Here is a 56877-nt window from a genome sequence, read left to right as displayed (position 1 = left end):
CTGGACCGGCTCTGGAAGACGGTGCTGCTGCATCAGTTCCACGACATCCTGCCGGGTTCGTCGATCGCCTGGGTGCACCGGGAAGCCGAGCAGACCTACGCGAGGGTGGCCGAGGAATTGGGAGCGCTCATCGAGCAGGCTCAATGGATCCTCGGCGGTGAACGCGTGGGCCCCAATGTCTTCAACCCGACCCCGCACACCTGGCGAGGTGTCCGGGCCGGTGCGGCCGCGCCGGTCGACCCGGTGCACCGGTGCTCGGTGGCCGAGCGCCCGGCAGGCGGCTTCATCCTCGACAACGGCCTGCTCCGGGTCGAAATCGACGCGCGCGGCCTGCTGGTCTCGGTCTTCGACCACGAGCACCGGCGCGAAACCCTCCCCCCGGACTCCCCCGCCAATCTGCTTCAGCTGCACCAGGACCTGCCCAACTCCTGGGACGCCTGGGATGTGGACCTCTTCTACCGGAACCGCGTCACCGATCTCACCGACGCGGACTTCGTTGCCGCCGACACGGATTCACCGGATGCCGCGATCGTGCGCACAGGCCGCTCGTTCGGCTCCTCGAAGGTCGAGCAGACCATCGTGCTGCGCACCGGCGCCCGCGGCATCGAGATCGACACCAGCATCGACTGGTACGAAACCGAGAAATTCCTCAAACTGGCCTTCCCCCTGGACATTCACGCCGACCGCTACGCCTCCGAAACCCAGTTCGGCCACCTCTACCGGCCCACCCACATCAATACCAGCTGGGAATACGCCAAATTCGAAGCCTGCAACCATCGCTTCGTCCATGTGGCCGAGCCGGGCTGGGGCGTGGCCATCGCCAATGACTCCACCTACGGCCACGATGTCACCCGCACCGTTCGCCCCGACGGGGGCACCACGACCACGCTGCGCGCCTCCCTGTTGCGCGCCCCGCGCTTCCCCGATCCCGAAACCGACCATGGCTCACACTATTTCCGCCATTCACTGACCCCGGGCGCCTCGATCGGCGACGCCGTCCGCGAGGGCTACCGCATCAACCTCATCCCTTCCGCACCCGGCGTGGCCGAGTCCGTCGATCCCCTGTTCACCATCGACAACGACGCGGTGGTGACCAGTGCCGTCAAGCTGGCGGACGATGGCAGCGGGGATGTCGTGCTCCGCGTCTACGAAGCCCACGGTGGTCGGGCGACCGCACTGGTGAGTCCCGGCTTCGACGCCACCGGATTCACCGTCTGCGACCTCCTGGAACGCCCCCTGCCGCCCGGTGATTCCGCCCTCCAGGAACCAGCGGGAGTCCGACTACGGCTGCGCCCGTTCCAGCTCATGACCCTGCGCTTCACCCGGTCCCCCGAGACCAGCTGATCAGTACTCCAGTAGGGCATGCCGCGGTACCACGGGCCGATGTGCTTGCGGGCCTTGGGTTTCTAGCGTCGGGCCATGCGTAAACGGGCCCTAGTTCTGCTGACCTGCATTGCCGCGGTGTTCCTCGCCGCCTGCACGACCGGCTCATCGACGTCGGTCTCCGTACCGCCGGACCTGGTCGCTCGCGGAAATGCGGTGCGCGGTGATCTCGACGCGCTGATCCGCGCGGGCGCTGTCGGAGCCCTCGCCACGCTCACCGACCAGGACGCCACCACCGTGGTGACCTCCGGCCTCGCCGATATCGCCTCCGGGACACCGATTCCCACCGATCCGCCCCAGTACGTCCGGGCCGGGAGCATCACCAAGACCTTCACCGCCGCGATCGTGCTGCAACTGGCGGCCGAAAACCGGATCGACCTCGACCGATCGATCGACACCTACTTGCCGGGGCTGCTCATCGGCGACGGCGTGGACGGGCACGCCATCACCGTCCGCCAGATCCTCGGGCATCGCAGCGGATTGCCCGCGCCCGCCAAGTCTCCGGAGACCGACGAGTTCGAGGCGGCGAAGGACGGCCGCACCTTTACACCCGCGCAGGAGATCGCCCTCGCCCTGCGGTATCCCGCGCAGTTCGCCCCCGGCGCCCGGTTCAAGTACACCAACACCAACTACATCGTCGCCGGGATGCTGATCGAAGCCGTCACCGGGCGCGCCTACCCCGAGGAGCTGCGCGACCGCATCCTGCACCCGCTGGGCTTGTCGGACACCTATCTGCCGGCGACCGGCGAAACCGGTCTGCGCGACCCGCATCCGAACGGGTACACCACCGTCGACGGCACCGCCACCGACGGGACCCGCATCGAACCGTCCCTGTCGTGGACCTCGGGCGCACTGGTCAGCACCGGCGCCGATCTCAATCGTTTCTACACAGCGCTACTGGCCGGACAGGTGGTGCCGCAGCGCCTCCTGCCTCAAATGCTGGACGGCGTCGACATGGGCCGCGGCGACGGCATGTCCTACGGGCTCGGCGCCGGATACACCCAACTACCGTGCGGCGCACAGTATGTCGGCCACGTCGGAAACATCCACGGCTTCACCACCATCTCCGGCGCCACCGCCACCGGCCGAGCGGTCACCGTCACCTACTCCGGATCCCCCACCGCCAGGGATATCGGCGCCCTGCTCACCCACGCACTGTGTGACCGAACATCCGCAGTAGGGTGATCATCGCCGAGCCTCACACCATTTCCGGGTAGATGTCGCCGAAGCGGGCGCCGCACGAGGTGCAGGCCCACTTCGGGGAGCCGGGGCCGATGCAGCATCCGCCCAGCACGATCTCGCCGCGGTCGGCGCGGGCGGCGGCGATCCGGGCGGGGAGGCCGTAGACAATGGGCTTCGGGGTTCTTCCGCAGGTGGGGCACGATGGGGTATCGGATCTATCAGTAGCCATACCGGAACCTCGTCACCGGCGACAATGATCGTTACGGCGAAGTTTGCGTGTGAAGTGGCGTACCGGTGAGTTGCGGAGGCGATCCGATGATGCGGCGGGAGCGACTGGGGGCGGGGACGTTTCGGCGGATCTACGATCCGAGCGAGACCGACGGGGAGCCCTGGTACATCAATGATCACACCGTGGTGCGGGATGCGAGCGGGCGCTGGCATCTTTTCGGCATCACGCATGCGGAGCCGGCGGATCCCTTCGACGAGACGGAATTCGCGCACGCCAGCGCGGAGCACCTGCACGGGCCGTGGACCAAACACGCGACCGCGCTCACGGTGGATCCCGACTACGGCGAAACACATTTGTGGGCGCCGTTCGTGGTGCGCGACGGCGAGCGGTATTTCATGTTCTACGACGGCGGCGGAATCGACCGCACCGCGACGGGAATGAACCTCGCGACATCCACGGACCTGTTCCGGTGGACCCGGTGGCCGGAAGGCCCGCTGTTCCGGGACGGCTACGACGCGCGCGACCCCATGGTGACGCGCATCGGCGGCGAATGGGTCATGTACTACTGCGCGACCAGCACCCCCGAGGGCGGCAATCACGTCGTCGCCTATCGCACGAGCCGGGATCTCGTGCACTGGAGCGAGCGCGGCATCGCTTATACCGATCCGTCGCGCGGCACCGAGGCGGGCAATACCGAGTCACCGTTCGTGCTGCGCCACGACGACCACTGGTATTTGTTCATCGGCCCGCGGCCGGATTACGTCGGTACCGAGATCTTCCGCAGTACAGACCCTTTTCACTTTCGCCCGGCCGATCTCGCGGGTCATGTTCCCGCGCATGCCGCCGAGATCATCAGCGACGGCGACCGGCGGTGGGTCACCTCGGCGGGCTGGGCGCAGGGCGGAGTCGGCCTGGCCCCGTTGATCTTCCCGCACTGATCGATTCTTCCGGATTCGACCGTGGCGCGCGCACGGGACTGGGATTCTGAAAGGGAGTCGAGAATCCACCCATTGCGGGGAGGAAAGCCATGGCACGTATCGGCGTGATCAGCATTTCCGACGGCCGCGACTATGTGCACGGGGGAATCGTCGGATTCATTCGGACCGTGGAGGATCGGCTGGTCGCCGAGTTGACCGCGGCGGGCCACACCGTGGTGCGCGGGGAGGAGCCGGTGGGCAGCAATGAACAGGCGGTCGCCGTGGCGCGGCAGGTGCAGGCGGCGGGGGTGGACCTGACCGTGCTGCACTACGCGGTGTGGGCGTTCCCGCACTTCACCATGCTGGCCGCGGGAGCCTTGCGCGGCCCGCTGCTCCTGCTGTCGAATATCGATCCGGTGCAGCCGGGCATGGTGGGGATGCTGGCGGCGGGCGGGGCGCTGGATCAGATCGGGCGGGCGCACGCACGGCTGTGGGGCGATCCCTCGGACCCGGAGCTGATCGCGGCCATCGGCGTCCGGGCGCGGGCCGCGGCGGCGGTGGAAAGCCTGCGCGGCAGCACTTTCGGGCGGATCGGCGGCCGGCCGATGGGGATGAACACCGCGGTGGCCAATACCGATCAATGGCAGCGATCGTTCGGGATCGATGTGGAGGAGATCGATCAGTGGGAGATCGTGCGCCGCGCCGAGCTCGCCGACGGCGGGGAGGCCAAGGGCGCGCGGGAGTGGCTGGAGCGGTATGCGGGCGGGGTGCACTACGACGGGCGCAAGCTCACACCGGAACTGCTGGAACGCCAGATTCGGTCATATCTGGCCATGCGTGACCTGATCGCGGAATGGCATCTGGACTTCTCCGGCATCAAGGGCCAGCCGGAGCTGACCCAGTACTTCGCGACCATGGATATCGCCGAGGCGTTCCTCAATGATCCCTACGACTGGAACGGGCCCAAACACCCGCACGTGTGCGCCACCGAGGCAGATATGGACGGCGCGCTCACCATGCAGCTGCTCAAGCAGATCGCCGGGACGCCGGTGCTTTTCGCGGATGTGCGGCACTATCACGCCGATCGCGATATCTGGGATCTGTGCAATTCCGGGCAGCACGCCACCTGGTACGCGGCGCGCAGCGACGATCCCGCCGACAATCTCGCGCGCGTGCACCTGTATCCGGAGGTGTTCTTCTTCCCGGCCGGCGGCGCGTCCGTGCATCATCTCGCCGCGCCCGGGCAGATGACCCTCGCCAGACTCACCCGCAAGGACGGCGCCTACCGGATGCAGGTGATGCTCGGCGATTTCGAGACCTACGACGAGGCGACCAATGAGGCGCTCATGAAGCAGTCCACCCGGGAGTGGCCGCACGCCTTCGCCAGACTGGACGCCGAGGCCGGGGACTTCCTGTCGCGGTTCGGCGCCAACCACATTCACGCCGTCCCGGGTGATCACCGCGCCACCGTGCGCACCGCGTGCGAACTGCTGGGCGTCACCCTCGACGAGTTCAGCAGGGCGAGCTGACATGCTGCTCGGCATCGATATCGGCACCTCCGGATCCAAGGGGGTCCTGGTCGGCCGCGACGGCATGGTCGAGCTGAGAGCCGAACGGCCGCACCGCGTCTCGACGCCGCGGCCCGGATGGGTGGAACACGATGCGGAGTCGGTGTGGTGGGCGGATTTCGCGGCCATCGCCCGGGAGCTCGTGGCGGCGGTCGACGACGAACCCATCGAGGCGCTGGCGGTCAGCGGTATCGGTCCGTGCCTGCTGCCCGCCGATGCCGAGGGGCGGCCGCTGCGGCCCGCCATCCTCTACGGGGTCGACACCCGCGCCGGGCTCGAAATCTCCGAGCTGGAAGCGGAATTGGGCGCGGCGACGGTGCTGGAGCGCGCGGGATCGCCGCTCACCAGCCAGGCGGTCGGGCCGAAGCTGCGCTGGCTGGTCCGCAACGAGCCGGAGGTGTGGAAAGAGACCCGCATGCTGCTGATGGCCAGTTCGTTTCTGGTGCACCGGCTCACGGGGCGCTACGTGCTCGACCATCAATCCGCGAGTCAGTGCGTGCCCATGTACGACCTCATGGCCCGCGACTGGGCGGCGGATTGGGCCGCGTCCGTCGCCCCCGGCCTGGAACTGCCCGAATTGGCCTGGCCCACCGAGATTGTGGGCCGGGTGACGCCGTTCGCGGCCGCCGCCACCGGCCTGCCGGCGGGCCTGCCGGTGACCACCGGGACCATCGACGCCTGGGCCGAGGCCGCGGGCGTCGGCGTCCGCGCGCCCGGTGACACCATGATCATGTACGGCACCACCCTGTTCCTCACCCAGGTGCTCTCCGCGCCCCGCCCGCATCCGGGACTGTGGACGACCTGCGGAACCTGGTCCGGCACTTATACTTCCGCCGCCGGGATGGCCACCTCCGGCGCGGTCACCGACTGGCTGCGGGGCCTGACCGGCAGCGATTTCACCGACCTGGTGGACGAGGCCGCGCGGGTTCCGGCCGGTAGCCGCGGCCTGCTGGTCCTCCCCTACTTCGCGGGGGAACGCACGCCGCTGTTCGATCCGGACGCGCGGGGCGTGATCGCCGGACTGACCCTCTCCCACCGGCGCGCCGACATCTACCGGGCCGTACTGGAAGGCATCGGTTTCGGCGTCCGCCACAATCTCGAGGCCATGTCCGCCGCCGGCGGTTCGGCGCGCCGCCTGGTGGCCGTCGGCGGCGGCACCCGGGGCGGTCTGTGGACGCGCATCGTCTCCGATATCACCGGACTGCCGCAGCAGCTGCCCGCCGACACCATCGGCGCGGCCCTCGGTGATGCGCTGCTGGCCGCCGAGGCCCTCGGGATCGACACCGGTTCCTGGAATCCGATCGTCGACACCGTCGAACCGGATCCGGCGGGCACCGCCCACTACGACACGTACTACCGCCACTACCGCGACCTTTACGAGTCCACTCGCGCCACAGCGCACTTCCTCGCCGCCGAACAGCATCGCGCCGCCCGCGGCTGACGCCTCTCTCTCGCACGACGGGTGTGGCCGAGCCCACCCTCCCGATCATGTGGAATGTTTGCTCTAATTCAATTAGAAGGAATATTTCAGATGAAGGGTGTTGCGATATGGCTGTCCTCAACATTCACACCCGCACGCTGCCCGTCTCCGAGGCGGAGGCCGGTGCGCTGCTCGATGCGCTGGCGAGCCCCGCGGACCGGATCTGGCCCGTCGGCCTGTGGCCGCCCATGCGGTTCGACCGCCCGCTCGGCGTCGGCGCGACCGGTGGCCACGGGCCGATCCACTACACGGTCGTCGGCTACCAGCCCGGGCGGTGGGTGCGCTTCCGTTTCGACGCCCCGGGCGGCTGGAACGGATTCCACGAATTCACCATCGAACCCGCCGACGAGGGCGTCGAGCTGCGCCATCTGCTGACCATCGACCCTTCGGTCGGCGGCCGGTTGCAATGGGCGCTGGCGTACCGCTGGATGCACGACGCCTGCCTCGAGGACGCCTTCGACCGCGCCGAACGCGAACTCACCGGCTCCGTTCGCGAACCCGCGCACTGGAGCCCCTACGTCCGCTTCCTCCGCACCCTCGTCCGCTGAACCCGGCTCCGAAAGGTCCTGTGCCATGGCCATTCTCAATATCCACTCCCGCATCCTCCCGGCCGCCGCCGACAAGGTCGCCGATATCGTCGAAACCTTCGGCAGCGGCGAGCACGACCGCATCTGGCCCGGCGCGCCCTGGCCGGTCCTGGCCCTGGACGGCCCGATCGCCATCGGAACCCACGGCTCACACGGCGGCGGGCACTACACCGTGGTCGGCCACCAGCCCGGCCGCTGGGTCCGCTTCCGATTCGAGCCGGGCGTCGGCGAGGGCTTCCACGAATTCACCATCGAACCCCTGGGCGACGAAACCACCAAACTCAGCCACATCACCGTCATGCGTTTGGGCGGCCCGGCGAAACTCATGTGGCCCTTGATGATCCGCTCGCTCCACAATGACTGCCTGGAGTCTCTCCTGGACCGCGTCGAACGCGAACTCACCGGGACGGTCCGCACTCCCCACCGCCCCGATCCTTACGCCCGCTTCCTGCTCCGCATGGGCGTCATGCGATAACAGCGCTGACGCCGTCACGCGCGGTCGAGGGCCTCGGTGATCTTGTTGACCATGGCCGTGAGCACGGGGCCGGGGTGCCGGCGGTGGGGCTGGGTGGCGGATTCGAGGGCGACCAGAACGGTGGTGCGGAAGTTGTCCGCTTCGGCGGGGGAATGGGCGGCGAGGATGGTCATGGCGGCGGTGAGGGCGGGGAGGACGTGGTCGGCGAGGTCGGCCACGGTTCTGCCGGGGAGATGAATGTCCTTGGATTTGGCGGAGAGGACGTGGCCCACCAGGCCGGTGGACGAGGTCAGGGCGATGGAGGCGCGGGAGATGCCTTTATGGGGAGCGCCGGCGGCGGCCAGCAGCGAGACCGCGCCGTAGGCGGCGGTGCGGATGGTGCTCTTGTCCTGGTCGGTCAGGGTGATCGTTGTCATGGACACACTGTCGCGGGCCCGGCTGACACCGGGCTGACAGCGAACTGACATCGACGGAGCGGAAGAAGTAGGACAGGAACTGTCCTATACGTCGGCGACCATTGTCGTATGACGACCTTGTCGCTGCGCACGCTGAACCGGACCCTTCTCCTTCGCCAGATGCTGACCGAGCGGGTCGATATGCCCGCGGCCGATCTGGTCCGCCATCTCGTCGCGGTGCAGGGGCAAGAGCCCAATTGGCCCTATGTCGGTCTGTGGACCCGGCTCGCCGGGTTCCGCCACGATGACCTGGGGGCGCTATTGCGGGATCGAACCGTGGTGCGGTCCACCATGATTCGGCGCACCGTCCATCTGGCGGCCGCCGAGGACTTCCGGTGGCTGCACCCGACCGTCGCGCCGTTCGTGGCGTCGAACCTGAAGGCCGCCTACTTCCAGGAGGCGCTCGGCGGGATCGACCTCGGCGAATTGGCCACCGCCGGAACCGAACTCCTCACCGGACGCACGCTGCTGCGCCGCGACCTGGGGCGGATGCTGGGCGAGCGCTTCCCGGATTCCCCGCATCCGGGTCGTCTCGCGCAGGCGCTCACCGCAATGATTCCCCTGGTCAACGATGCCGAGGCCGGTGCCTGGGGCGGCTGGCGGAATCGCTATGTCGGGGTCGCCCTCGCGCACGAGTGGATCGGGGCTCCGGTCCATACCGGCGCCGATCCGGACACGCTGGTGCTGCGCTACCTGACCGCCTTCGGCCCGGCGACCGTCGCCGATATCCAGGCCTGGTCGGGCGTCACCCGCCTGGCCGAGGTGGTGCGCCGGCTGCGCCCGCAACTGCGCGTCTTCCACAATGACGAGGGCGCGGAACTCTTCGATGTCCTCGATGCTCCGATTGCCGAGGGTGATCTCCCCGTGCCGGTGCGCTTCCTGCCCGCATTCGACAATGTCACCCTCGGGCACCGCGATCGCCGCCGCATCATCAGCGACGCCGACCGCGCCCGCATCACCAAGATCGCGTCCGCGGGCGTGCCCACCTATCTGGTGGACGGATTCACGCACGGCCGTTGGGATCTCGACGGCTCGACCATCCGGATCACGCCGTGGCATCCGCTGTCCGCCGCCGACGAAGCGGCCGTGCGCGCCGAGGCCGAGCAACTGCTCCCGGTGATCGTCCCGGACGAGGACGGCAAGATCCTCATCGATCGGCGCTGACCGCGGTCACCCCGCCAGGTGGCGCTCCACCGATTCGAGCTTGGACGTCAGCATGGCGTCGTGGCCGGGACGGACATCGGCCTTGATCGAGATGCTGCACCGGCCGGCCTCGGCCATCACCGCGTCGGTGGCCTTCTTGATGACGGCGAAGACCTCGTCCCATTCGCCCTCGATCTCGGTGAAGCTGGCCGAGGTGCGATTGGGCAGGCCGCTCTCGCGAATCACGCGCACGGCGACGGCCACCTGCTCGCCGACATCCTCGCCGACGCCGATGGGGGTGATCGAGAATGCTGCGAGCATCGGAATCCTCCTGTGGCCGGGCCGCGGAATCGGGTGGTCGACTCGAGCTTATCCGGACGCGTCAGCGCTCCCGGAGTTCCCATATGTCGAATTCGTCGCCGTAGGCGCGCACCCGATGCGCCGCCTGCCGCAGATCACGGCCGGCGGTGAGCTCGTAGAACAGCTGGAGCACGGCGAAGAACGCGCTGTGCCCGTCCGGCGGCTCGGCGGGAGCGAAGTAGGCGGAGGCTCCCGCGTCCAGGAAGGCTTGCGCGAGTGCGGGTTTCCCGGTCCCGCAACCGGTGGAGATCACCGCGCTGCCCGGCAGGCGCAGATGCTTGCGCACCCGCTTGGGCCCCATGCTGCCGTTGAACGGCTGCTCGGCGGCGATCTCCCCGCCGAGTTCCGGCAGCAGGATCCGGCCGTCCTCGCCGTGGCAGCACAGGAGCACGTAGGGCGCGACCGGGCGAGCGCCGCCCAGCACGGCGGTCATATGCCGGGGCTGGCCGATGGGGTGGTAGTTGACCCGAATCCCGAATTCCTCCAGCGCATCCCGGATGGGCCGCGCGGAGGTGTCATCGATATCGAGCAGATCCACTTCGGTCCACGCGAGCTTGCCGCCGACTATCTCCTCGATATGTGACATCACCATCGCGCCAACGCTACTGGAGCGGCGGCGCACTACCCGCTCACGGCTCGATCAACGCCCGGCGGAGCCGGTCGAGTTCGGTCCCGGAAAGACCGTTGGCGAGCAGCCATTCGGCGGCGCCGCCGTGTTCGGCGTGCAGGTTGTCCAGGAAGCCGCGCATGACGTCCGGGGTGACCGCCAGGATGCCGGTATCGGCGGGCGGCAGACCCTGGTAGGAGGCGAGGCCATTGAGGCGTTCCCGGACGCGGTGCATACGCTCATTGGTCTGGGCATAGTCGTGGGCGATCGCCTCCGGGTGCACGCCGACCGCGTCCAGCAGCACCGCGGCGAGCACTCCGGTGCGGTCTTTGCCTGCGGCGCAGTGGAACAGCACCGAGTGCCTCGCCGGGTCGATGATGAGGCGCACGGATTCGACGATGTGCGCACCACTGCCCGCCAGCAGCCGGCCGTAGAGCTCGGTCAGGTTCACGCGGGTCTTGTCGGGGACGAGATCCCGTGCGGCGAGCGAGGACTGCGGCGATTTGCGGATCGGCAGATTCGCGATGCGCACGTCCGCACCCGCGATCAGGCCGTAGCCTTCCCGTTCCACCTCGTCGGGCAGCCGCAGGTCGATCACGGTGCGCAACCCGAGCGACCCGGTCAGGCGGCTCAGATCTGCTTCAGTGGCCTGCTGCAAGGTGCTGGAGCGGAACACCACACCGAAACGCGTTGTGCCGCCGCCGCGTACGGGGAGCCCGCCCAGATCGCGCACATTGTCGATCTGGGCGAACTCGACCCAGCGGCGCCCCGGTTCGGAGGAGGCTTGCAGGGAGCCCCGGGGCATGGCGTCGGAGACCATCGGATCAGTGGGCACGGCCGGCCGCCGCCTCGTCGGCGCGGGTGCGGCCGCACAGGCCGATCAGGTCTTCGTGCAGTTCGAACCACACGGTGTGGTAGCTGTCCATAATGGGTCGCGCCACGTAGGTGTGGTCTCCCTCGGCAATGCGCTCGACCGCGCGATCCAGGCGATCGAGATAGCGGACCAGGCGGGGGGCGATCTCACCCAGGCGCGCGACCAGGGGGCGCAGGCGCTGATGGGTCTCGGTGAGGCGGGCCAGGACCGCGGCGTCGTAGTCGGCGTCGGCGTGATCGTTGACGGTGGCCGGGTCCTTCATCTGCCAGTCGGTGATGATCACCTTGAGATCGGCGTTGAAGACGCAGAACTCGTCGTAGGCGGCGGCGATGGCGGCCGCGTCGACGGCGGCGCGCTCCGCGGTGAGCAGCTGCTCGAGGCGAGGGCGGCCCTCCGGGGTGAGACGGAAGCCCGCGGGAGTGCTCGCGCACAATCCGGACGTCACCAGATCCGTGCAGCGAGAGGCGATCTCGCCCGCCTCGGCGGACAGGCTGGCGGCCAGATTGTCGGCGTTCACCCGGCCCTTGATACCGACCAGGCGCAGGATATCCAGCTCGGTCACCGGCAGAGCCACGGAAACCTCTTCCTGCTCGGAGCTTTCCGGTGCGCTCGCACGCTCCTCCAGCCAGGCGGCCAGCGCCGCATCCTCCACACCGGCCCACGCGGCCAGCTGCCGCACATCGTCGAGCACGACCTGCTCGACCGGTTTGGCGGTGACCTCACCGGCGAGCACCAGTCCGGCGCCGCCGTCGACGGTGACGGTCCTGCCGGCCAGCGCGGCGACCACGCCCGGCCCGCAGCCGACCACGCAGGGCCGGCCGAGCTCACGGCTGACCAGCGCGGCATGCGATGTGGTGCCGCCCAATTCGGTGACGATGGCGCGCGCGGCGATCATGCCGTGCAGATCGTCCGGGCTGGTCGTGGGCCGCACCAGCACCACATCCTCCCCGGCCTCGGCCCGCGCCTCCGCCTCATCGGGATCGATGACGACAATGCCGGAAGCCAGTCCGGGACAAGCGGATTCACCACGCGCCAACGGTTCTTGACCATCGGTGTCCCCGGAGGCGGGACGCAAAACCTCTCGCACCCGGTCGGCGGTCACCCGTCCCAGCGCCTCCTCGGGACCGATCAGCCCCTCCGCCACCATGGCCACCGCCGCGCGCACCGCGGCCCGCGCGGACCGCTTGGCCGGGCGCGATTGCAGCATCCACAGCGTCCCGGATTCCACGGTGAACTCGATGTCCTGCAGATCGCGCCCATCGCGTTCCAGCAACCGGGTGGCGGCGATCAACCGCTCGTGCACCTCGGGCTGGGTGGCGGCCAGCTCGTCCAGCGGCCGCGGGGTCAACCGGCCGGAGACCACGTCCTCGCCCTGCCCGCCGACCAGCCATTCGCCGTAGACCGGACCGTCGCCGGTATTCGGATTCCGGCTGAAAAGCACGCCGGTGCCGGACAATTCATCGAGATTGCCGAAAACCATGGCCTGCACCGTCGCCGCGGTGCCGAGCGTGTCCGGCACCCCGCGATTGCGTCGATACGTCTTGGCGCGCGCCGAATCCCACGACCGGAACACCGCCTCGATCGCGCCGCGCAGCTGCTCCCACGGATCCGCGGGCACCGCGCCGTTCGCGTCCCCCAGCACCGTCTCCCGGTACTGATGCACGAATCGCTGCCGAGTGTCGTTGGCGTAGACCGTATTCCCGGTCTCGTCCGCGAGGGCCCGCTGCACGGCATCGGTCATGCCGAGATTGAGGACGGTATCCATCATGCCGGGCATGCTGATCGCCGATCCGGACCGCACCGAGATCAGCAGCGGCCGCCGCGCCGATCCGAACCGCCGCCCGGTCCCCCGCTCGATCGCGGCGATGCCCGCGCGCACCTGCGCCCAGATCTCCTCCGCGATGGCTCCGCGCCGCGTGTAATCGGCCCAGGCCGCGGTGGTGATCACGAAGGCCGGCGGCACCGGCAGCCCGAGTGCCCGCATGTGATCGATGCTCCACGCCTTGCCGCCGATCTGCTCCCGCGACAGCTCGCACCGGCCGTCGAGTTCGGCGACGTGCACCGCTGCCCCGGAATCCGCGCTCCCCGTCACAGTGCCGGGTCGCTGCGCCAGCTCGGCTCCCGCGGTCATGTCACTCCTTCGATGTCGTGGATACATCAACACTGATTCGAGCGTGCCGCGTGACCACCCCGGCCCCCAACCCGCATCCCGATCAGCGGAATCCCGCGTCCACCACTCCCGCAACCCCGCGGCGGCGCGCCGGAATGCGAAAACAAAACACGGCACGCCCGGTCAGCGGGATGGCACGGGGAAAGTGGTCATAGCGGATGGTGGGGTGGGGCAGGATGGGCGCATGGATCGGCGGTACGCGGCGTCCATCGGCGGCCCTTCCACCCCGGCCCCGGTCTCGACCATTCCGGCCCTGGTGGGCGAGCGCGCGCGGCGCTATCCGGGTGCGATGGCGATCGCGGGTCCGGCGGGGCGGCTGACCTACGCCGAACTGGCCGAGCAGACCGGGGAGGTGGCGCGGGCCGCGATCGCGTCCGGTATCGAGCCTGGCGACCGCGTGGGCATCTGGGCGCCCAACAGCATTCGGTGGATCCTCACCGCGCTCGGGATGCTCGCCGCGGGAGCCACGCTGGTACCGATCAGCACCCGACTACGCGGGCCCGAAACCGCCGACATTCTGGCCCGCAGCCGCGCCAAGGCGGTGTGCACCGTGCAGGAGTTCCTCGGCGCCGACTATCCGGGCATGCTCGCCGAATCCGGTGCCGGGGTGCCGGATCTGGAACACCTCATCCTGCTCGACGATGCCCTGGGCGCCAGCTCGGCCCACTGGGATACCAGTTCGTGGGCGGGATTCCTGGCCCCCGGCACGGTGGTTCCGCCCGAGGCCGCCCAGGAGCGCGCCGCCGCAGTCGATCCCGATTCGGTGTCCGACATCCTGTTCACCTCCGGCACCACCGGCGCGCCCAAGGGGGTGCTGGCCACCCATCGCCAGACGCTGGAGGTCTTCGCGCGCTGGTCGGATGCCGTCACGCTGCGGCCGCGGGACCGCTACCTGCTGGTGCCTCCGTTCTCCCACACCTTCGGCTACAAGGCCGGCATCATCGCCTCCCTGCTGCGCGCCGCCACCATGGTGCCCGTGGAACGCTTCGACCCCGTCGGCGCCCTGCAACTCATCGAGAGCGAACGCATCACCGTCCTGGCCGGTCCCCCAACACTTTTCAATGATCTCCTGCACGCCCCGTTCCAGGACTACCTGCTCGGATCGCTGCGGCTGGCCGGCACCGGCGGCGCCACGATTCCCACCGAACTGGTCGAACGCGTCCGCGAGGAGCTGGGCGTCCCCTACGTCTTCACCGCCTACGGCCTGACCGAATCCGTCGGCGTGGTCACCGTCTGCCCACCGGACGCCCCCGCCGACCTGGTGGCGGGCACCGTGGGAAAAGCCCTGCCGGACACCGAACTCCGGATCGTGGACAGCGCCGGCGCCGACCTGCCGCCCGGGGAACCCGGCGAAATCATCGTCCGCGGACCGAATGTCATGCTCGGCTACCTCGACGACCCGAACGCCACGCAGGAAACCATCGACGCCGACGGCTTCCTGCACACCGGCGATATCGGCCGCCTCGACGAGGACGGGTATCTCCGCATCACCGACCGCCTCAAGGACATGTTCATCGTCGGCGGCTTCAACGCCTACCCGGCCGAGATCGAACGAATCCTGTTGCAGCATCCGGAGATCCGCGACGTAGCGGTCATCGGCGTCCCGGACGACCGCCTCGGCGAGGTCGGCCGCGCCATCGTGGTCCCGGAGCGCCCGGGCACCCTGGACGCCGCCGACATCATCGAGTGGTCGCGCACCCGCCTGGCCGGATACAAGGTCCCCCGCGAGGTCATCTTCACCGACGTCCTCCCCCGCAATGCCGGCGGCAAGGTCGTCAAAGGCGAACTCCGCGATCTGAAATAGCGCCGACCGGGGCTCAGATCTCCTTGCGCATCTGCGCGGTCAGCGGCTTCATGTAGCCGGAGCCGAGCAGGCGCTGCATCCAGTTCATGGCCTGGGCGTCCTGGCCGATGAGGATGAGCGGCTTGTTCTTGCGGATGCCGTTGAGGATGGTCTGCGCGCACTTCTCCGGGCTGGTCTTGGCGAGCCGGTCGAAATTGCTGGCCAGGGCGTCGCGGTCGCGGTTGGCCGATGCCCTTGCCTTCCAGGCGATCTCCGTCTTGATCATGCCGGGATGGACGCTGGAGACACCCACATGGTGGCCCGCGATGATCATCTCCTGGCGCAGCGCGTCGGTGAAGGCGCGCATGGCGAACTTCGATGAGCTGTAACCACTCTGGCTCGGGCAGGCCACCAGACCGAACATGGACGAGACATTGGCGATATGCCCGTCACCGGAGGCGATGACATGCGGCAGGAACGCCTTGGTGCCGTGCGCGGTGCCCCAGAAGTTGATATCGAAGATCCACTCGAAGTCTTCCCAGCTGACATCCTCGATATTGGCGGTCAGCGAGACACCGGCATTGTTGATGACGATATTGACCTTGCCGAAGTCGGAAACCACCTCGGCGGCATGGGCGTACACCGCCGCGCGATCGGTGACGTCGAGCCGGTAGGCCCGCGCCTTCGCGCCCTCCTTCTCACACAGCGCGGCCGTCTCGGCGACGCTGTCGAGATTGCGGCCCGACAGCGCCAGCTGCGCGCCATTGCGGGCGAGTTCGATGGCCAGTGCACGTCCGATGCCCGCACCCGCACCGGTGATCACGGCGACCTTGCCGTTGAAGTCCTTCATTGCCGATTTCCTTGTCTCGCAGCTGATTACTGGGTCGTGAAGCCGCCGTCGGCAATGAATTCCGAACCGGTGCTGTAGGAGGATTCGTCGGAGATGAGGAACAGCACCAGATTGGCGAGTTCCTCGGGCGTGCCCGGGCGGGCAATCGGCTGGTGTGCGGCGATATTCGCGGAACGCTCGGAGGCGGCGACCATCTCGGTGGCGACAATGCCCGGGTGCACCGAGTTGACCCGGATATTGTCCGGAGCGAACTCCTGCGCCGCCGTCTTCGACATGCCGCGCACCGCCCACTTGGACGCCACATACCCGAGGATGTTGGAGTAGCCGATCAGGCCGCCGGTCGAGGAGATGTTCACGATCGAGCCGACGCCCGCGCGGCGCATGGAGCCGACCACGGCCTTCATGCCCAGGAACACACCGATCTGATTGACGTCGATGACCTTGCGGTAGTCCGCCTCCGAGAGCTTCTCGATCGGGTCCACGTGCACGATGCCCGCATTGTTGACCAGGCCCGAGACCGGCCCGAACGCCGCTTCCGCCCGCGCGACCACCTCGTTCCAGGCCGTTTCGTCGGTCACGTCCAAGGGCAGGAACAGGGCGTGCTCGCCCAGCTCCGCGGCCAGCGCGGCGCCTACCTCGGTGAGCACATCGGTGATGACCACCGTGGCCCCTTCGGCCGCCAGCTTGCGGGCGAAGGCCGCGCCCATCCCCCGCGCACCGCCGGTGACAATGACGTTCTTACCGCTAACCCGACCCATGTCACTCTCTCCTGTTGTCGCACGCGAAAGTACTTCTCGTCATTCCGGCGCGTTTTTGGCCGGAATCCACCGACCGGGTGTGGATCCCGGCCAAAAGCATGCCGGGATGACGAGGGACTTCTCTGGCCATCACGCTCGGTTACCTGACTCGTCGTCCGCCAGATGATTCGCGGCGATATAGCCGAAGACCATGGCGGGGCCGATGGTCGCGCCCGCGCCGGCGTAGTCGTTGCCCATGACGGCGGCCGAATTATTGCCCGCCGCATAGAGACCCGCGATGGGATTGCCCTGCTCGTCGAGCACCCGGGAGTGCTCGTCGGTCACCAGCCCGCCCTTGGTCCCGAGGTCACCGGGGACCATCTCGACCGCGTAGAACGGGCCGCGCTCGAGCGGCGCGAGGGTCGGATTGGGCTTGACCGTCGGATCGCCGTAGTACCGGTCGTAGGCGGAGTCGCCGCGCTGGAAGTCCTCGTCGCGACCGGCCCTGGCGAACACATTGAAGCGCTCGACCGTCGCGGTGAGCTTGTCGGCCGGAATACCCAGCTCGGCAGCCAGTTCGGCCAGTGTGTCCGCCTGCTTGACGATGCCCTTGTCGTAGTACGCCTGCGGCAGTGGGCGTTTGGGGAAGTTGCCGAGAAACAGGTAGCGGTCGCGGAAGTTCTGATCGAAGATGAAATGCGCGGGAATGCAGCCGACCCCGGCCGCCTGCTGCTCGTACATCCGGTGCACCACATTCACATACGGCGCGGATTCGTTGACGAAGCGCTCGCCGAGGTCGTTGACCAGAATGGCGCCGGGCTGCGAACGCTCGGCCAGGCAGAAGAACGGCGGCCGGTTCTCGGGGCTGCGCACCGACGGACCCCACCAGGCGTCGTCCATGAGATCGACTGCGCCACCGGCCTTCTGGCCCGCGACAATGCCCTCGCCGACATTCTCCGCCGCACCGACTGTCCACTCGGTGGACTGCGGGCCGGGAATGTATTGCTTGCGCATCTCCAGGTTGTGCTCGAAGCCGCCGGCCGCGAGCACCACGCCGCGGCGCGCCTTGATGGCGACCGGGCGGCCCTCGTGCTCGGCGCGAATGCCGACGACCGCGCCGCCCTCGGTAATCAGTTCTGTGAGAGGCGTATTCAGCCACACCGGCACGCCCGCGTCCCGCAGTGACAGCCACAGCCGAGCGGCCAGGGCCTTGCCCAGGCTCAGTGGCAGCGCGCCTCTGGCGAGGGCCAGCGCGGTGCGCGCGCCGACCTTCATGGCGGTCTTCTTACCGGCCCAGGTGCGCGCGATCATGTTCAGGTCGTGGAAGTCGCTGACCGTAATGGCGATGCCCTTGGGCGCGGACATGGTCGGCTGATTGATCTTGTGCAGATCACCGCCCAGCAGCCGCCCGTCGATCACCTTGGGCTCGATACTGCGCCCCTGCGCCAGACCCCCCGGGAATTCCGGGTGGTAGTCGGAATAGCCGCGGTCGTAGTCGAACTCCCAGTACCTCGAGCGAGCCCCGAGGTAGTCGAACATCGCCGGGCCGTTGTCCAGGAACGCCCGCTGCTTGGCCTCCGGAACCCGGTCGCCGACAACGGCTTTCAGGTAGGTGCGCGCCATGGTCGGACTGTCCGGCACACCCGCGTCCCGCAGCACCGGGTTATTGGGCACCCAGATGCCGCCGCCGGAGCGCGCGGTGGATCCGCCGAACAGGCGGCTCTTCTCGATCAGGGTCACCGACAGCCCGCGGTAGGCGGCGGTCAGCGCGGCGGTCATGCCCGCGGCGCCGGAACCCACGACCACGACGTCGAATTCGAATTCCATGACAGTCCTCTAGTAGCCGCAACTGGTGAGCATGCCGCCGTCGACGACGAATTCGCCGCCGGTGCAGTAGCTCGAGGCATCCGACGCCAGGAACAGCGCCACCTCGGAGACCTCGACCGGCCGGCCCCAGCGCGGGATGGGCAGTTCGGAGAAGAAGCTGTCGCCGTCCACCCCGGACGCGCCCGCCACGGACGCGGTCATGGGTGTGGCGATGCCGCCCGGGTGAATGGAATTCACCCGGATGCCCGAGTGCCCCAGCTCCCGGGCGGCGGACTTGGTGAGCCCGCGCAGCGCGAATTTGCTCGCGCTGTAAGCGGACAGTCCGGCGGCGCCGACGAAACCCTCCACCGAGGACACGTTGACGATGGAACCCCCGCCGGCGGCGATCAGGGCGGGCGCGGCGGTCTTGATGCCGAGGAACGAGCCCGTCACATTGATGCCCTGCATGGTGTTCCACTCGTCCAGGCTCATCTCGAGGATGCGCTTGAAACGCAGAATGCCCGCATTGTTGACCAGGATGTCGAGCCGGCCGAAGCGGGTGGTGGTCTCGGAAACCGCTGCTGCCCAGTCATTCTCGCTGGTCACATCGTGGTGCACATAGTGAACGGACGCACCCAGCTCGGCCGCGAGGGCCTTGCCCTCCTCGTCGAGCACATCGCCGAACACCACCCGCGCGCCCTCGGCCAGGAAACGCCGCACATGCTCGGCTCCCATACCTCGCGCACCGCCGGTGATCAGCGCGACTTTCCCGTCCAGCTGTCCCACAGGTTCCCGTCCTTTCTCAGCGTTCGAACCGACGCTAAGTCCGGCCGGTCGATGCCGGGCAGGTGTGGTCCCGGCCACTGAGACATCCGAATGACCTGAGGCTATGAGTCCTGAACTATTCCGGTTAGGCATAGCGAGGAGTCCCGGATGAAGTTCTCGATGATCTTCGAAGCGCAGCTGGCCGATCCGACCGCCGAACACGAGGCCGAGGTGCTGCGCGACTGCGTGGAACAGGCGATACTGGCCGATGAGGTCGGCTTCGACACGGTGTGGGCGGTCGAGCACCACGGGCTCAAGTACTACGCCCATATGAGCGCCCCCGAAATCTTCTTGACCTGGGTGGCCGCCAAGACCGAGCGGATCCGCATCGGGCACGGCGTGGTCTGCATGCCGTTCAATTTCAATCACCCGGTGCGCACCGCCGAACGCGCGGCCATGCTCGACGTGCTCTCCGGCGGCAGACTGAATCTGGGAGCCGGGCGCGGCGCGACGACCGTCGAAACCTCCATGTGCGGAGTCGATCCCGACCGCACCTATCAGGAGGTCGAGGAATCACTGCGCATGATCGCCACCGCCTGGCAGGACCCGGAAGCCGAATTCGAGTACCACGGTGAGCTTTTGGACATCGATCCGCATCACCTGCTGCCCCGGCCGATCCAGCGCCCGCATCCGCCGCTGTTCATGGCGTGCACCAAGAAGGACACGCTGAAATTGGCCGCCGATTACGGAATCGGCGCGCTGGTCCTGGGTTTCGCGGGCATCGAGGAGATCGCGGAACTGCGCGGCCGCTACGACGCGGCCATTGCGGCCCGCACGGGCGAGCGGTTCGTCTCCACCGTCGTCAACGATCATTTCGCGGCCTTGTGCCCGACCATCGTGCTCGACGACCGCGAGCGCGCCCAGCAGATCGGCGCGCGCGGCCAGCGGTTCTTCGCCCAGTCCATTAAGCACTACTACGGCGCGGGTCCCCTCCCGGATGAGGCGGTCGACCCCGCCGTGGACGAGGTCGCCGAGATCAAGCGGGCCGCCGAGGAACACGTGGCCTACCTGCACGAGGCCAAGATCCCGGTGCAGTCCGGATCCACCGCCATCTTCAATACCGAGCACGCCTACGGCAATGCCGATGACGCCATCGACTATGTCGAGCGCCTCCGCGACGCCGGGGCCGACGAGATCCTGTGCCTCATCCAAATGGGCACGGTGCCGCAGGACGCGTGCCTGGAAACCATCCGTCAGTGGGGCGAGAAGGTCATCCCCCACCTCCGTAACAAGTAGAAGGAATCGAAATGGCTGATCTGACCGGCAAAGTCGCCCTGATCACCGGTGCCGCCCGCGGCCAAGGGGCTGCGGAAGCACGCCTGTTCGTCGACCGCGGCGCCAAGGTGATCATCACCGACGTGCTGGAGCCCGAAGGCAAGGAACTCGCCGAATCCCTCGGCGACGCAGCCCGTTTCGTCCGCCACGATGTCACCGACACCGAGAGCTGGGCCGCCGCCGTCGATACCGCCGTCTCGACCTACGGCAAGCTCGACGTGCTGGTCAACAATGCCGCCATCTACACCATGAAATCGCTCATGGACACCGATTCCGAAGAGCTGGAACGCATTCTGAAGGTGAACCTGGTCGGCGCCTTCAACGGCATCAAGGCGGCGGTCCCGGCCATGATCGCGGCGGGCGGCGGCGCCATCGTCAATATCTCCTCGCAGTCCGGCCTCGAGGGCCTGATGAACCACTCCGCCTACGGCTCCTCCAAATGGGGCCTGCGCGGCCTGAGCAAGGTCGCCGCCCTGGAACTGGGCCTGTCCCGGATCCGCGTCAACTCCGTGTATCCCGGCCCTATCGCCACCCCGATGGTGCCCTACCTGACCACCGGCCCGGGCAGCTTCCCCACCCTGCCGCTGGAGCGCACCGGCCTCCCGGAGGAGGTCGCCGAACTGGTCGCCTTCCTGGCCTCCGACGCGGCGGCCTACATCACCGGCGCGGAGGTCGCCGTCGACGGCGGGCTCGCGGCGGGCAAGTTCATTCCGCGCGGCATGTGACCGGCGCGGCGGGCAACCGATAACGAACGGCCAGTGAGGATCTCGACATGTCCCTGTCTCCCGAATGGCGGGCCTTCGCCGACGCCGCCACGGCTGCCTTTCCGGCGCTCGGCACCGAGGTGCTCGACGCCGCCGAGGCCCGGGCCTTCCTGGCCGCGCGTCGCGCACCCGCCGTCGAGCCCATTCCCGTTGCGGGCGTGGAGGAATGGCTGGTGCCCGGCCCCGTCGGCGCGCCCGAGGTGCCGGTGCGGCTCTACCGGCCCCTCGCGGCCGAGCCCAATCCGCCGATCGTCGTCTTCTATCACGGCGGCGGATTCGTGTTGTGCGGCTTGGACAGTCACGACCGTTTCTGCCGCACCATGGCCAATGAGGCGGGCGTCATCGTGGTCTCGGCGGACTATCGCCTCGCCCCGGACGCCCGCTTCCCAGCTGCCGCGCAAGACGCCTACGCCGCCCTGAGCTGGGTGGCCGACCATGCCGAATCCCTGGGCGGCGACCCGGCCCGCCTCGCCGTCGCCGGCGACAGCGCGGGCGGCAATCTCGCCACCGTCGCCGCCCTGCAGGCCCGGGACAACGGCGGTCCGGATATCGCCTTCCAGCTGCTGCTGTATCCCATGCTGGACCCGGCCTGCGACTCCGGCTCCTACACCGAGAATGCCGAGGGCTACTTCACCACGGCCGCGCACCTGCGCTGGTACTGGCGGCAGTACCTGAATTCGGACACCGACCGGGCCGACCCCAGAGCCAATCCCATGATCGCCGATCTCACCGGGCTCCCGCCCGCCTATATCGCCACCGCCGAATTCGATCCGCTGCGCGACGAGGGCGAGGCGTACGGGCGACGGCTGCGCGACGCCGGCGTGAACACCGAGGTCCACCGCTGGAACGGGGCCATCCACGGCTTCATGTCCATGGCGTTCCACCTGCGGGAAACCCAGCGCGCCAACACTTCCGCCTTCACCGCGCTGCGCAAGGCGCTGTAGCATCGCTACCGTTCATCCGCTTTGAAACACCGGGGATTCTCTTGTCGGTAGCACGCATCACCACCATCACCGCCGCCCTGACCGCCGCGGGCGCCCTGGCCACCGCCGGACTCGCCCAGGCCGCCCCGCGGTACTACGGCACCATTGCGCTCTCGCAGCTCAAGGGCTCCGCCGTCGTCACCACCGATGATTCGAAGGTCGGCGCCGACGCCGCCGCCATCCGGGACTGCGCCAGCTACGACTGCGATATCGTGCTGCACTTCAGCGACGGCTGCGGCGCCATCGCCCGCGGCGCCGACGGCAAGTGGGGCTGGGCCGACGCCGGATCACGCGAGGAGGCCGAGCAGATCGCGGTCGCCGGCCTGGGCCAGAGCGCGCCCGCCTTCCCGGATCTGGGCAGCGCCAGCCCGCGCGCCGCCACGGTCATCGCCTCGGCCTGCACCACGAACGCCGAATAGATCAGCGCTGGTAGCGCGCCTCGTACGCGGCGCGCTCCGCCGCCCGCCGGGTGGCGCGGGCCGGATTCTCCAGATCGGCGGGCAGGCCGTGCTTGGCGAGCCGGTGCGCGCGGTTCATCGGCATGTAGGCGACGATGTAGAACAGCGCGAGCAGCACGGCCAGCAGGATCATGGCGCCGCGCAGCCACAGCTCCCCCGGGAACAGCAGGAACGCCGCGAAGATCGGCGTCAGCGGCACCAGGCCGCGCACCAGATGCCGCGGGAAGGCGAACCTTCCGGTCAGGTCATTGCGCACCCACTCCTGCAGGGAGTCCGGCAGCCGCATGCCGCACGAATAGCCGATCCACTGAATCGGATTGGGGCGCTTCATTTCCGGCTTCCCTTCCCGGTTTCCGGCACCGATCGCCGGGCCGCGTCGTTGACGCGGGTGAGCACGTCGCGCAACTCCTCCAGATCCGCCAGGCTCACCCCGAGCCGCTCCACCACCGCGGGCGGAATCCGCTCCGCCTCGATGCGCAGCGCCCGCCCCGCATCGGTCAGATCGATCACCAGATTCCGCTCGTCGTGACTGTCCCGCCGCCGCGTGATGAGCCCGGCCGCTTCGAGGCGCTTCAGCAGCGGCGACAGCGTCGGCGAATCCAGCTGGATTGCCTCCCCGATGTCCTTCACCGACATCGGCGCCTCACCCCACAGCGCCAGCATCACCAGATATTGCGGATGGGTCAGCCCCATCGGTTCCAGCAGCGGCCGGTAGACCGCCAGCACCGCTCGATTGGCCACCGCCAGCGCGAAGCACACCTGCCGGTCCAGCCGCAGCGGGTCGTCGATGTCCAACTTCACCGGGTTCTCCTCTCACCGTTAGCGCCATAATAGTTAATGCACTAACGATTGGCACGTGAACCGGCAGCCGATCGCGTCACAGACCGCAAAGTACGAGAGCCGATCGCTGAAAAATTGCGAAGGACCGGGCAAGATCAGCGAATCGCCGCGTAGTTACGCGATCTCCACATGTTTCGGTCGCTCGAATGCTTTGATGCACGCAGTGTGCTGACAGATTGCGGCAATCGCCCATCTCAGCCCCGCGCTCGTTCCGATCGATCCGCCGCATTGCGACGACAGGAGATCAGATTCGATGAAGCGTGCGATCCTCGCCGCCGCCCTCACCGCCGGTCTGTTACCGGCCGCCTGCGGCCAGGACCCGTCATCCGGCCCGCAACCCCAGCAGCCGCCACCGCAGACCGTGACCGTGGGCATCAAATTCGACCAACCCGGCCTGTCCATGCGCGGCGCCGACGGCAAACCCGCGGGCTTCGACGTCGACACCGCCGTCTACATCGCCGGCAAGCTGGGCGTACAGCCCGAGCACATCATCTGGCGGGAGGCGCGCTCCGAACTGCGTGAGGACCTGTTGAACTCCGGCGCAGTCGATTTCGTCGTGGCCTCCTATTCCATCACCGCCGCCCGCCAGCAACTGGTCTCCTTCGCCGGCCCCTACCTCATCGCGGGCCAGGACCTGCTGGTGCGCCAGAGCGAACGCGCCATCGACCGCCCCGAAGACCTCAACGGCCGCGTCGTCTGCACCGCCGAGGGCTCCACCTCCGCCGACAAGATCCGCCGCAGCTTCGCCCGCGGCGTCAAACTCGCCATGCGCGACACCTACGCCCAATGCGTCGCCGACCTCATCGAGGGCACCGTCGACGCCGTCACCACCGACGACGTCATCCTGGCCGGCTACGCCCAGGAACATCCGGGCGTGCTGCGCGTGGTCGGGCACCCCTTCACCCGCGAGCGCTACGGCGTCGGCGTCCGCAAGGGCGATATCGACCTGCAGGGCCGCATCACCGCCGCCATCCGGATGATGATCGACGACGGCTCCTGGCGCCGCGCCATGGCCACCCACCTCACCGCCGCCGGCTTCGAACCCTTCCAGCCGCCGATCGTCTTCAACGCGCCCGACAAGGCCGTCAACCCCGGCGACCCCACCACCCTCGACCCGGATCTGGTGCACGCCACCCGCGCCGTGGCCGCCACCTCCAACGCCCGCGACTGGGAAGGCTTCCGCTCCCTCGTCTGCCCCGAGAACGCCGACGCCATAGACGAAATCGTGCTCCGCCACACCCCCCACTACGACAAGCACCTCGGCCCCGAGGTCAAATCCGCGGGCTTCACCAACACCATCACCGGCGTCACCCAAACCGACCCGGACTCCGCGACCTTCGTCTTCCACGAAGCCTTCAGCAACGTCCCCGAGAAATACCGCCACTACTTCAAGGACATCGACTACACCGGCACCATGGTCCGCCGCGACGGCGCCTGGAAACTCTGCTCCCTCGCCGCCGACTTCGTCGAACCCTGAGTCCGGCGGCCCGATAATCGGGTGCACGCCGACGGGACGTGCACCTACGGTGGGTGGCAGTTGAACGAAAGGACGATCCGATGTTTCCCGTCGAGCTGCGCGGTACGCGCGCGCAGACGCTCATGTGGGCCCACGAGCACGAAGTCGAGGCGGCCGCGCTGCAACAGCTGCGGAATATCGCGAATCTCGAGTGGGTCCACGGCGTACGGGTGATGCCCGATGTGCACCTCGGCAAGGGGGCCACCGTCGGATCCGTGATCGCCATGCCGAATGCGGTGTCGCCCGCGGCCGTCGGTGTGGACATCGGGTGCGGTATGGAGGCGGTGCGGACCTCGCTGACGGCGAGTGATCTGCCGGATGATCTGCATTCGCTGCGGTCGCGCATCGAGGCTCTGGTTCCGGTCGGCTTTGCGGCGCACGACGATCCGGTGAATGTGAACCGGTTGAACGCGGAGGTCCATGGGCAGCGAGCTGCCGGGACCACGCTGCGCGCGGGGTGGGATCGATTCTGGAAGGGCTTCGATGCGCTGGACCCGGCCGTCCACGCGCGCGAATCCAAGGCCCACAAGCAGATGGGAACCCTGGGCGGGGGCAATCATTTCTGCGAGGTTTGTCTGGATTCTGAGCAGCGGGTGTGGATCCTGCTGCACTCCGGGAGCCGGAATATCGGCAAGGAACTCGCCGAGCGGCACATGGCCGTGGCGCGAGCCCTGCCGCACAACCAGGATCTGCCGGATCGTGATCTGGCGGTATTCCTTTCCGGGACACCGGAAATGGATGCCTATCGGCGCGATCTGACCTGGGCGCAGGAGTACGCGGCGCGGAATCGGGCCGTCATGCTGGCTCTGGTCTGCAAGGCCGTGCGTGACGAATTCGCCGGTGTAGCCGTGAATTTCGACGATACGATCTCTTGCCACCACAACTATGTGGCGGAGGAGATCATCGACGGCATCCCGATGCTGGTGACCCGCAAGGGCGCGGTCCGGGCGGGCAAGGGCGATCTGGCCCTTATCCCTGGCTCCATGGGCACGCGGTCGTATGTGGTGCGCGGCAAGGGGAATCCCGACTCGTTCCAGTCCGCGTCGCACGGTGCGGGGCGGCGGATGAGCCGGAATGCGGCCAAGCGGCAGTTCACCGTCGCGGATCTCATCGCGCAGACCGAGGGCGTGGAGTCGCGCAAGGACGCCGGGGTCGTGGACGAGATTCCGGCGGCGTACAAGGACATCGATCAGGTCATCGCGGCGCAGGCGGATCTGGTGGATGTGGTGGCGACGCTGCGGCAGGTGCTCTGCGTGAAGGGGTGACGCCCCAGGGGTGTGGGGACTTGGTCCCCACACCCTTCCGCCACGTTCAGCGACGGCGGAACGTGGCCGCCACGCCCGCGCCGATCAGGAGGAACCCGACAATCAGCGCGAATCCTGTTTGCAGCCACTGATACAGCGCCACATGTAGCTCGTCGGATAGCCCGGGTAGGTCGTTGATCAGCCCGAAGGTGTCGTTGGGGAAGATCAGATGAATCAGGCCCGGCAGCACGCCCCACACGAGCCCCGCGGTGACCGTGGCGGCCGGGGAGTAGGCGGCCAGCGCGGCGACCAGCAGGAACAGCGCGGCGCCGAACAACAGCTGGAAGGTCGAGCCCGCGCGATCGGCGAACTCGCCCAGAATGACCCACTGCCGCATCTCGGCCGCGCCCTGTGCGGCGAGCGCGATGCCGAAGGGCGTGACGATCAAGGCCGCGACGGTGCCGCTCACGGTCCGGGAAACCGTTCCCTTGCTGGTGAACTGCGTGCCCGGCGGCGTCCACCCCGCAGGTGACGGGAACTTCTCGGGCATCGTGGCCTCCTGCACCCCCTTGGGACACCCATTGGTCCCCGGACCTCTATTGTCCGTCCGGGCAGGCGATTCCGCGCGATCTTGACGGCACCGCAACCAATGCGCATCCGGTGGGATACGCAGCGGTCTACAGCGTGAGCGGCTGCCCGGTCGGGAGAATGTGCACGGCGGTGTCCGGGACGCGATCGGCCGCGGCGTCGCGGAACAGGTCCGCGCCCCGGCGATCGCCCTTGGTGATGATCCGGTCGCCGAGGGGTCCGCTGGAGAAGGCGTAGTGGATGGGCACGGCGATCCGGGGATGCAGGACGCGGGTGAGGTCGGCGGCCTCCTCGGCGTCCATGACCACCTTGTGGTTGAAGGCGGGGCGGATGCGCAGGCCGTTGACGGGCAGCAGGGCGAGGTCCAAATCCGGGAAACGACCGGCGATTTCGTCGAGTTCGTCGATGCGGAGGGTGTCCGCGCCGAAGTAGGCGGTGTGGCCGTCGGCGCGGAGCACGAAGGTCACCTCCGGGACTCCGTGGCTGGCGGGGGCGGCGATCACCTCGACCGGGCCGAGGCGGGTCGACTGCCAGGGGGCGAGTTCGACGACATTGGTGAAGCCGGCGGCGCGGACCTTCTTGGCCAGGCCGGGGACGACCGCGAAAGGCACGGCCTTGTCCGGGTATTCGACCAGGTTGTCGAGATCGCAGTGGTCGTAGTGGCCGTGGCTGATGACGATGCCCGCGAGCTCCGGCAAATCGGCAGCATTGGCGATGGCGCGGGGTTCGCCGTGGCGGTAGAAGCGGGTTTCGGAGAACCAGGGGTCGGTGAGGATGCGGGCTCCGCCGAAGTCGAGCAGGACGCTGGCGTGGACAACGCGGGTCACGGTGAGCATAAAGGGATTTCCTAACAAGACAGCCGTCTGCTTACAGCTGTCAGTAGACGCTCGTCTTGTTAGGCTGTCAAGGTGCCGAAGGAATCACCTGCCGCCCGTAGCCGTAACCGTCGCGGTGAAGGAGGGCTGCTGCGAAACGAACTTGTCGAGGCGGCCGGCCGGCTGCTCGAGGAGTTGGCGGGGGTGGAGGCGCTGTCGTTGCGCGCGGTCGCGCGGGAGGCGGGGATCGCGCCGCAGAGTCTGTACCTGCATTTCGCGGATCGCCGCGAGCTGCTCACCGCGGTGTACGCGGTGCGGTTCGCGGAATTGCACGAGGTGCTCACGGCCGCGGTCGAGGCCGAAGACGGTGCGGCCGAACGGCTCTCGGCGTTGTGCCGGGCCTATGTCGATTACGGGCTGGGACATCCCGGGCATTACCGGGTGCTGTTCGGGACGGCGGGGATGCCGGGGTGGGAACCCAGTGTCGAGCGGATGCCCGGGTTGACGACGTTCCAGCTGCTCGCCGATTCGGTGGCCGCATGCGGGAGCAAGGACCCCGGAGCCACGGCGGCCTGCGTGTGGGCGGCCATGCACGGGCTGATCATGTTGCGCCAGGATCGGCCCAGCTTTCCCTGGCCGCCGCTGGAAACATTGGTGCGGACCATGGTCGACGCCCACCTCGCCGCAGCGCGATGACCTCACCCGGAGTGCAATGACCTCACCCGGAGTGCGATGACCTCACCCGGAGCGCGAAGACGTGTGCCGGAATGCGAGTCACTTGTCGGTGTGAGTCGTGCCGGGGTGCGAAGTCGCGAGTTGGGGTGCGAGGTTGCGGGCAGGGTTCTGGCTGTCGGTGCGGTGAGGCACGATGGAGCGCGTGACCTCGATCGGAGCGACCTCGACCACGACCACCGGTGATCTGCGGGAAGATGCCGAACGGCTGCTCCGCGAGCTCGCCGGACCGCGGGCGCGGCTGCGGGAGGATCAGTGGACGGCCATCGAGGCGTTGGTGGTGCAGCGGCGGCGGGCCCTGGTGGTGCAGCGCACCGGGTGGGGCAAGTCGGCGGTGTACTTCATTTCGGCGAAGTTGCTGCGAGCGGCGGGGCGCGGGCCGACGGTCATCGTGTCGCCATTGCTGGCGCTCATGCGCAACCAGGTGGCGGCGGCCGAGCGGGCCGGTGTGGTCGCGGCGACCATCAACTCCGGGAATGTCACCGAGTGGGATGAGATCCATGCGCGGGTGGCGGCCGGGGAGGTGGATGTGCTGCTCGTCAGTCCGGAGCGGTTGAACAATCCGGACTTCCGGGATTCGGTCTTGCCGAAGCTGGCCGCGGACGCGGGTCTGGTGGTGATCGACGAGGCGCACTGCGTCTCCGATTGGGGGCACGACTTCCGACCCGACTATCGGCGGATTCGCACCCTCATCGCCGATCTCGGGTCGGATGTGCCGGTGCTCGCAACCACTGCCACGGCCAATGACCGGGTGGTGACCGATGTGGCGACGCAGATCGGCACGGACACGCTGGTGCTGCGCGGGACGCTCGATCGGGAGTCGCTGCATTTGTCGGTGGTGAAGATTCCCGATGCGGTGGAGCGGACGGCGTGGTTGAGCAAGCGGCTGCACGAATTGCCGGGCTCGGGCATCGTGTACGCGCTGACCGTGGCGGCAGCGCACGATCTCGCGGATGTGCTGAATTCCCACGGGCATCACGTCGCCGCGTACACGGGGCAGACCGAGCCCACCGAGCGGGAAGCGCTGGAAGCGGCGCTGTTGCACAACGAGGTCAAGGCGCTCATCGCCACCTCCGCGCTCGGAATGGGATTCGACAAGCCCGATCTCGGGTTCGTCGTGCACGTCGGCGCGCCGTCCTCGCCGATCTCCTACTACCAGCAGGTCGGTCGTGCCGGGCGCGGCACCGAACGCGCCGAGGTGATCCTGCTGCCTGGACCGGAAGACCGCCGTATCTGGAGTTACTTCGCGTCCGTGGCGTTTCCGCGCGAGCACGTGGTGCGGTCGGTGCTCGACGCCCTCGATGCGGATCGGGCCATGTCCACCGCCGCCCTGGAACCGCTGGTGGAGCTGAACCGCTCCCGGCTGGAGATGGTGCTCAAGGTCCTCGATGTGGACGGTGCGGTGCGGCGGGTGCGCGGCGGCTGGGTCGGGACCGGCGAACCGTGGCGGTACGACACCGAACGCTATGAGCGCCTGAGCATTGCGCGCGAGTCCGAGCAGCAGGCCATGATCGACTACCAGTCCACCGGCGAATGCCGGATGAACTTCCTGCGCCGCCAGCTCGACGATCCGGGCCTGAGCGCGGATGCCCCCGGCTGCGGCCGCTGCGACAACTGCACCGGCGCCCGGCAGGACGTGTCGGTCGATACCGCCGACCTCGCGGCCATCCGCGCCCGCCTGGATCGGCCGGGCATCGACCTCGCACCGCGCAAGCAATGGCCCACGGGCATGGCGAAACTCGGAATCTCGTTGTCCGGCAAGATATCCGAGGGTGCGGAAACCGGTCGCGTACTCGGCCGCCTGAGCGACCTCGGCTGGGGTCAGCGGCTGCGCGCGCTCCTCGACGGCCCGGACGGGCCCGTCCCGGACGAGGTCTTCCAGGCCTGCACAATCGTTCTCCGCGAATGGGATTGGGCGCAGCGGCCGACCGCGGTCATCGCGCTGGACAACGCCCGCCACCGCGAACTCACCACGTCCCTGGCGGCCCGCCTGGCGCAGATCGGCCGGCTGCGCGATCTGGGTGTGCTGCAGCTGCGCCCCGATATCCCCCCGATCTCGGCCGCCAACTCCGCCCACCGCGTCGCGGCGCTCCACAATGCCTGGGAGGTCCCCGATCTCACCGCGGTGGACGGTCCCATCCTGCTGGTCGACGCCCTCACCGACACCGGCTGGACGCTGACCATGGCGGCTCGCACCCTCCGGGCCGCGGGCGCGGACGCGGTCCTGCCCTTCGCCTTGGCGACACCGTCCTGAGCGGAGATAGACTCGACAGGGCAGAAGGAGGCGATCATGCCGGAGACCGAACTTCCCGACGCCGAACCCGATCCCCGCGCGCGGTGGCGGCGACTACCGGCCGAACCGGCCGTGTGGATCGAGGAGAAGGCCGTTGAGCCCGGCGCTTTCGCGCACGGCGTGCCCCATGTCGACGAGACCGAGGACTTCGTCCGGAAGTACGGGCTGGGGTTCTAGGCGTCCTTCGCCAGGCCCCGTTCCTTCAGTCCCGCAAGGGAATCCACGTAGCGCAGCAGCAGGCGGGCCAGCTCCAGCCGGTCGTGTTCGGACCAGTCGGCAGTGATGTAGTCGTAGGCGTCGCGCTGATGCTTGCGGAAGCGGGTCATGAGTTCGTGGCCGGCGTCGCTGAGTTCGAGGACCGTGCGGCGGCCGTCCTGTTGCGAGGCGGCGCGTACCAGGTAGCCGGCCTTGATGTTGTCGCTGACCATGCGGCTGGCCACCGAGGGGTCGACGCCGAGCAGCTCGGCGACCATGCCGACGGTGACTTCGTTGTCCTGGCTGTGTTCCAGGACCAGGTTGAGCACCAGGGTGCGGCTCAGGTCCTTGGCCGAGATGGGGTTCTCGACTTCCAGGAGTGAGGTGCGTCGCAGCTTGCCGAACGCCGGGCCCACCGCATTGAGCAGGTCGTCGGCGGTTCGCGGGTCGTTCGGAGTCATGTGCACATGGTAACTGCATGTGAGTTCGAAGATATGTGTTGACACTCAATTGTGTGCATGACAGCATGCATATGTTGATAAGCACAGATTCTATCTCTCGAACGGAGAACTCATGACCACCCTCGTCACCGGCGCCCGCGGCAAGATCGGCCAGGCCGTCATCGCCGATCTGCATGCCGCGGGGCTGCCTGTTCGCGCCGCCAGCGCGGATCCGGCCGCGCTGACCGTGCCGGCCGGCGTTGATATCGCCGAACTGCGGCTCGACGCTGCCGAGACTTTCGGGGACGCTTTGCAGGGCGTCACTCAGGTGTTCCTTTACCCTGAGCCTGCGGGTATCGAGGCGTTCATCACGGCCGCACAGCAGGCGGGCGTCGAACACGTCGCGCTGCTGTCTTCCTCGTCGGTGCTCGGGCCGGACGCCGAGAGCGACCCGCTCGCCATGCACAATCTGGCGGTCGAAAAGGCTTTGGCTGCTTCGGATCTCACGGTTACTGTACTGCGGCCGGACAGCTTTGCCACCAATACCTTTGGCTGGGCTTACTTCATCGGGAATGACATGGCTATCCAGCATGCTTACCCGGATGCCGCCATGGCCGTCATCCACCCCAGCGATATCGCCGATGTCGCGGTCGCTGCGCTTACCGCCGGAGAACTGCGCGGCCGCACCGTGACGCTTACCGGGCCGCAGCTGCTCACCTTCCGTGAACAGCTCGCCATCGTGTCTGACAGTCTTGGGCGCGATATTCCGATGCACGAGATCACCCGCGCCGAAGCCGAAGAGCAGATGGCGCAGCACATGCCGCCTACCTTCGTCGGCTCGCTGCTCGATTACTGGGCCGCCGCCACCATTCGGCCCATGCCTGTTGCAGATACCACCGAAACACTGCTCGGCAACCCGGCCCGCAGCTTCACTCAGTGGGTCCGTGAGAACGCAGATGCCTTCTCCCGCAACTAATTCAGGCCCTTGCTCACCACATCGCCGTGAGTCGACAGCGTTGAGGGCAATCCACCCAGAAACGCTCGTGGCTGTGTTTAATTTGCCTCCGCTTCGCTCCGGCGGGGTTCGGGGCCTGACGGTCTCGATTTTTCCCTCCCTCCGCGCACGCCGGAGCTCCTCCGCTTCGCTCCCCCGCTCCGACGCACGCTCCACTCAGTCCAAAATCGAGACGGCCCCGAACCCACACAGCGAGTCCACCAACTGTCTTCCCTGCCGTTTACTGACAGTTCGCCTGCGGCGGACCAACACACAGGCGCACGGGCTGGTGACCAGACGGGCTGGTGACCCGGACCAGCTGGTGACCCGGACCAGCTGGCGACCCGGACCAGCTGGCGACCCGGACCAGCTGGCGACCGCACAGGTTAGCGACCGGTCGGGCTGGTGGAACCCGATCAGCGGCACCCGATGCACAGCTTCTATCTCCTGCAAGGCATTTCATGTCCACACTCACACGGGTGCTGAGCAGGCATCACCACAACGGGCGACCGTCCGCGTGGTGGTTATTCTCGCCGGCCCCACCGACTCTGCGCCATTCGATCGAGCACTTCCGAATTCAGCGTCGCCCGGCATACAGCTGCTCTCCCACAGGATATTTCATGTTCACACTCACCGATGCCGCTCCTCGCGTGGATCACCATCACAGGCAAACATCCACGCGATAGTCGTCCGCCCCACCGCCATCCGCCCGACAGTCTTCGGGGTCAAGGGGCGGAGCCCCTTGTGGGGGTGCGGGGGCTAGCCCCTGCGGGGGTGCGGGGGTGTCCCCCCCCGGGGGCGTGGGGGTGCCCCCCACAAATCAAACACAGCCCCCCAACACCCCCTCTCCCACACAATCCCGGCATTCACGACTGCTTCCCCTCACCGTCATCCCCCTCATCTCGCTCCAACCCATCGGCCGCACCCCGCCCGTGAAGCTCGCTGGTTCCGCCCGGATCTATGTCTATTCCGATCGGCCACTCCCGAATTCAGCTGCGCTCGGTCCGTAGCTCCTCTCCCACAAGGCATTTCATGTCCACACTTACAACCCCTGAGCCGCGCGTTACGGCGCATGGCCGCTGGGCCGTTCTCGCTGTGGTTCTGTTCGCGTCCATTCTCGATCTGCTGGATGCGACCATCACCAATATCGCTGCGCCCACCATTGCCGCCGATCTCGGTGGCGGGGCGGCGCTGGTGCAATGGCTCGGCGCTTCCTACTCACTCGCGATGGGTGTGCTGCTGGTGGTGGGCGGGCGGCTAGGCGATAAGTTCGGTCGTCGCCGGCTGTTCCTCATCGGCATCACCGGCTTCACTCTCGCCTCCATTGCTTGTGGGCTCGCCTTCGATCCTGCCTCCGTCATCGTGTTCCGGGTGCTGCAAGGTGGTTTCGGGGCGCTGCTCATTCCGCAGGGGTTCGGCATTCTCGCGGCGGTCTTTCCGCGCGATGAGCTCGCCAAGGCGTTCGGTGTTTTCGCGCCCGCCCTCGGCTTGTCCGCCATCGGCGGGCCGTTGCTTGCCGGATTCCTCATCGACGCGGACCTTTTCGGGCTCGGGTGGCGGTCGATGTTCCTGATCAATATCGTGCTCGGCGGGCTTGCCATCGCGCTTGCCGCCAGGCTGCTCCCCCGCGATCACGGTGATCGCACCGTCAGTGTGGACGGTCTGGGGTCGGGGCTGCTCGCCGCCGCCATGTTCGGTGTGCTGTACGGCTTGATCGACGGATCCGCGGATGGGTGGTCGGTCGCGCCGATCCTCTCGTTCGTCGCGGGGCTCGTCTTCTTCGTGCTGTTCGGGCTGCGGCAGCGCAGGGCTGCCAGTCCCCTGATCGAACCCTCGCTGTTGCACAATCGCGGGTTCACCTCGGGTTTGCTGCTCGGCCTCGTGTATTTCGCTGCTACGTCCGGACTGCTGTTCGTGCTGTCGCTGTACTTGCAGGATGTGCTGCACCGCAGCCCGGCTCAGACTTCGCTCGGGCTCGCGCCGATCGCGGCGGGCATCATCGTCGCCTCGATTGCGGCGCATCAGCTCCTCGCACGGCTGGGCCGCAGGCTGGTCGCCATCGGCCTGTTGCTCACCCTGCTCGGCACCCTCACTCTGCTCGCACTCATCACGGTCACCACCCCTACGCCATGGATGCTGGTTGGCCCGGTATTCCTCACCGGACTCGGTCTGGGCGCCTGCTTCGGCAGCATCTACCAGGTCACCCTCGGCGATATCGAGCCGGGCGAATCCGGGAGCGCCAGCGGGTCGCTGTCCGCGGTTCAGCAGTTGGCCAACAGTCTCGGGGCGGCGGCTGTGACCACCGTGTACTTCCACACCACCGGCGGGGCCACCGCGGCGCTGGCCACGGTCGCCGGGATCACCGCGGTGTGCTGCGCGGTGGTCGGGCTGTTGCCCCGGCACGCGCCGGCTCAATCGCACTGAAACACCCCGCGAATTCTTCCGACGCGCGGATGATCGCCCGTTCTGCCTGGCAGGACGGGCGTACTCTGCTGAGGGTCCGCGAAATCGGCGACGATTGTTGGGGTCCGCCATGGCATCCGCGTCATCCAGAATTCCGCCGCTCCCGATCGTGCGCGCCGTCGGACTGTTCCGCGACGGGCTGGCCGCGCTGCACCGGCGGCTGGTGCCGGGGCCCATCGCACTGCTGGAACTGGCGATGACCGGGTTCTTGTCGCAGGCCATCTATGCGGCGGCGGAGCTCGGGATTGCCGATGTGCTCGATAGCGGGCCCAAGCAGCCTGCCGAGCTCGCGCGGCTCGTCGGCGCGGATGAGGACGGGGTGCGGCGGTTGATGCGGCTGCTCATCAGTTTTGACATCTTCACTCAGCGCCGCGACGGGGCGTATGCGCTCACGCCGATCGCGCGGGCGCTGCGCAGTGATGGCGAGGTCTCGCTGCGGGACATGATCCGGTTCTTCGGGTCCGGATTTCATCGCAACCACTGGACCCATCTCGTCGATGCCGTGCGCACCGGACGTCCGGTCGGGGAGAAGCTCGAGGGCATGTCGTTCTTCGAATACACCGCCGCGCACCCGGATCTCGGTGAACTGTTCGATCGGGGCATGACCAGTGTCAGCAGCCTGGCGGTGGAGCCGCTGCTGGCCGCTTACGATTTCGGGCAGTTCGGCACGCTCGTCGATCTCGGCGGCGGGCAGGGCAGCCTGCTCGTGGAGATCATGCGGCGCAACCCGGACGGGCGCGGCGTCATCTTCGATCTGCCGCAGGTGGTGGACGGCTTGCCCGCGCGGATTGCCGAACACGGTCTGGTGGAACGGATTTCGGTGGAGGCCGGATCGTTCTTCGAGGCCGTTCCCAAGGGCGGGGACGCCTATATCCTCAAGCACATCCTGCACGACTGGTCCGATGCCGAGGCGGAGCGGATTCTGCGGACCCTGCGCGCGGCAATGGAACCCGATGCCGTGGCGCTCGTCATCGAGGTGGTGCTGCCCGAGCACGGGCGGCCGCATGCCAGCAAGTTCATCGATCTGGAGATGCTGGTGCAGGCCACCGGACGGGAACGCACGCTGAGCGAATACCGGAAGCTACTGGAGTGCAGCGGCTTCCAGCTCACCCGCAGCGTCGGCACGGTCACACCCGACAGCATTCTGGTGGCGCGCCCCGCGCGGTGACCGGCCCCCTGCGCCGATCACCGCTCAACACCGTGCGATCGCCCGATACCTGATCACACGGCGCGTCCACTCCTCACACGGCCGCGTCCACTGCTCACGCGGAACGCCGCATCCGCGCCTCGACGACCCCGGCCGCCCGGTCGGTCCAGCCATCGGCCAACTGCGCCAACAGAAACCACGCCGCATGCACCTGTTCATCGGACACCTGCTCGGCCGTGCGCAGCAGGTGCACCGCCCGCACGTGCGCGGCGGCCATGCCGTCGATCATCGCCCCGAGGGACTCGGCCCGCGCTGCACCCCTCCGCAGCGCCCGGCTCGCCACCCATTCGTCGATGAAAGTGACGATCCGGGAACGTAGTTCATCGATGCCGCCCGCATCACCGGGCTGATCCCGGCGCGCCAAATGCAATTCGGCCAGGGCCCGGGCCCAGCGGGTCACCGGATGGTCCTCGGCCTGATCACCGATATGACCGCAGAACGCGGCCAGCAATTCATGCCAATCCGGCAGCAGGGGGCGATTTTCGAAGACATTGTCACGACCACTCACCCGCCACTGTGAATTGTCCGGTTCGGGTATGTACATACCTACCTCCACGGCGGTGCGGGCGCACCCGGCGCTCCGCGTGGCGGAAGCCGGACCGCGAGCCCGGCGCGGCAAGGGCGGACCGCGCCGGATCCAGGCATCCGCTATCGGCGAAGGGCACATCTCGATGCGGGCGCCGGGTGCAATTCCAGAATGCGCTGTGAACGCCGTCCGCCCACTGCCCTTTCCATGGCCTTCCGTCGCCCCTCAGCTCGCCGCGCCGACCGACACGCTGAGGAGGACCGGAAAACTCGGGCATATGAAACCGACCGGATTGATCGAAACGCAGCAATCCGACTGGTACGCACTCTATTTGAGGGTTGCTCCCGCCGAATTGCGAGCTAGATTTTGACCAGATCGTCGGCGTGCACGACCGGGCGCTTCATGCTGTCCGGCAGCTCACTGGTCGACCGGCCCTTCATCGACTCCAGTTCATCGCTGTCGTAGGCGGTGACGCCGCGCGCCACGATCCGATTGTCCGGGGAGATCAGATCGATGACATCGCCGCCGTAGAAGCGGCCGTTCACCTCGGTGATGCCCGCCGCCAGCAGCGAACGCCGCTGCTCGGCCACCGCGTGCACCGCGCCCGCGTCGATGTGCACCGCGCCATGGCTGTCGGCGGCATGCCGGACCCAGAACTTGCGGGCGGACAAGCGAACCGGGCGCGCGGCGAAGGCGGTGCCCACACTCGCACCCGACAGCGCGGCGGCGGCATCGGAGGCCGCGGCCAGCAGCACCGGCACGCCGGCGTCGGCGGCCAGCCGGGCCGCGCCCAGCTTGGAGGCCATACCGCCGGTGCCCAGCGCCCCGCCGGTGCCGGCGATCACGCCGTCCAGATCGGCGCTGCTGCGCACCTCCGGAATGAACGTGGCCGAACCCTTGCGCGGATCACCGTCGTAGAGGCCGTCCACATCCGAGAGCAGCACCAGCGCGTCCGCGCCGACCAGGTGCGCCACCAGCGCGGCCAGCCGGTCATTGTCGCCGAAACGGATCTCTTCCGTTGCGACGGTGTCGTTTTCGTTCACCACGGCAATGGCGTGCAGCGACCGCAACCGATCCAGGGTGCGCTGCGCGTTGCGGTGATGCTCGCGCCGGCCGAAGTCACCGGCGGACAGCAGCACCTGCCCGACCACGCGCCCGTAGCGCGAGAACGAGGTACCCCAGGCATGCGCGAGCGCCAGCTGACCGACGCTGGCCGCCGCCTGCTTGGTGGCGAGATCCTTTGGGCGCTTGGACAATCCGAGCGGTGCGATGCCCGCGCCGATGGCGCCCGAGGACACCACCACCACATCGGACCCGGCGCGCATGCGCGCCTCCACCGCATCGGCGAGCTTGTCCAGCCGATCGGTGTCGAGACCGCCCTCGAGGCTCGTCAGCGCCGACGACCCGATCTTGACGACCACACTGCGCGCCGTGGCAATGGCCTGCCGGGCCTCGCTCAGCCCGGACTCCACCCGCGTGATACTCGAACTCACCTGCACCACACCTCAATTCGCCCGCGGGACCGCCGCGGTAGTTCTATTCGTCCTCGTCCACCAGGCCACGCCGCACCCGCGAGGCGTGCTTGCGCTCGGCCGCGCCGATGCGCTCGGTCTGATCCAGGCGCGGATCCACGCCGCGGCGAGTCATCAGCGTGTCCACACCGGCGGAGATCGCCGGCTCCCAGTCGAAGTAGTAGTCGCCGATGGTCACCGGCGCGCCGGGCTGCGCGCCCTGCTTCACCAGTTCGTCCTCGACCCCGAGGCGGGCCAGGCGGTCGGCCAGGTAACCCACGGCCTCGTCATTGTCGAACTGGGTCTGCGCCACCCAGCGCTCCGGGCGCTCACCGGTGACAATGAAGCCGCCGGGCACCTCCGGATCCTTGATCACCTTGAATCCGCTGTCGCCCTTGGCGATCGGGCGGATCACCGGACGCGCCGCTTCGGCCTTCGGATGCGCCTCGCGGTACTCGCGGACCATATCGGCGAGCGCGAAAGTCAACGGGCGCAAGCCTTCCCGGCTCACCGCCGAGATCTTGAACACCGGCCAGCCGCGCTTCTCGAATTCCGGGGTCACCATATCGGCGAGCTCATCGGCATCGGGCACATCGACCTTGTTGAGAATGACCACGCGCGGCCGGTCGGCCAGATCGCCGAGGCTCGCATCGCCCTTCAGCGCGGGCTGGTAGGCGGCCAGTTCGGCCTCGAGCGCGTCCACATCCGAGATGGGATCGCGGTCCGACTCCAGGGTGGCGCAGTCCACCACATGGGCGAGCACCGCGCAGCGCTCCAGATGCCGGAGGAAGTCCAGGCCCAGACCGCGGCCCTCGCTCGCACCCGGAATCAGGCCGGGCACGTCGGCCACGGTGAAGGTGGTGTCACCCGACTGCACCACACCGAGATTCGGCACCAGCGTGGTGAACGGGTAGTCGGCGATCTTCGGCTTGGCGGCCGACAGCACCGAGACCAGCGAGGACTTGCCGGCCGACGGGAAGCCCACCAGGCCCACATCCGCCACCGACTTCAGCTCCAGAACGAGATCGCGTTCCTCGCCGTCCTCGCCCAGCAGCGCGAAACCCGGCGCCTTGCGCGCCTTCGACACCAGCGCCGCATTGCCCAGACCGCCGCGCCCGCCCCGGGCCGCGATGTACTGGGTCCCCACCCCGATCAGATCCGCCAGCACCTCACCATCGGTGCTCATGACCACGGTGCCGTCCGGCACCTTCAGCAACAGCCCCTCACCCTGCTTGCCATTGCGATTCGAGCCCTCACCCGGCTTGCCATTCCCGCCCTTGGCATGCGGATGGAAGTGGAAGTCCAACAGCGTGTGCACATTCGGGTCGACCTCGAGGATCACATCCCCGCCATTGCCGCCATTACCGCCATCGGGCCCGCCCAACGGCATGAACTTCTCGCGGCGCACCGAAGCACACCCGTGCCCGCCTTTGCCCGCACGCACGTGCAGTACGACACGGTCGATGAATTTGGACATATCGGTGATCATCCTCCTTCAGGACTAGTCGTCTGCTTTGGGGACCGGGGCCACCCTGCCACCCCTTCCAAGGGGGTTCGGGGGCTTAGCCCCCGTCATCTTTTTCGCACGTCGTGCGAACGCAGAAACGGGCCAGGGTGTTTCTGCACCCTGACCCGCTTCGGAAAGTTTGTGGAGAAGCTCCGTGACGGCGTCAGGCCGACACCGGCTCCGGAACCACGATGTTCACGGTCTTGCGGCCACGCTTGGTGCCGAACTGGACCGAGCCCGCCTCGAGGGCGAACAGCGTGTCGTCGCCGCCACGGCCGACGTTCACGCCGGGGTGGAAGTGCGTGCCACGCTGGCGAACCAGGATCTCGCCGGCCTTGACGGTCTGGCCGCCGAAGCGCTTCACGCCGAGCCGCTGGGCATTCGAGTCGCGACCGTTGCGCGAGCTGGATGCACCCTTCTTATGTGCCATTTCAAACTCCTCGTGCCGGGGTGCGAACCCCTGGTCGGACTACTTGATGCCGGTGACCTTCAGGACCGTCAGCTTCTGACGGTGGCCCTGACGCTTGTGGTAGCCGGTCTTGTTCTTGAACTTGTGGATGCGGATCTTCGGGCCCTTGGTCTGATCGACCACCTCGGCGGACACCGTGATCTTGGCCAGCGCGGCCGCATCGGTGGTCAGCTCGGCGCCGTTGACAACCAGCACCGGCGACAGCGACACGGACGTGCCCGGCTCACCCTCGAGCTTCTCGACCTTCACCAGGTCACCGACCGCGACCTTGTACTGCTTTCCGCCGGTCTTGACGATTGCGTACGTTGCCATCGGTCGGCTGCCCTTCTTTCTTCGTACTTAGTGCTCGGCACTGTTCTCACGCGGCTGAACCCCGGCTGCTGCCGGAAACCGCCGCATGACTGGTCTGGTATTCACCGCCGCCTCAGGCCGATGGCTCTAAATACGAACCGGGGCCCACTCTCTAACAGCACTTACGACCTCAGCGCAGACTGCTGTCACCGGGGGCAGCGACTATCCGAGACTACAGGACATGCCCACCCCCCTCCAAACTGGGGTGAGGAGCCCAACTCGCGGGTGCTCTCAGGGGCTTCGCCCCCGAACCCCCAGCGGAGTTCCCGGGGGCTCCGCCCCCGAACCCCCGGATGACTGCGCGCCGCCGGTGCCCCCGGCGCCCGGCGCACAGCCCGTCGCCGTCGACCGCAGCCCGTCGCCGTCGGCCGCGGCCTACGGCGTGGCGCCTGTCGGCCTGACGCTAGTCCCGGACGTAGTAATCGCCCAGCACCCCGTCATAGGCGCCGTTCGGGCGGCAACAGCGTTTGAAACCGGCGGCCGGAGCCGCAGGGGCAAGGGTCCTGGCCGCCGAGCTTCTCGACCAGCTCCTTATCGTCGCCGATGATGCGGTCGCCGCGTTTGACCTTGGTCTCGCTAGAGGGAACCCCCGGCGGCGCTTGCTGGTCCGTTCAAAAGGACGTCTCGTCGTTGCGATACATGATGGGCTCCTTCGCTCGTCGAAGCCTCGAGCTTAGGGAGCGACTGCCCCGGGGCCAACTGGTTTACGCGCGAATGCCCGCCCTCCCCGGTTGCGGGAGGACGGGCATTCGCGGAGTTCACCTACTTGTTGGCGTCCTCCGGCGCGCCGGCGGGGCGGCCCGCGGTGCGGCGGCGGGGCCGGGCACGCGGGGGCACCTGGGCCGGCGGGATGTCATCGAACGACAGGGCCGGGGTTTCGGGCTTGTCCGCGCTGGAGATCACGAAGACCGCGCTCGTGCTGTCCGCGGCCGGGGCCACCGGCGTACGGGCCACGCGGCGGCGCGGGCGGCGGCCGGACGCGGGGGCGACGATCTCCGGCTCCGGCTCGGCGGCCTGGGTGGCGGTTTGCACCGCATCGGCGGCCTGAGCATCGGTGACCGTGACCGCCACCTCGGCGGCGGCCGTCGATGCCTCCGGGGCGACGACGTCGGCGGCGGCGGCTTCGTCGGCTGCGGTCGGGACGCTCTCCGGTTCGGTTGCGAGCGGAGCGGTTCCGTTGGTTCCGGCCTTAGCGGCGGCATCCACCTCGGCCTGCGCGACGGCTTCGGCCTCGGGGGTGAGCTGATCGGCCTCGATGGCGGCTTCCGCACCCGCGAGCTCGGCGGCGGCCACCGCTTCCTCCGCGGCGGCGACCTCGTCGGCGATGGCGGCTGCTGCGGCGGCCTCCTCGTCGTCGTGGTGGTGGGCGGCCATGGCCAGGGCGACCGGGTGGGCGCGCTTGGCGGCGACCTTCTCCTTGGCCTCCTTGGGCTCCTCGGCCACCGGGGTCTCGGCCGGAGCCGGGGTTTCGGCGGCGGCCGCGCCGCGGTCCTTGCGGCGGCGGCGCGAACCCTCGCGGCGGCCGACGCCCTCCTCGGCGGGAGCCGATTCGACCGGGTAGTTGTGCACCAGAATGCCGCGGCCGTGGCAGTGCTCACAGGTCGTCGAGAAGGCCTCGACCAGGCCGGTGCCCAGCTTCTTGCGGGTCATCTGGACCAGGCCCAGGGAGGTGACCTCGGAGACCTGGTGGCGGGTGCGGTCGCGGCCGAGGGCCTCGGTCAGGCGACGCAGGACCAGGTCGCGGTTGGATTCGAGGACCATGTCGATGAAGTCGACGACGATCATGCCGCCGATATCGCGCAGCCGCATCTGGCGGACGATCTCCTCGGCCGCTTCCAGGTTGTTGCGGGTGACGGTCTCTTCCAGGTTGGAGCCGCCGGCGCCGGTGAACTTGCCGGTATTGACGTCGATGACCGTCATGGCCTCGGTGCGGTCGATCACCAGGGTGCCGCCGGAGGGCAGCCACACCTTGCGGTCGAGGGCCTTGGCCAGCTGCTCGTCGATGCGGAAGCTGCCGAACACGTCGACGCCGTTGTTCTCGTGGCGCTCGACGCGGGCCAGCAGGTCCGGGGCGACGGTGCGGACGTAGTTCTCCACGGTGGTCCAGGCGCGGTCGCCCTCGATGACCAGCTTGGAGAAGTCCTCGTTGAACAGGTCGCGCACGACCTTCACCAGCAGGTCGGGCTCCTCGTACAGCGTCTTCGGCGCGCCCGAGCCGTTCTTGCCCTGCTCCTCGATGGTGCGCCAGGTCTGCTGCAGCCGTTCCACGTCACGAGCCAGCTCGGCTTCGCTCACGCCCTCCGACGCGGTGCGGATGATGACGCCGGCGTCCTGCGGGACGATATCGCGCAGGATCTCCTTGAGCCGCTTGCGTTCGGTATCGGGCAGCTTGCGGGAGATGCCGGTGGAGGTGCCGCCCGGCACGTACACCAGGAAGCGACCGGCCAGGCTGATCTGCGTGGTCAGGCGAGCGCCCTTGTGGCCCACCGGATCCTTGGAGACCTGCACCAGCACGGTGTCACCCGGCTTGAGCGCCTGCTCGATCTTGCGTTCCTTACCGCCGAGACCGGCGGCCTCCCAGTTCACCTCGCCCGCGTACAGCACGCCATTGCGGCCGCGGCCGATGTCGACGAACGCGGCTTCCATCGAGGGCAGCACGTTCTGGACCTTGCCCAGGTACACATTGCCGACCATGGACGCGGACCCGGTGCTGGTCACGAAGTGCTCGACCAGGATGTTGTCCTCGAGCACCGCCACCTGGATGGTGTTCGACGGGTGATCGGGGAAGTGCTTCTCGCGCACCACCATCACCCGATCCACCGATTCGCGCCGCGCCAGGAACTCCGACTCGGTCAGGATGGGCGGACGGCGGCGACCGGCCTCGCGGCCGTCGCGGCGGCGCTGGCGCTTGGCCTCCAGGCGGGTCGACCCGCTGATGCCCTGCACCTCGTCCACCTCTTTGGCGGCGCGGCGCTTGGAGCGCGGTTCGCGCTCGTGCACGACGGTGTTCGGCGGATCGTCGTCGGCGGCCTCGACCTCGCCCTCGTCCCCGCCCTTGCGGCGGCGACGGCGACGCCGGCGACGGCTGCTCGAACCCTCCGGCACGGCGGCCGACTCGTCGTCGTCCTCGGTGTCGGCGTCCTCGCCGTCGGCGTTCTCGGCCGCGATCGGATCCTCGGATTCGGCCTCGGCGTCGTCACCGTCGGAATCGCTGTGCTGTTCACCGCGACCCCGGCCGCGACCGCGACGACCGCGCCGGCGGCGGCGCGAGGTGCCCTCGCCGCGCTGCTCGCGGGACTCGTCGCCGTCCCAGTCGCTCTCGTCCTCGGTCTCGTCGGATTCGGTGGCCTCGGCGGCCTTCTCCTCGGCGACGGTCTCCTCGACCTTGGTCTTGCGGTCGTCGGTCTTGCGCTCGTCGGTCTTGCGGTCGTCGGCCTTGCGGTCCTCGACCTTGGTCTTGCGCTCGGCGCGCAGCTTGCGGCGCGTCTCCTCGGCGGCCGCCACATCCGGCGACAGGAACAGCGGCGCGGCCACCACGGCGGCGGGCTGGAAGGTCACCGGCTCGGCGGCCTGCGGCTCCGGCTGCTGGAACGGGCTGGTGAACAGCTTCGCCTGCCGCGCGCCCGGCGCGGAATCGGCGGCGGTCTCGGCCTCGGCGGCTTCGACCTCCTCGGCGGCCAGTTCATCGGCGGCCCGGTCGTCCCCGGCGGCGATGGCGGCGTCGACCGTCGCCTCGGCGATCGGCTGCGGCGCGGCGGCCGGCTCGACATCCCGCGGCCCGAAGGCGTCGCGGACGGTCTCGGCGACCGTGCGGTCCAGGCTCGATTGCGGGCTGCGCGCCTGCGCGCCCATTTCGGTCAGGTGGGCCAGGATCTTCTTGCTGGTGACTCCCAGCAACTTCGCCAGTGCGTGCACACGGATCCGTTCCGGCAACTGTTCGGCAGCCGGGATGGTGTCCGCGGCCTCCCCTTCGGCATTCACCTGCGATGCTTCCTGCGGCTCTCGATCGGCCACGAAATCTCCCTCGGGCCCCCGGGCGCGTCCCTCGGAGAGTGACGCGGCCGACGCGGGGGCGCTGTTTACTCGGTCTCGCGCCTTGTCAGGGCGCGAGAGCGATGGTCTGTGCGCCGCGCGGCCCGTTATCACCTTGTGTTCGTCGTTCGGGCTAACTGGCCGCATGGCGCCTGGTTGGTTGGCTCAACTCCGCGTCACGAGCGTTCATCCAGCGTGCCGGCCGACAACCGAGTCTTGGAAGTCGTCGAGGGCAGCGATGATCGTCCGTCGCTCCGCGGTGTCAATCGGATATCCCCCTCCACCTGCCGCTAACGGCGAGCGTCGGCGATATCCGTTGCCAGTATCCCACACCACGTCGGGGCGTCGCGCCCACGAACCCCCCGCGTCGGGATCTCACCGGGTCGAGATCGGCCTCGCACCGGCCGGTGCGAGGCCGGGACCTCGGTGCTGTTTCGCCCGTCAGAGGGCGAATTCGGGGAACCAGAGGGAAATCTCACGCTTGGCGGACTCGGGCGAGTCGGAGCCGTGCACGAGGTTGAACTGGGTCTCGAGGGCGAAGTCGCCGCGGATGCTGCCGGGGACGGCCTTCTCGACCGGGTCGGTGCCGCCGGCGATCTGGCGGAACGCGGGGATGGCGCGCGGGCCTTCGAGCACGGCCGCGACAACCGGCCCCGAGGTGATGAATTCGATCAGGGAGCCGAAGAACGGCTTCTCGGCGTGCTCGGCGTAATGCTGGCCGGCCAATTCCTCGGAGACATTCACGAGCTTCAGGGCAGCGATCTTCAGACCCTTCCGCTCGATGCGGGTGATGATCTCCCCGATCAGGCCCCGGGCAACGCCGTCCGGCTTGATGAGTACCAACGTCTGCTCAGTCACGCGCAAAGAGTAACCGGGGTTCCGCCCTGTAAATAATCCTGGCCCCGCGGTCGGACGACCGCGGGGCCAGGGACGAGCGAGGTGGGTGGAGCTGCGGTGGCTCAGGAAGCCATGCGCTGACTCGGCAGCAGACCCGCGTCCATGCGCTTCTTCACATCGGCGCGCAGGAACAGGATGAACAACCAGACCGCCGCGAAGACCACGCCGATGATGAGGATCGACAGGTGGATGAAACCGCCTACCAGCAGCGGGATCTGGAGCGCGAGGTTGAAGCCGATGGCCCACGGCCGCTTCTGCACGCCCGCGCCCAGGATCATGAGCACGGCCAGGCCGGCCAGGAACAGCACCGACCACCAGCGCAATCCCCCGCCGACGGCGGAGACCACCGGCAAGGCGAGCAGCACGGTGATGGCCTCGAGGATGAGCGTCCCGGCCATCACACCGCGGAAGCCCTTCCACGGGTCGGTGGCGGGTGCGGGCACGGGCTGCTGGTCCTCGGTCACGCGGGATCCTTTCCGAAGAGGGAGCGGGCGGCCCCGGCGGTGACGACCGAACCGGTCACCACAATGCCGGCGCCGGAGACCATCTCACCATTCTCCCCTTCTTCGGCGAGGGCGATGGCGGTCTCGATGGCGTCGGCCAGGTCGGCCGCGACCGCCACCCGCTCGTCGCCGAAGCGCTGAACTGCGAGGTTGGCGAGATCGTCGACGGGCAGGGCGCGGGGGGAACCGTTCTCGGTGACGACGATCTCGTCGATGACCGGTTCCAGCGCGTCGAGGATGCCGCCGGCGTCCTTGTCGCCCAGCACCCCGATGACGCCGACCAGTTTGCGGAAGTCGAATTCGGTGGTGAGCGTGGCCGCGAGCGCCTGCGCGCCCTGCGGGTTGTGCGCGGCGTCGATGAAGATGGTCGGCGCGGCGCGCATGCGCTCCATGCGGCCCGGGCTGACGGCGGCGGCGAAACCGGCTCGCACGGCATCGATATCGAGCTGACGGGAGGCGCCCGCGCCGAAGAAGGCTTCCACGGCGGCGAGTGCCAAGGCCGCATTTCGCGCCTGATGCTCACCGTGCAGGGGCAGGAAGATGTCCTCGTACACGCCGCCGAGACCCTGCAATTCCAGGACCTGACCGCCGACGGCCACGCGCCGGGTCAGCACCTGGAATTCCGAACCTTCGCGCGCCACAGCCGCATCCGCCTCGACGGCGCGGCGCAGCAGGACGTCCATGACTTCGGGTTCCTGCTGGGCGATGACCGCGACGGTGTCGCGCGGCACCAGCCCGTCGTCGGGGGCCTTCTTGATGATCCCGGCCTTCTCCCCCGCGATGGAGGTCAGATCCGGTCCGAGGTAGTCGGTGTGGTCCAGCCCGATCGGAGTGATCACGGCGACCTGCCCGTCGATCACATTGGTGGCGTCCCAGGTGCCGCCCATACCGGTCTCGACGATCGCCACATCGACGGGCGCTTCGGCGAAGGCCGCGTAGGCCATGCCGGTGAGCACCTCGAACTTGCTCATGGCCGGGCCGCCCGCCGCCGCGGACTGCTTGTCGATCATCTCGATGAACGGCTGCAGTTCGCGGTAGACCTCGACATAGCGGCCCGGGGTGATGGGCGCGTTGTCGACGGCGATGCGCTCGGTGGCCAGCTGCAGGTGCGGGCTGGTGATGCGGCCGGTGCGCCGGTGCAGAGCGGTCAGCAGGGAGTCGATCATGCGGGTGACCGAGGTCTTGCCATTGGTGCCCGCGACATGGATGGCCGGATAGCCCTGCTGCGGCGAGCCGAGCAGATCCATGAGCGTGGAGATGCGGGTGAGCGACGGCTCGATTTTGGTCTCCGGCCAGCGCTGGTCGAGTTCGGCCTCGACCAGGGCCATTTCGGCCAGGTCCACCGGGGAGGTGCCGCTGGTCAGCGGCGCCCCTTCGGCGTACTGGCGCTCCGGCTCGCCGTTCACTTGCCGTTACCCTTGGCGATCTCCTGCAGCCGGGCGCCGATGCGCTCGACCTCGGAGGCGGCGATCTCCTGCCGGGCCCGGATCTTGGCGACCACATCCTCGGGCGCCTTGCCGAGGAAGGCCTCGTTGCCGAGTTTGGCGGTGGTGCCGGCCAATTCCTTCTGCGCGGCGGCGAGGTCCTTCTCCAGGCGGCGGCGTTCGGCGTCGAGGTCGACGGTCCCGGAGGTGTCGATCTCGACGGTCACCGTGGCATTGGTCAGGCGCACCTCGACCGCGGCGGTGGCGGCGAAATCCTCGGTGGGCACGGTGAGCCGGGACAGGTTGGCGACCTCCGCCTGCTGGGCGAGCAGATCCGCGCCGTCCAGGCCGATGAGCTTGGCCGCGACCTTCTGACTGTCGGCCAGACCCTGATCGCTGCGGAAGCGGCGGATCTCGGTGATCAGCTTCTGGGTGTCGGCGATGCGGCGGGCGGCGGCGGCGTCGGCGGACGCGCCGGAGGCCTGCGGCCAGGACGCGATCACGATGGATTCGCCTTCGGAACCCTCGGTGAGGGCCTGCCACAGCGATTCGGTAACGAACGGGATGGCCGGGTGCAGCAGGCGCAGCACGGCATCCAGGACATTGCCCAGCACCAGGCGGGTGCTCGCGGCACGCTCCTCGGATTCGGCGAACTGCACCTTGGCCAATTCCAGGTACCAGCTGCAGAATTCGTCCCACGCGAAGTGGTAGAGCGCCTCGCAGGCCTTGCCGAACTCGTAGCGGTCGATGGCCGCGTCCACCTCGGCGACGACCTCGTCGAGGCGGTCCAGGATCCAGCGGTCGGTATCGGTGAGGGTGTCGCGGGCGGGCAGCTCACCGGTCACCGCGCCGTTCATGAGCGCGAACTTGGTGGCATTGAACAGCTTGGTGACGAAGCTGCGCGAGGCCGTCACGTGCGAGGTGCCGACGGACAGGTCACCGCCGGGCTGGGCGCCGCGCGCGAGGGTGAATCGCGTTGCGTCCGCGCCGTATTCGTTGATCCAGTCCAGCGGGTCGATGCCATTGCCGCGCGACTTGGACATCTTCTTGCCGTGCTCGTCGCGAATCAGGCCGTGCAGGAACACATCCTGGAACGGCACCTGCTTCTGCTTGGGGTCCTTGCCGGCGGTGATGACCGGGTCGTCGGAGACCAGCATGCCGAACATCATCATGCGGGCCACCCAGAAGAACAGGATGTCGTAGCCGGTGACGAGCACGCTGGTGGGGTAGAACTTGCGCAGATCCGCGGTGGCGTCCGGCCAGCCCATGGTGGAGAACGGCCACAGGCCCGAGGAGAACCAGGTGTCGAGCACGTCCGGGTCCTGCACCCAGCCCGCGGGGGCCTGCTCGTCCGGGCCGAGGCACACGACCTCGCCGCCGGGGCCGTACCAGATCGGAATGCGGTGGCCCCACCACAGCTGGCGCGAGATGTTCCAGTCGTGCATGTTGTCGACCCACTCGAACCAGCGCGGTTCCTGGCTGGCCGGGTGGATCTTCACCTCGCCGTTGCGGACCGCGTCGCCGGCGGCCTTGGCGAGGGCTTCCACCTTGACCCACCACTGCATGGACAGCCGCGGCTCGATGGGCTCGCCGGAGCGCTCGGAGTGGCCGACGGAGTGGATGTAAGGGCGCTTCTCGGCGACCACGCGGCCCTCGCGGGCCAGGCGCTCACGCACGGCGATGCGGGCCTCGAAGCGGTCCATATCGTCGAATTCGGTTCCGGTATCGGCGATCCGGCCGCGCTCGTCCATGATGGTCGGCATCGGCAGGTTGTGGCGCAGGCCGATCTCGAAGTCGTTCGGGTCGTGCGCCGGGGTGATCTTGACCGCGCCGGAGCCGAATTCGGGATCGACGTAGTCGTCGGCCACGATCGGGATCTGCTTCTCGGTGATCGGGTGGTAGAGGGTGGTGCCGATGAGGTGCTTGTAGCGCTCGTCGTCCGGGTGCACCGCGACCGCGGTATCGCCGAGCATGGTCTCCACACGCGTGGTGGCGACGATCACATGCGGCTCATCGTCGTTGAGGGAGCCGTAGCGCAGCGACACCAGCTCGCCCTCGACGTCCTTGTAGTCGACCTCGAGATCGGAGATGCCGGTCCGCAGGATGGGCGACCAGTTCACCAGGCGCTCGGCGCGGTAGATGAGGCCCGCGTCGTAGAGGCGCTTGAAGATGGTCTGCACGGCGCGCGAGAGCCCGTCGTCCATGGTGAAGCGGTCGCGGTCCCAGTCCACGCCGTCGCCGAGGGCGCGCATCTGCCACTGGATGGCGCCGCCGGACTCGCGCTTCCAGTCCCAGACCTTGTCGATGAAGAGTTCGCGGCCGAAGTCTTCCTTGGTCTTGCCGTCGACGGCCAGCTGCTTCTCCACCACGTTCTGGGTGGCGATGCCCGCGTGGTCCATGCCCGGCAGCCACAGCACCTCGAAGCCCTGCATCCGCTTGCGGCGGGTGAGCAGGTCCATGAGCGTGTGGTCGAGGGCGTGGCCCATGTGCAGGGAGCCGGTCACGTTGGGCGGGGGCAGCACGATCGAGTACGGGGGCTTGTCGCTGCTCGCGTCGGCCTTGAAGTAACCAGCGGCTACCCAGCGCTCGTACAGGTCGGCCTCGACATCGCTGGGGTTCCAGCTCTTGGGGAGGGCTTCGGCACGATTACGCGGGTTCTCAGAGGCTGTGCTGGTCACCGTGCGATTCTAAGTGTTGAGATCCAGGTCGCATTCATCGCCGCCGGGATATGGGCGAGTGCGGGTGGCGGCGGAGAGCCGGAGAGCGGAGCTCTCGGCGGATGAGGGACACCGAGAGCCCCGCCCTCGACAGCAAGACTACCGCCGTTCGAAGCGATCTCCCCGGATCCATAAGCAATTCTCAGGTTCGGCCCAAATCGGCCAGGGTAAGCCACAATTCGTTGCATCACCGTTGCGAACGCACAAGATCTTCGGGCCGCACAACCCGCTTGCGGCCGATCTCCCCCCGACAAGCGACCGGCTCCGGACCGGACCGATGATCACTCGGTGATGGATCAGTGAAATCTCAGGGGAATCCCGGTTGCCGGAACCGATTCCGCCACCGACGATGAAAGGGATGAACCCTCCGCTCGAACTCGGCACACCGCGCTCCCCCGCGCCCCGCGTGGTGATTCCACACCAGGTACACGATCTGCGCGGCGATCCGATCGGTGAATTGCGGTATCCCGCAGGCGCGGCGGTGATCATCACGGGCGTGCCCGGAGCCGGGAAGAGCACGGCGCTGAAGAAACTGTTCGGAGCCACCGCCGAAGGGGTCGAGCCACCGGTGAGCGCGGACGGAGCCGTGGTGCTGGACTCGCAGCACTCCCGGAACTCATGGCATCGACGATTGGCCGGAGTGCCCTACCCGCTGTGGCTGCCGATCGTGCACGTCACCCACTACGCGCGGATCCGCAAGGCGCTACAGGCAGCGGACGGTCCGGTGGTCATCCATGACTGCGGCACCCGCCAGTGGGTACGCCGACTGGTTTCCGCATGGGCCGCCGAGTCGCGGCGAACACTGCACCTGATCATGATCGACGCCCCCGCAGAAGCAGCCCTCGCCGGACAAGTATCGCGGGGCCGCGAAGTCGGCCGACTCAGCTTCCGCTGGCACGTCGCACGCTGGCAGCGGCTGGTCGATCTGGCGACAGCAGGCGTCATGCCCCGACCGGCACCCGATTCGGTGGTGATCCTGGATCGCGCGAATGTGCGCGGATTGCAGGAGATTTCGTTCGGGGGTTGACCGAATCCGAGCCGTCCGAGCGCCAGCTGGTCCGGTCATCCCTCCCCTGGCTCAGGGAACCAGCACCTCGAGCGCTCGCGCATGCGCGCGAAACGTCGCGGGCAGCGTCCCCGCCGGATCGCCGTCCGCCGTGGCGGGCGCGCCGGGGGCGGTCAGCTCGATCCTGGACGCCCGATACTGCACCGTCGCCGGATGCTCGATCCGTTTCCCCGACGACAGCGCAGGCAACAACCGCAGCATCTCCAACCGCGACATCGCCCCCACCACCGTCAGGTCCAGCATCCCGTCATCGATGACCGCATCCGGAGTAATCAACATCCCCCCGCCATAGGTCCGGGTATTCCCGACCGCGACCATGACCGCGGGCACCTCGATCACCGTCCCATCCGCATGATCCGGCGACCCGTGCAGCTCGATCCGATACGGCACCGCAAGCTTGCCCATCAGCTCGATGAGCGCAGCCACGGTATACCGCATCGGCCCCTTCGGCCACGTCAATCCATTGGCGCGCAAAGTAACCCGAGCATCCAGCCCAGTCCCCGTCACCGTCGCGAACCACATCGGAGCCTTCGCCCCCTCGGTCTCGACGGTCCCGAGATCAATGGTCCGGGTCCTGCCCCCCAGCACCACGTCGACAGCCGCAGCCGTGTCCTCCGGAACCCCCACCTCACGTGCGAGGTCATTGCCCGTACCGCCGGGCACCAACCCCAGCGGGGTATCCATACCGACCAGAGCCTGCAAAGCCACGCAGGTCAAGCCGTCACCGCCCGCCGAGACCACCGCGTCGGGCCGGCTGCCGGGATCGGCGAGGGCTTCGCGCAACAGCGCCTCGGTGTGCGCGGCGGAATCACCGCGAATCTCGGCGACCTGGATGCCGCGCTCAGCGAACAGCGCACCCGCGGCCAACCCGACCTGCTCACCTTTGCCCTGCCCCGAGTGCGGGTTGGTCACCAGCGCGATGGAACGAATCGTTTTCACGGGATCAGCTTCCCCGGGTTGAGGATTCCGGTGGGATCAACGGCCTGTTTCACCGCACGCAGCACCCGCACGCCCAGATCCCCGATCTCCTCGGTCATCCACGGCCGATGGTCGGCCCCGACAGCATGATGGTGGGTGATCGTCCCACCCGCGGCGACAATGGCGTCGCCGGCGGCGCGCTTGGCCTGCGCCCACTGCGCGAGCGCATCGTCGGCCTGCTTGGCGACGACGGTGAAATACAGCGAAGCCCCGGTCGCATACGTATGCGAGATATGGCACATGACCAGCGCCGGAGTGCCCTGCGCCGTGAGCGAATCCGTCAGCGCGGCAGTGACTTTCGCCTTCAGATTGGCAAGATTCGACCAGCTCGTGGCGGTTTCCAGGGTTTCGCAGAGGATCCCGACGTCCAGCAGCGAATCACGCAGGTACGGCGCGGAGAAGCGACCGTGCTCCCATTCGCGGGCCGGAGTCTCGCCGAGCGCCGTGCCACCGGCAGCCGCGAGCAGGGCATCGGCCTCCGCGCTGCGGGCCGCGACATGCGCCCGGGTGCCTTCGTATGTCGTGACGGCGAGGCAACCGCCGACGGTCGCGCCGCCGATATCGCCGGCACGGGCCAGGTTGAGTCCGGTCTCGGCTTCATCGGACAGGCGCATGACGGTCGGCGCGGCGCCGGCCTGGATCACCGTGCGCAGAGCCGCCGCGCCGGTGGCGAAGTCCGGGAACGACCACGCCTGGTACGCAGTGGTTTCCGGGACCGGGTGCACGCGCAGGGTGACCTCGGTGATGATGCCGAGAGTGCCCTCCGAACCGGAGAACAGTTCCCGCAGATCGGGCCCGGCCGCCGAGGCAGGTGCGCGGCCGAGGTCGAGAGTGCCGCTGGGCGTGGCGATTCGGAGCCGCTGGATCATGTCGTCGAACCGGCCGTAACCCGCCGAGGCCTGCCCGGAGGACCGCGTGGCGGCGAAGCCGCCGATGGTGGCGTATTCGAAGCTCTGCGGGAAGTGCCCGAGCGAAAGCCCCTGTTTACCAAGCAGTTCCTCGGCCTGCGGACCGGTGAGCCCCGCACCGAGAGTGGCGGTGCCGCTGATCGGATCGACCTCGGTGACGGCGTCCAGACGGCGCAGATCCAAGGCGATGACAGCGTCGAAAGCGCCTCGGGCCGGGTCCAATCCGCCGACGACGCTGGTGCCGCCGCCGAACGGGACCACGGCGACGCCGCTGCCGGCGCAGTAGTCCAGCACCGCAAGAACTTCCGCGTGATCGGCGGGGAACACCACGGCATCGGGCGCGTCCTGCACCCCGTCGGCGCGTCGGCGCAACAGATCCGGAGTGCTCTTGCCGCCCGCGTGGCGCAGCCGATCGCGGTGGCCGGCCGACACGTTCTCCGTGCCGACCACCGCGACGAGCCCGGCGTGCTGTTCCGGCGAGAGCGCCGAATCACGCAGCGGCACATCGCCCTCATCGCGACGGGTCACCGGGTCACCGGACACTCCGAATACCTGCGCGAGCAGTCCCCGAATCTGCTCCGGCAGCGGTTTGTGTCCGGACGGGGAGCCCCAGGCGTCCCACACCATACTCGGGCGATCTTGCGGCTCGCCCGGGTTTTCCGTCGATGCGGAGGCTGCTCGTGTGTCGACCATGCGTTACAGTCTGACATAGAATGTCAAGCAGTAACGAACCTGACCCGGAAAGAACCCTTAGCCTCTCCATGGTGGCATCCATGACATCGACCGAACCGTCCTCCGCCGTCGATCGAGCGATCCTCGACGCGGCCCGGGCCTGCGTGGCCGAATTCGGCGTCCGGCGCACCACCCTCACCGAGGTGGCCAAGCGCGCGGGCGTGAGCCGGCCGACCGTGTACCGGCGCTGGCCGGACACCGGATCACTGGTGGCGGACCTGCTGGTGCGGGAACTGCGCGAGATCATCGCCGCGGCAGTGCCTTCCAGCGGGACCGCCCGCGCGCGCCTGGTGGCGTCGATTGTCGGCGGTGGCGCCATGATGCGGCGGAACCCGCTGTTCGCCAAGATCTTCCGCACCGATGCCGAGGTCATGCTGACCTATGTCTTCGAACGGCTGGGCCGCAATCAGCGCGCGCTGATCGGACTGTTCGCCGACGGCATTCGAGAAGGCCAGCAGGACGGGTCGATTCGCGCCGGGGACCCTGAGCGCCTGGCCACCATGCTGCTGCTCATGGCGCAGTCGGCGGTGCAGTCGGCGGGAACCGTTGCCGCACTGCTCGACTCCGATCAGCTCGATTCCGAGCTCAGTTACGCGATCGACCGCTATCTGGCGCCGCAGTAGGCGCTGACGGCCCGCTCGGGCATTTCATACACGCCGTATCCGCACAGAAATCCGCATCGAAAGGTCCCGCTATGACCGGCAATTCGGCCCAGGCCAGTTCGGCGCTCAATGCCGCCCGGCGGCAACGCGAGCTGCAGGCGCTCGGCGATGGCGGGACCATCGACCTGCTGGTCATCGGCGGCGGCATCACCGGCGCCGGCGTGGCCCTGGACGCCGCCGCGCGCGGGCTGCGCACCGTGCTGGTGGAGAAGCAGGATCTGGCCTTCGGGACCAGCCGGTGGAGTTCCAAGCTGGTGCACGGCGGGCTGCGGTACCTGGCCGGCGGCGGGGTGGGGATCGCGCACGAGAGCGCGGTGGAACGCGACATCCTGCTGACCCGCACCGCGCCGCACCTGACCCGGGCCCTGCCGCAGGTGGTGCCGCTGCTGCCGAATATCGGGGCGGCGCAGAAGGCGCTGGTGCGCATCGGGTTCGCGGCCGGTGACGTGCTGCGGCGCACGGCCGGGACCTCGCCCGCGGTGCTGCCGCGATCGCGGCGGGTGGCGGCGGCGGAGGCGCTGCGGTTCGCGCCGACGGTGAAGCGCGCCGGGCTGCGCGGCGGGCTCGTCGCCTGGGACGGGCAGCTGGTGGACGACGCCCGGCTCGTGGTGGCCATCGCACGCACGGCGGCGCTGGAAGGGGCGTCCATCCTCACCCGGGTCGAGGCGTCCGACGTCACCGGGACCACGGCGACGCTGCGGGATCGGCTGACCGGCGAAACCCTCACCGTCACGGCCCGTTCCGTGGTCAATGCCACCGGCGTCTGGGCCGATCAGGTCGATCCGAGCATCGAACTGCGCCCCTCGCGCGGTACCCACCTGGTGTTCGACGCCGCCGCATTCGGCGGCCTGTCGGCCTCGCTGACCGTGCCGATTCCCGGCAGCACCAGCCGTTTCGTCTTCGCCTTCCCCGCCGCGCACAATCGCGTCTACCTGGGCCTGACCGATGAGGAAGCCCCCGGCCCGGTGCCGGACGTGCCGCACGCCACCGAATCCGAAATCGACTTCCTGCTCGACACCGTCAACACGGTGCTGCGGGAACCCCTGACCCGCAAAGACATTCGCGCCACCTTCGCCGGCCTGCGCCCCCTGCTGCGCACCGGCGGCGACAGCACCGCCGACATCTCCCGCGAGCACGCCATCCTCACCTCACCCACCGGCGTGATCACGGTGGTCGGCGGCAAACTCACCACCTACCGCAAAATGGCCGAGGACGCCGTCGACGCGGCGGTCGCCCACGCCGCCCTGCCCGCCACCCCCTGCCGAACCCGCAACCTCCCGCTGGTCGGCGCGGTCTCGGGCGCCTTCCGCGACGGCATCGCCGCCCCCAACCGCCTGGTCGAACGCTACGGCAGCGAGGCCGCCACCATCCTCGAACTCACCCGGCAGCACCCGTTCATGGCCGTCCCCGTGGGCCCGGACCTCGACGTGATCGGCGCCGAATTCGCCTTCGCCACCACCCACGAAGGCGCCCTCGACAGCGATGACATCCTCGACCGCCGCACCCGCCTCGGCCTGGTCGCCGCCGACCGCGCCGCCGCCACCCCCGCCGCCGAAGCCGCCTTCGAACCGGCCTGACGTGTGCCGGTTGCCGCCGCAGCCGCGGCCAGGGGATCAGCCGCCGAAGACGTTGCAGCCGGAGCCGGCGTTGACGCCCTGGCCGACGTGGACGTCCACGTAGGGGAAGACGTCCTCGCCGGGGCCGCTGTGCTGGACGACCTGGAGGCGGTGGGGGCCCTGGGTCCGGGGTGTCCATCGCACTTCGGCGATGCGGCCGGAGGGGCGCGCCCAGGCGAAGGGGATTCCGTTGTCGTAGAACACGACCGGGGTTGTCGGGTCGTCCACGTAACCGTTCACCATGTAGGTGCAGCCGGTGCCGTAGTTGGTGGCGGATCCGAAGCTGATGCCCGGATCCACGCCGACCTGGGTGGCCGTGGCGCCGGCCGGTGCGCACAGCAGGACGGCGGAGGCGGCGAGGGTGGTGGTCGCGGCGGTCAAGAGCACGCCGCGGGGAGTGGCGGCGCGCCGGTTCCTGTCGATCGTGCCCATAGATTCGGTTCCTCATCGGTTTGCCGGAGCCCGGTGCACCGGCACGATCTCTCGATCCTCGCGTCCGCGCCGCCGCCGCGCGGCATATTGGTCAAGTTGGCGAAACGTGTCGCACCGAACGGTCGCGGCGTGCGCTTCGTATGACCCGGGTAGCGCACCGGCCGCGTCGCCGGATGCATTCCGAGCACGACCGGGGCATATTCGGTGGGGTGATCGGATTCTCGGCGCCGCGGTGGAGCGGCCGGTCGATACCGGTCACTATGTTCAACAGTCGCTGCCGGGGGCGGGCTGTGGGACTTATGCTGACT

The 56877-nt window shown here is 68.4% G+C and carries 53 protein-coding genes (1 of these 53 cut by a window edge); 24 read left to right on the top strand and 29 right to left on the bottom strand.

Features of this window, described 5'->3' with window-relative positions; genetic code table 11:
• Together ACFVIV_RS20475 and ACFVIV_RS20470 are read left to right on the top strand one after the other, a co-directional pair.
• Positions 1–1344: the 3' end of an alpha-mannosidase gene (locus tag ACFVIV_RS20475; RefSeq protein ID WP_379198491.1), read on the top strand. Its footprint begins 1680 nt before the window's first position; 1344 of the gene's 3024 nt are visible here — the last part of the coding sequence; the start codon falls outside the window, past its left edge; the stop codon is at positions 1342–1344.
• Positions 1345–1419: 75 nt separating this feature from the next.
• Positions 1420–2568, top strand: coding sequence for a serine hydrolase domain-containing protein (locus tag ACFVIV_RS20470; protein ID WP_379198489.1), 1149 nt, complete (start codon positions 1420–1422; stop codon positions 2566–2568).
• A gap of 13 nt (positions 2569–2581) precedes the next feature.
• Here ACFVIV_RS20470 and ACFVIV_RS20465 read toward each other — a convergent pair whose 3' ends face one another.
• The gene (locus ACFVIV_RS20465; protein WP_379198487.1) at positions 2582–2794 is read right to left on the bottom strand and encodes a hypothetical protein; all 213 of its coding nucleotides are present in this window, start codon (positions 2792–2794) and stop codon (positions 2582–2584) included.
• A gap of 86 nt (positions 2795–2880) precedes the next feature.
• On the opposite strand from ACFVIV_RS20465, the gene ACFVIV_RS20460 reads away from it, so the two are divergent.
• The 5 genes from ACFVIV_RS20460 (at position 2881) to ACFVIV_RS20440 (ending at position 7821) form a co-directional block, all read left to right on the top strand.
• On the top strand, positions 2881–3732 hold the full coding sequence (locus ACFVIV_RS20460) for a glycosyl hydrolase family 32 (RefSeq protein ID WP_379198485.1): 852 nt from the start codon (positions 2881–2883) through the stop codon (positions 3730–3732).
• Positions 3733–3821: 89 nt separating this feature from the next.
• Entirely contained in the window at positions 3822–5240 is a 1419-nt protein-coding gene (locus ACFVIV_RS20455) for an L-fucose/L-arabinose isomerase family protein (RefSeq protein WP_379198483.1), read from the top strand.
• 1 nt (position 5241) lies between these two features.
• A complete protein-coding gene (locus tag ACFVIV_RS20450) occupies positions 5242–6720 on the top strand; it encodes an FGGY-family carbohydrate kinase (protein ID WP_379198481.1) in 1479 nt (492 codons plus the stop codon).
• Positions 6721–6827: 107 nt separating this feature from the next.
• The gene (locus ACFVIV_RS20445) at positions 6828–7307 is read left to right on the top strand and encodes an SRPBCC family protein (protein WP_379198479.1); all 480 of its coding nucleotides are present in this window, start codon (positions 6828–6830) and stop codon (positions 7305–7307) included.
• 25 nt (positions 7308–7332) lie between these two features.
• Positions 7333–7821, top strand: coding sequence for a hypothetical protein (locus ACFVIV_RS20440; RefSeq protein WP_379198477.1), 489 nt, complete (start codon positions 7333–7335; stop codon positions 7819–7821).
• A gap of 14 nt (positions 7822–7835) precedes the next feature.
• On the opposite strand, the gene ACFVIV_RS20435 is transcribed toward ACFVIV_RS20440, so the two are convergent.
• Positions 7836–8237 carry a hypothetical protein gene (locus ACFVIV_RS20435; protein WP_379198475.1) on the bottom strand — a complete coding sequence of 134 codons (402 nt, stop codon included), beginning with the start codon at positions 8235–8237 and terminating at the stop codon, positions 7836–7838.
• Between the two features lie 108 nt (positions 8238–8345).
• On the opposite strand from ACFVIV_RS20435, the gene ACFVIV_RS20430 reads away from it, so the two are divergent.
• Complete coding sequence (locus ACFVIV_RS20430; RefSeq protein ID WP_379198473.1) at positions 8346–9440, top strand: winged helix DNA-binding domain-containing protein; 1095 nt, start codon at positions 8346–8348, stop codon at positions 9438–9440.
• Between the two features lie 6 nt (positions 9441–9446).
• Here the strand turns inward: ACFVIV_RS20430 and ACFVIV_RS20425 are convergent, their stop codons facing one another.
• The 4 genes from ACFVIV_RS20425 to ACFVIV_RS20410 form a co-directional block, all read right to left on the bottom strand.
• Positions 9447–9740: an MTH1187 family thiamine-binding protein gene (locus ACFVIV_RS20425; RefSeq protein WP_379198471.1), complete on the bottom strand. Its 294-nt coding sequence runs from the start codon at positions 9738–9740 to the stop codon at positions 9447–9449.
• A 61-nt stretch (positions 9741–9801) separates the two neighbouring features.
• Positions 9802–10371 carry a hypothetical protein gene (locus ACFVIV_RS20420; RefSeq protein ID WP_379198469.1) on the bottom strand — a complete coding sequence of 190 codons (570 nt, stop codon included), beginning with the start codon at positions 10369–10371 and terminating at the stop codon, positions 9802–9804.
• A 37-nt stretch (positions 10372–10408) separates the two neighbouring features.
• Complete coding sequence (locus ACFVIV_RS20415) at positions 10409–11221, bottom strand: tyrosine-protein phosphatase (protein ID WP_379198467.1); 813 nt, start codon at positions 11219–11221, stop codon at positions 10409–10411.
• A complete protein-coding gene (locus tag ACFVIV_RS20410; RefSeq protein WP_379198465.1) occupies positions 11211–13391 on the bottom strand; it encodes a pyruvate, phosphate dikinase in 2181 nt (726 codons plus the stop codon). Before ACFVIV_RS20410 ends, ACFVIV_RS20415 begins: the two co-directional genes overlap by 11 nt.
• Positions 13392–13614: 223 nt before the next feature.
• On the opposite strand from ACFVIV_RS20410, the gene ACFVIV_RS20405 reads away from it, so the two are divergent.
• Complete coding sequence (locus tag ACFVIV_RS20405; protein ID WP_379198464.1) at positions 13615–15234, top strand: FadD3 family acyl-CoA ligase; 1620 nt, start codon at positions 13615–13617, stop codon at positions 15232–15234.
• A gap of 13 nt (positions 15235–15247) precedes the next feature.
• Here the strand turns inward: ACFVIV_RS20405 and ACFVIV_RS20400 are convergent, their stop codons facing one another.
• The 4 genes from ACFVIV_RS20400 to ACFVIV_RS20385 form a co-directional block, all read right to left on the bottom strand.
• A complete protein-coding gene (locus ACFVIV_RS20400; protein WP_379198462.1) occupies positions 15248–16063 on the bottom strand; it encodes an SDR family NAD(P)-dependent oxidoreductase in 816 nt (271 codons plus the stop codon).
• Between the two features lie 26 nt (positions 16064–16089).
• Positions 16090–16821: a glucose 1-dehydrogenase gene (locus tag ACFVIV_RS20395; protein ID WP_379198460.1), complete on the bottom strand. Its 732-nt coding sequence runs from the start codon at positions 16819–16821 to the stop codon at positions 16090–16092.
• Between the two features lie 129 nt (positions 16822–16950).
• On the bottom strand, positions 16951–18627 hold the full coding sequence (gene kstD, locus ACFVIV_RS20390) for a 3-oxosteroid 1-dehydrogenase (protein WP_379198458.1): 1677 nt from the start codon (positions 18625–18627) through the stop codon (positions 16951–16953).
• 9 nt (positions 18628–18636) lie between these two features.
• Positions 18637–19392, bottom strand: a complete 756-nt coding sequence (locus ACFVIV_RS20385; protein WP_379198456.1) for a glucose 1-dehydrogenase — start codon at positions 19390–19392, stop codon at positions 18637–18639.
• 147 nt (positions 19393–19539) lie between these two features.
• On the opposite strand from ACFVIV_RS20385, the gene ACFVIV_RS20380 reads away from it, so the two are divergent.
• From ACFVIV_RS20380 to ACFVIV_RS20365, 4 genes are read left to right on the top strand one after another with little or no spacing between them, the layout of a single operon-like run.
• Positions 19540–20667: an LLM class flavin-dependent oxidoreductase gene (locus ACFVIV_RS20380; RefSeq protein WP_379198454.1), complete on the top strand. Its 1128-nt coding sequence runs from the start codon at positions 19540–19542 to the stop codon at positions 20665–20667.
• 11 nt (positions 20668–20678) lie between these two features.
• Positions 20679–21431, top strand: a complete 753-nt coding sequence (locus ACFVIV_RS20375; RefSeq protein WP_379198452.1) for a glucose 1-dehydrogenase — start codon at positions 20679–20681, stop codon at positions 21429–21431.
• Between the two features lie 47 nt (positions 21432–21478).
• Positions 21479–22414 (top strand): alpha/beta hydrolase, encoded by a 936-nt coding sequence (locus tag ACFVIV_RS20370; protein WP_379198450.1) that lies wholly within the window; start codon positions 21479–21481, stop codon positions 22412–22414.
• Between the two features lie 41 nt (positions 22415–22455).
• Positions 22456–22872, top strand: coding sequence for a DUF4189 domain-containing protein (locus ACFVIV_RS20365; protein WP_379198448.1), 417 nt, complete (start codon positions 22456–22458; stop codon positions 22870–22872).
• Between the two features lies 1 nt (position 22873).
• Here the strand turns inward: ACFVIV_RS20365 and ACFVIV_RS20360 are convergent, their stop codons facing one another.
• Positions 22874–23242, bottom strand: a complete 369-nt coding sequence (locus tag ACFVIV_RS20360; RefSeq protein ID WP_379198446.1) for a DUF5313 family protein — start codon at positions 23240–23242, stop codon at positions 22874–22876.
• Complete coding sequence (locus ACFVIV_RS20355; RefSeq protein ID WP_379198541.1) at positions 23239–23706, bottom strand: MarR family winged helix-turn-helix transcriptional regulator; 468 nt, start codon at positions 23704–23706, stop codon at positions 23239–23241. Before ACFVIV_RS20355 ends, ACFVIV_RS20360 begins: the two co-directional genes overlap by 4 nt.
• Before the next feature lie 298 nt (positions 23707–24004).
• Here ACFVIV_RS20355 and ACFVIV_RS20350 point away from each other — a divergent pair, with 298 nt between their 5' ends.
• On the top strand, positions 24005–25228 hold the full coding sequence (locus tag ACFVIV_RS20350; protein ID WP_379198444.1) for a glutamate ABC transporter substrate-binding protein: 1224 nt from the start codon (positions 24005–24007) through the stop codon (positions 25226–25228).
• Positions 25229–25308: 80 nt separating this feature from the next.
• Complete coding sequence (locus ACFVIV_RS20345) at positions 25309–26532, top strand: RtcB family protein (protein ID WP_379198442.1); 1224 nt, start codon at positions 25309–25311, stop codon at positions 26530–26532.
• A gap of 46 nt (positions 26533–26578) precedes the next feature.
• On the opposite strand, the gene ACFVIV_RS20340 is transcribed toward ACFVIV_RS20345, so the two are convergent.
• Positions 26579–27061, bottom strand: a complete 483-nt coding sequence (locus ACFVIV_RS20340) for a hypothetical protein (protein ID WP_379198440.1) — start codon at positions 27059–27061, stop codon at positions 26579–26581.
• Positions 27062–27188: 127 nt separating this feature from the next.
• Positions 27189–27935 carry an MBL fold metallo-hydrolase gene (locus tag ACFVIV_RS20335; RefSeq protein ID WP_379198438.1) on the bottom strand — a complete coding sequence of 249 codons (747 nt, stop codon included), beginning with the start codon at positions 27933–27935 and terminating at the stop codon, positions 27189–27191.
• A 72-nt stretch (positions 27936–28007) separates the two neighbouring features.
• On the opposite strand from ACFVIV_RS20335, the gene ACFVIV_RS20330 reads away from it, so the two are divergent.
• The 3 genes from ACFVIV_RS20330 to ACFVIV_RS20320 all read left to right on the top strand — a co-directional run bounded on the left by ACFVIV_RS20330 (position 28008) and on the right by ACFVIV_RS20320 (position 31116).
• Positions 28008–28610, top strand: coding sequence for a TetR/AcrR family transcriptional regulator (locus ACFVIV_RS20330; protein ID WP_379198436.1), 603 nt, complete (start codon positions 28008–28010; stop codon positions 28608–28610).
• A gap of 190 nt (positions 28611–28800) precedes the next feature.
• Complete coding sequence (locus ACFVIV_RS20325) at positions 28801–30900, top strand: RecQ family ATP-dependent DNA helicase (RefSeq protein ID WP_379198539.1); 2100 nt, start codon at positions 28801–28803, stop codon at positions 30898–30900.
• A gap of 36 nt (positions 30901–30936) precedes the next feature.
• A complete protein-coding gene (locus tag ACFVIV_RS20320) occupies positions 30937–31116 on the top strand; it encodes a hypothetical protein (protein ID WP_379198434.1) in 180 nt (59 codons plus the stop codon).
• Here the strand turns inward: ACFVIV_RS20320 and ACFVIV_RS20315 are convergent.
• A complete protein-coding gene (locus ACFVIV_RS20315) occupies positions 31113–31595 on the bottom strand; it encodes a MarR family winged helix-turn-helix transcriptional regulator (protein ID WP_379198432.1) in 483 nt (160 codons plus the stop codon). The two genes, ACFVIV_RS20320 and ACFVIV_RS20315, sit on opposite strands and share 4 nt — an antisense overlap.
• A 112-nt stretch (positions 31596–31707) precedes the next feature.
• On the opposite strand from ACFVIV_RS20315, the gene ACFVIV_RS20310 reads away from it, so the two are divergent.
• The 3 genes from ACFVIV_RS20310 to ACFVIV_RS20300 all read left to right on the top strand — a co-directional run bounded on the left by ACFVIV_RS20310 (position 31708) and on the right by ACFVIV_RS20300 (position 36199).
• Positions 31708–32550 carry an NAD(P)H-binding protein gene (locus tag ACFVIV_RS20310; protein ID WP_379198430.1) on the top strand — a complete coding sequence of 281 codons (843 nt, stop codon included), beginning with the start codon at positions 31708–31710 and terminating at the stop codon, positions 32548–32550.
• A gap of 1113 nt (positions 32551–33663) precedes the next feature.
• Positions 33664–34992: an MFS transporter gene (locus ACFVIV_RS20305; protein WP_379198428.1), complete on the top strand. Its 1329-nt coding sequence runs from the start codon at positions 33664–33666 to the stop codon at positions 34990–34992.
• 109 nt (positions 34993–35101) lie between these two features.
• Positions 35102–36199: a methyltransferase gene (locus ACFVIV_RS20300; RefSeq protein WP_379198426.1), complete on the top strand. Its 1098-nt coding sequence runs from the start codon at positions 35102–35104 to the stop codon at positions 36197–36199.
• Between the two features lie 94 nt (positions 36200–36293).
• Here ACFVIV_RS20300 and ACFVIV_RS20295 read toward each other — a convergent pair whose 3' ends face one another.
• The 11 genes from ACFVIV_RS20295 to ACFVIV_RS20245 all read right to left on the bottom strand — a co-directional run bounded on the left by ACFVIV_RS20295 (position 36294) and on the right by ACFVIV_RS20245 (position 50136).
• Positions 36294–36782 carry a DUF4254 domain-containing protein gene (locus tag ACFVIV_RS20295; protein ID WP_379198424.1) on the bottom strand — a complete coding sequence of 163 codons (489 nt, stop codon included), beginning with the start codon at positions 36780–36782 and terminating at the stop codon, positions 36294–36296.
• Between the two features lie 341 nt (positions 36783–37123).
• A complete protein-coding gene (gene proB, locus ACFVIV_RS20290; RefSeq protein WP_379198537.1) occupies positions 37124–38224 on the bottom strand; it encodes a glutamate 5-kinase in 1101 nt (366 codons plus the stop codon).
• 76 nt (positions 38225–38300) lie between these two features.
• Positions 38301–39752 (bottom strand): GTPase ObgE, encoded by a 1452-nt coding sequence (obgE, locus tag ACFVIV_RS20285; protein WP_379198422.1) that lies wholly within the window; start codon positions 39750–39752, stop codon positions 38301–38303.
• A gap of 193 nt (positions 39753–39945) precedes the next feature.
• Positions 39946–40212 carry a 50S ribosomal protein L27 gene (gene rpmA, locus ACFVIV_RS20280; RefSeq protein ID WP_379198420.1) on the bottom strand — a complete coding sequence of 89 codons (267 nt, stop codon included), beginning with the start codon at positions 40210–40212 and terminating at the stop codon, positions 39946–39948.
• Between the two features lie 39 nt (positions 40213–40251).
• Positions 40252–40563, bottom strand: a complete 312-nt coding sequence (rplU, locus tag ACFVIV_RS20275; RefSeq protein ID WP_067544282.1) for a 50S ribosomal protein L21 — start codon at positions 40561–40563, stop codon at positions 40252–40254.
• A 476-nt stretch (positions 40564–41039) separates the two neighbouring features.
• Positions 41040–41129, bottom strand: a complete 90-nt coding sequence (locus tag ACFVIV_RS20270; RefSeq protein ID WP_379198535.1) for an SEC-C metal-binding domain-containing protein — start codon at positions 41127–41129, stop codon at positions 41040–41042.
• Between the two features lie 235 nt (positions 41130–41364).
• Complete coding sequence (locus tag ACFVIV_RS20265) at positions 41365–44616, bottom strand: translation initiation factor IF-2 N-terminal domain-containing protein (RefSeq protein ID WP_379198418.1); 3252 nt, start codon at positions 44614–44616, stop codon at positions 41365–41367.
• A gap of 459 nt (positions 44617–45075) precedes the next feature.
• Positions 45076–45492, bottom strand: coding sequence for a nucleoside-diphosphate kinase (ndk, locus tag ACFVIV_RS20260; protein WP_379198416.1), 417 nt, complete (start codon positions 45490–45492; stop codon positions 45076–45078).
• A gap of 101 nt (positions 45493–45593) precedes the next feature.
• Positions 45594–45995 carry a DUF4233 domain-containing protein gene (locus tag ACFVIV_RS20255; protein WP_379198414.1) on the bottom strand — a complete coding sequence of 134 codons (402 nt, stop codon included), beginning with the start codon at positions 45993–45995 and terminating at the stop codon, positions 45594–45596.
• Positions 45992–47362: a bifunctional folylpolyglutamate synthase/dihydrofolate synthase gene (locus tag ACFVIV_RS20250; protein ID WP_379198533.1), complete on the bottom strand. Its 1371-nt coding sequence runs from the start codon at positions 47360–47362 to the stop codon at positions 45992–45994. Before ACFVIV_RS20250 ends, ACFVIV_RS20255 begins: the two co-directional genes overlap by 4 nt.
• A gap of 74 nt (positions 47363–47436) precedes the next feature.
• Entirely contained in the window at positions 47437–50136 is a 2700-nt protein-coding gene (locus ACFVIV_RS20245) for a valine--tRNA ligase (RefSeq protein WP_379198412.1), read from the bottom strand.
• 397 nt (positions 50137–50533) lie between these two features.
• Between ACFVIV_RS20245 and ACFVIV_RS20240 the strand changes: the two genes are divergently transcribed.
• Entirely contained in the window at positions 50534–51202 is a 669-nt protein-coding gene (locus tag ACFVIV_RS20240) for an AAA family ATPase (protein WP_379198410.1), read from the top strand.
• Between the two features lie 51 nt (positions 51203–51253).
• Here the strand turns inward: ACFVIV_RS20240 and ACFVIV_RS20235 are convergent, their stop codons facing one another.
• Both ACFVIV_RS20235 and ACFVIV_RS20230 read right to left on the bottom strand, forming a co-directional pair.
• On the bottom strand, positions 51254–52180 hold the full coding sequence (locus ACFVIV_RS20235; protein ID WP_379198408.1) for a diacylglycerol/lipid kinase family protein: 927 nt from the start codon (positions 52178–52180) through the stop codon (positions 51254–51256).
• On the bottom strand, positions 52177–53754 hold the full coding sequence (locus ACFVIV_RS20230; RefSeq protein WP_379198531.1) for an FAD-binding oxidoreductase: 1578 nt from the start codon (positions 53752–53754) through the stop codon (positions 52177–52179). The genes ACFVIV_RS20235 and ACFVIV_RS20230 overlap by 4 nt, the downstream gene beginning before the upstream one ends.
• Positions 53755–53900: 146 nt before the next feature.
• Here ACFVIV_RS20230 and ACFVIV_RS20225 point away from each other — a divergent pair, with 146 nt between their 5' ends.
• Both ACFVIV_RS20225 and ACFVIV_RS20220 read left to right on the top strand, forming a co-directional pair.
• Entirely contained in the window at positions 53901–54482 is a 582-nt protein-coding gene (locus ACFVIV_RS20225) for a TetR/AcrR family transcriptional regulator (protein WP_379198406.1), read from the top strand.
• A 71-nt stretch (positions 54483–54553) separates the two neighbouring features.
• Positions 54554–56098, top strand: a complete 1545-nt coding sequence (locus tag ACFVIV_RS20220; protein WP_379198404.1) for an FAD-dependent oxidoreductase — start codon at positions 54554–54556, stop codon at positions 56096–56098.
• A gap of 36 nt (positions 56099–56134) precedes the next feature.
• Here the strand turns inward: ACFVIV_RS20220 and ACFVIV_RS20215 are convergent, their stop codons facing one another.
• Positions 56135–56569 carry a hypothetical protein gene (locus tag ACFVIV_RS20215; RefSeq protein WP_379198402.1) on the bottom strand — a complete coding sequence of 145 codons (435 nt, stop codon included), beginning with the start codon at positions 56567–56569 and terminating at the stop codon, positions 56135–56137.
• Positions 56570–56877: the final 308 nt, after the last annotated feature.

It is taken from the genome of Nocardia sp. NPDC127526 (genome assembly GCF_042672265.1).
GTDB lineage: Bacteria > Actinomycetota > Actinomycetes > Mycobacteriales > Mycobacteriaceae > Nocardia.
The sequence above is the reverse complement of the archived record's forward strand: the minus strand, read 5'-3'. Positions and strand labels throughout refer to the sequence as shown.

Coding starts and splice junctions, on each gene's coding strand:
- rpmA (WP_379198420.1), bottom strand. CDS start 40,212: ATGGCACATAAGAAGGGTGCATCCAGCTCGCGCAACGGTCGCGACTCG.
- ACFVIV_RS20335 (WP_379198438.1), bottom strand. CDS start 27,935: ATGCTCACCGTGACCCGCGTTGTCCACGCCAGCGTCCTGCTCGACTTC.
- ACFVIV_RS20250 (WP_379198533.1), bottom strand. CDS start 47,362: ATGGCCCTGGTCGAGGCCGAACTCGACCAGCGCTGGCCGGAGACCAAA.
- ACFVIV_RS20215 (WP_379198402.1), bottom strand. CDS start 56,569: ATGGGCACGATCGACAGGAACCGGCGCGCCGCCACTCCCCGCGGCGTG.
- ACFVIV_RS20340 (WP_379198440.1), bottom strand. CDS start 27,061: ATGCCCGAGAAGTTCCCGTCACCTGCGGGGTGGACGCCGCCGGGCACG.
- ACFVIV_RS20370 (WP_379198450.1), top strand. CDS start 21,479: ATGTCCCTGTCTCCCGAATGGCGGGCCTTCGCCGACGCCGCCACGGCT.
- ACFVIV_RS20320 (WP_379198434.1), top strand. CDS start 30,937: ATGCCGGAGACCGAACTTCCCGACGCCGAACCCGATCCCCGCGCGCGG.
- ACFVIV_RS20225 (WP_379198406.1), top strand. CDS start 53,901: ATGACATCGACCGAACCGTCCTCCGCCGTCGATCGAGCGATCCTCGAC.
- ACFVIV_RS20440 (WP_379198477.1), top strand. CDS start 7,333: ATGGCCATTCTCAATATCCACTCCCGCATCCTCCCGGCCGCCGCCGAC.
- ACFVIV_RS20425 (WP_379198471.1), bottom strand. CDS start 9,740: ATGCTCGCAGCATTCTCGATCACCCCCATCGGCGTCGGCGAGGATGTC.
- ACFVIV_RS20400 (WP_379198462.1), bottom strand. CDS start 16,063: ATGAAGGACTTCAACGGCAAGGTCGCCGTGATCACCGGTGCGGGTGCG.
- ACFVIV_RS20230 (WP_379198531.1), bottom strand. CDS start 53,754: ATGGTGTGGGACGCCTGGGGCTCCCCGTCCGGACACAAACCGCTGCCG.
- ACFVIV_RS20455 (WP_379198483.1), top strand. CDS start 3,822: ATGGCACGTATCGGCGTGATCAGCATTTCCGACGGCCGCGACTATGTG.
- ACFVIV_RS20405 (WP_379198464.1), top strand. CDS start 13,615: ATGGATCGGCGGTACGCGGCGTCCATCGGCGGCCCTTCCACCCCGGCC.
- ACFVIV_RS20445 (WP_379198479.1), top strand. CDS start 6,828: ATGGCTGTCCTCAACATTCACACCCGCACGCTGCCCGTCTCCGAGGCG.
- ACFVIV_RS20300 (WP_379198426.1), top strand. CDS start 35,102: ATGGCATCCGCGTCATCCAGAATTCCGCCGCTCCCGATCGTGCGCGCC.
- ACFVIV_RS20410 (WP_379198465.1), bottom strand. CDS start 13,391: ATGACCGCGGGAGCCGAGCTGGCGCAGCGACCCGGCACTGTGACGGGG.
- ACFVIV_RS20345 (WP_379198442.1), top strand. CDS start 25,309: ATGTTTCCCGTCGAGCTGCGCGGTACGCGCGCGCAGACGCTCATGTGG.
- ACFVIV_RS20430 (WP_379198473.1), top strand. CDS start 8,346: ATGACGACCTTGTCGCTGCGCACGCTGAACCGGACCCTTCTCCTTCGC.
- obgE (WP_379198422.1), bottom strand. CDS start 39,752: ATGTCCAAATTCATCGACCGTGTCGTACTGCACGTGCGTGCGGGCAAA.
- ACFVIV_RS20375 (WP_379198452.1), top strand. CDS start 20,679: ATGGCTGATCTGACCGGCAAAGTCGCCCTGATCACCGGTGCCGCCCGC.
- ACFVIV_RS20240 (WP_379198410.1), top strand. CDS start 50,534: ATGAACCCTCCGCTCGAACTCGGCACACCGCGCTCCCCCGCGCCCCGC.
- ACFVIV_RS20420 (WP_379198469.1), bottom strand. CDS start 10,371: ATGGTGATGTCACATATCGAGGAGATAGTCGGCGGCAAGCTCGCGTGG.
- ACFVIV_RS20470 (WP_379198489.1), top strand. CDS start 1,420: ATGCGTAAACGGGCCCTAGTTCTGCTGACCTGCATTGCCGCGGTGTTC.
- ACFVIV_RS20360 (WP_379198446.1), bottom strand. CDS start 23,242: ATGAAGCGCCCCAATCCGATTCAGTGGATCGGCTATTCGTGCGGCATG.
- rplU (WP_067544282.1), bottom strand. CDS start 40,563: ATGGCAACGTACGCAATCGTCAAGACCGGCGGAAAGCAGTACAAGGTC.
- ACFVIV_RS20350 (WP_379198444.1), top strand. CDS start 24,005: ATGAAGCGTGCGATCCTCGCCGCCGCCCTCACCGCCGGTCTGTTACCG.
- ACFVIV_RS20395 (WP_379198460.1), bottom strand. CDS start 16,821: ATGGGTCGGGTTAGCGGTAAGAACGTCATTGTCACCGGCGGTGCGCGG.
- ACFVIV_RS20465 (WP_379198487.1), bottom strand. CDS start 2,794: ATGGCTACTGATAGATCCGATACCCCATCGTGCCCCACCTGCGGAAGA.
- ACFVIV_RS20435 (WP_379198475.1), bottom strand. CDS start 8,237: ATGACAACGATCACCCTGACCGACCAGGACAAGAGCACCATCCGCACC.
- ACFVIV_RS20310 (WP_379198430.1), top strand. CDS start 31,708: ATGACCACCCTCGTCACCGGCGCCCGCGGCAAGATCGGCCAGGCCGTC.
- ACFVIV_RS20220 (WP_379198404.1), top strand. CDS start 54,554: ATGACCGGCAATTCGGCCCAGGCCAGTTCGGCGCTCAATGCCGCCCGG.
- ACFVIV_RS20460 (WP_379198485.1), top strand. CDS start 2,881: ATGATGCGGCGGGAGCGACTGGGGGCGGGGACGTTTCGGCGGATCTAC.
- ACFVIV_RS20450 (WP_379198481.1), top strand. CDS start 5,242: ATGCTGCTCGGCATCGATATCGGCACCTCCGGATCCAAGGGGGTCCTG.
- ACFVIV_RS20380 (WP_379198454.1), top strand. CDS start 19,540: ATGAAGTTCTCGATGATCTTCGAAGCGCAGCTGGCCGATCCGACCGCC.
- ACFVIV_RS20295 (WP_379198424.1), bottom strand. CDS start 36,782: ATGTACATACCCGAACCGGACAATTCACAGTGGCGGGTGAGTGGTCGT.
- ACFVIV_RS20315 (WP_379198432.1), bottom strand. CDS start 31,595: ATGACTCCGAACGACCCGCGAACCGCCGACGACCTGCTCAATGCGGTG.
- kstD (WP_379198458.1), bottom strand. CDS start 18,627: ATGGAATTCGAATTCGACGTCGTGGTCGTGGGTTCCGGCGCCGCGGGC.